Raw genomic sequence first — 57,463 nt, forward strand, 5'->3', positions numbered from 1 at the left:
CAATCTCTTGGGCGTTCACTTGCGTTCCCCCGAGCGCTGAATGACAGAGGAAGTGTAGCCAAGACCGCAGAAAAGTTATTTCGAGAACAGCACACTAGTGCGTAGTTGGGGGGGGCTCGTCAGAGTGTGCTTGAGTAAGCATCTATCTGTTAAGGCACTGTTAACATTGCGATTTGGTTTGGTGAAGTATCTAAAGAATTTTCATTCATGAATTACGGAACCTTCTGAATTGATTAAAAAAGTTGAATGTGTAAGGTTGGAGGGGCTGGCATGTAGTGGTTGGAGTATTGGATTACTGTGGTGCTGGTTCTTCTTAAAGATCTACAGCGCAGGGCCTATGTAAGTTTAATAAAAATATTTGGCTGAGGGTTGTAAGTTTTTGGAAGTATATGAAATGTTCCAGATTTAGGATAAATAATTTATGCGTAAAACTCAAAAAGCAATAATTGTCGTAGATGCCTACGGCCCTGCTCGAGTTTTTCGCGAATACATTAAGTCTGCGGGTCTAGTGTGTTTTTATATACAAGGCACTTCTAGATCTTTACCTAGATTAAAATTAATGGGCCTAGAAAAATATGATTATTGCATAACGCATGAAGGAGGCCTTAAAGAAACGATAGGAGAAATACTAGGCGCTTGTGAGAGCCTGAGAGTAAAGTTATTAGAGATCATTGCAGGCATAGAGCCTGGGGTGTTATTAGCTGATCAACTAAGTAGCCACTTTGAGTTTCGATACAAACGGTATTGGTAAAAGTGCTGCAAGACGCGACAAATATATTATGGTACTCGTACTTGAAAGCGCAAATATAACTGTACCAAAATACATAAAGTCCAATAAGTCTAGATGACTTGTTGGGATTTTTAGAAGCGGAGCATGGACTCCCTGTCGTATTGAAACCTCTTGACAGTGCCGGCACTAATGGCGTGCATTTTTGCCACACAGTACAAGACGTTGAAAATGCATACGGAGCTATTATCGGTGTCGAAAATAATATAGGAAGTATAAATAGAGAGCTATTAGCACAAAGCTATTTAAACGGCACGGAGTACTTTGTGAATACGGTGAGCCGTGAAGGAAAACATTATGTGGCAGATATATGGCGTGCAGAAAAAGTACCGCTGCCTGGATACGCCAGTGTATACGATAAAAACTTTCTTATTGGCAGCCAATCGATCGAATACAGCGATTTATCCAATTATGTATTTCTAATTCTAGATGCATTAGAAATAAAATATGATGCAGAGCATACTGAAGTTATCATCACCAAAAAAGGCTCTGTCGTTGTAGAGTCAGCTTCTAGAATATCGGGTGCTTTAGAGCCGACATTTAACCATGCTTGTTTGGGCTATGATCAAGCACAAATAACACTTGAAAGCTATATATTGCCTAAAGCTTTTATGGTGAAAATTGGTACCCCGTATCCTTACAAGAAAGCGGCACTGCAGATGTATTTGTCAGCAGGAAAAGGTGGAATAGTAAAAGAATCGAACGTAGAGAATACCTTGAAGCAATGTTCGAACATTATAAATTACAGCTTAAAATTTGATCGGGGCGATGTTATATATAAAACAATTGACTTGAGCAGTTCAATAGGTGTGGCTACATATTGTAGGAAAGACTAAACAGGAACTTATGAATGCCTATGAAGTTATAAAGTCTGGTATCAATAATATGGTCTTGATTTGAGCTGGCCGCTAATAGCTTGCAATTTCGCTCGAGTGTAAGAAGGCATGAGGCCAGTAAAAGCACAAATATAAGATGTAGCATAGGCTATAGAATTAAGTTGTCGGCAAAGTAATTGTAAGGGAGTACGCGGGGTTGTAAGTAAGTGTGGTTAATCACTCTTGAGGGAAAGTACATGTTTGAATTAGAAGAGCTGAAATTTCTACCTCCTAAAGACATACCTAAATTAGCAGGTAGATTTGGAACGCCACTTTTTGTATATGATCAAGAAACTATAAGTAGAAATTACGATTATTTTAAAAGCATACCAAGTGCATATGGTCTGACTGTACGCTACTCAGTGAAAGCCAACCCTAACGCTGCAATATTAAGAGTGTTTGACACACTAGGCGCATCATTTGACGTGAGTTCTGTATGGGAAGCACAACGATGTGTTAATGCTGGCATTCAACCCTCCAAAATTCTCATTACTGCGCAAGAAATTTCCGGCCCATGGGAAAGTCTTTGTAATTCAGGTATGGAATATGATGCAGGATCACTCCAACAACTTATTAAGTACGGTCAATGCTTTCCAAATTCGGAGGTTTCTTTACGGATTAATCCCGGGTTTGGATCTGGATTGGTTCAAAAGTTAACGAGTGGCGGCCCTCATTCAAGCTTTGGATTATGGTTTGAACAACTCGATGAAGCTATAGCAATAGCATCTGAATACGGTCTTATAATTAAGAGAATTCACATTCATATTGGATCAGGGCACGATTCTGAGATATTGGAGAAAACTGTCATACGGGCATTGGGTTTCTGTCAAAAAATCTAATCAGTAACAGTACTGAATCTTGGTGGCGGTTATAAAATAACGGCACTTAATGCAGATAGTAATTACGATCATCATGCCGTTGGGGATCGGATTAAAGGATACTTAGAAAGTTTCTTTCAGGACACCTCAAGAAAAATCAAGCTAGAGGTTGAACCAGGTACAGCGCTAGTCGCGCTTGCTGGGTCGGTGATCGCACGTGTAATCGATATTACTAATACAGGTGAAAAAGGCTATACATTCATTAAGATTGATGCCGGCCTTACTGAAGTTATGCGCCCATCTTATTATGGTGCAACTCACCCGCTCGTTGTAGTTAATGAAGACGGCACAACTCAAAATGATGTGGCTTATGAGCAGATGGTATGTGGGCACTGCTGTATAGCAGGCGATAGCTTGACACCTGAATCTGGTAATACTGAAATGTTTAAATCCATACTGCTCGCCTCGGCTAAAGTTGATGACTTTCTGGTCATTGAACGAACAGGCGGTTACGCTGCGAGTATGAGTGTGAAAAACTTTAACTCTTATCCTGAAGCTGCGGAGGTTTTTCGTAACAGTAACGGTAACTACCATGTGATACGTTCACGTCAGACATTAGATCAAATCGTGCAAAATGAACTGCCGTTGCCAGATAAAACTTAATTTAGTCAATGTGAATTTATTAGAAGTGCACTATTAAACTAAAATAATAAGAGGCTACGTATGCAAAGTCCAGAATTCAAGCTTTCTGACTCTTTATCTGGGGATTTAGAAGGTAGCGCAGATGTACAATTAGCTCCAGTGAAGGGTAATGATATACGCAGAACGTTACCAAGAGAGTACTTTGAGAGAAAACCTGTTTTGTTTTTAAGTAAAAACCTGTTGGCTTTAACTTTGATAGGGTGCGGATGGCTAAGTATAGATTTCGCTCTAAGTGTAAAGCTCACATGGTATTCATTATTGATGGGGGGTGTTGGCTTTATATTGTGCGGACTTATGTATGCTCATCTTATTGAACTGCAGCACGAATGTTTGCATCACCATGCTTTTAAGTCTCCTTTTCTAAATCGTTTACTCGGCGTAACTGCCGGGGCATTTATGTTGAGTTCCCATTCTCATTATCGGTATGACCACCTACGGCATCATGCTTATCTTGGTACAGATCGCAATATGGAGCACTTCAATTACAGATTTAATAATCTAAATTCGATACCTGGTTTCTTGGCAGCATTTTTTGATTTAAACAGGTATAAAAAAGTAGGGTTAATTTTAGTCTGTGCTTTGAATGGCTCAAAAATTGAAGGTATATCCAAAAATTTAGCACAGAGACATATAAAACAAGAATATCTAATCTATGCCGCATTGGTAATATTAAGCATGGCTCTGTCTTTGTGCTTCAACACTTGGTTAATAGCTCTAGCATGGTGGCTGCCCACCTTAATTATTGCTGAGGGTGCTCATTTTATGATTGAAATGCCAGAGCACTATGGACTTAATACCCAAACAGTTCCTGATGTTTTGGAAAATACTAGGACTATAAAAACAAACTGGTTGGCTGCTTGGTTTGTTAATGGAAATCATATTCATGCAGCTCATCACTTTCACCACGGCGTTCCAATGTGTAATTTAAAGTTTGTTCATGAATTGATCAAGCCACAATTACAAATTGTAGAGACCTCATATACTCAATTCTTCCGGGACGTCATTTCAGGACGAATCACCCATAGAGCAGATGCTACGTGTATGCCAAGGTAGAAAATGTAGCCACAGCATGATTAAAGCCCCTTAATCATGCTGTTTGATCTCCATCATTAAGGTCTTTATTACATTAAATATAAAGAGGTATTACATGAAAAAAGTAGGGTTCGTTGGCTGGCGGGGGATGGTAGGCTCAGTGCTTATGGAAAGAATGTTTGAAGAGGACGATTTTCAATACATGGAGCCATATTTTTTTAGTACTTCTAGCATTGGTGGTACAGGACCGAAAATATCAGGAAAAGCACACGAACTTAAAGATGCTTATAATCATCTTGAGTTGGGTGAGATGGATATCATAGTAACGTGTCAAGGAGGTGAGTACACTAAGGCCGTATACCATTCATTGAGAGAAAAAGGGTGGAATGGGTATTGGATTGATGCGGCCTCTGCTTTAAGGATGAATGAAGAGGCCTGTATAATTCTCGACCCAGTAAACCACAGAGAGATTAATTCTTCCATAAAAGAAGGCTGCAAACTTTTTGTTGGCGGTAACTGTTCCATAACTTTAAGTTTGATAGGCTTGGCAGGACTGTTTCAAGCAAATTTGGTTGAGTGGATGAGTCTTATGACATACCAATCAGCATCTGGCGCTGGAGCTGCTAGTGTGCGAGAGCTGATCGAAGAAACACGTTATCTTAGTAATAATTTACCTGAAAATTTAATAAACAATTCTTCAGTTCTTCCTTTAGTTCAAGAAACCACAAAGCTTATCCGTAGTAGTGGAAATCCCACACCTGAATTCGGCGCTCCCTTACTAGGCAGCGTTATTCCATGGATCGATACTGATCTTGGTGATGGCAATAGTAGGGAGGAATGGAAGGGTGAAGTTGAAGCAAACAAGATTTTAGGCCTGCCTGAAGGAACAATAAAAGTTAATGGTATTTGTGTGAGAGTAGGAGTCGTACGGTGCCACAGCGCGGCTATCACAATAAAGTTGAAGCGTGATTTGAGCGATAAAGAATTTTCAGAAATAATTTCTAATTCAAACGAATGGGTTGAGTATGTGGCCAACAGCAAAACCGAAACTGTGCATAAACTGACCCCGGCTGCTATTGCTGGAACGCTAAAGATTGGAGTAGGCCGATTTAAAAAACTCGGATTTAATGATGAATCTATATATTCAGTATTCACTGTAGGGGATCAGCTACTTTGGGGTGCAGCCGAACCCTTGCGCAGAATTCTGAGAATATTGATTGTATAAACATGAGGCTGCAATGAACCGGTCGTCCGGCTTGATGCGTTATAACGATGAATAATTAAATAATAGCGCTCAATAAATATGCGTAAATACATAGGCTGCGTCAATCTACGGGTGGTGCGCAGTAGTTGCGTATTCAATGCTTTTAATCGGAAACATTACTCAAAAAACCAAGTCCTTTTCTTGTGTGTTTGTTAATATTTACATCAGTTACAGTAATTTTATTCATTTGTGACGCAAAAAACTTCCCAGAGCTTTTTGCTTCTGGGAAGTTGAAGCAAGCAAGCAAGCAAGCAAGCAAGCAAGCAAGAAATGATCTGGCGGGTATAAATCTCAGCAACTTTATAAGCTGGGGCTTAATGATTTACCCATTAGCTTATATTGAGCTGGCGATAGTGGTGACTATCATATTGGGCGTAAACCCAATAGCAATAGCAATAGCAATAGCGATAATCATAAGAGTGTTTTTTAAGCAAATCCTCGATAGCTATCTGGTTTATATAAGTTGTGCTGTCCCAGAGCTATTGGCCCTACGCGCCAGTGAAGCCATCGTCTCGCGGACGCGCTGGATCTTATTCAATATGTCTTCCCCTTTCGCACTCCATACATACCGTGTCGGCTGTGCATTTCGCCAAAGGCAAGCCAGGCTGGGTGCGTTCAAGCACCTTAACCTGGCTCTTCTCATCGCAGCAGAGCGACAGCGCTTTATCGGGCGGTTAAGGACAGCCCGATGACGTCCCAAAACTTATCTTCGAAGTTCGGATCATTGGACCGTTTGGAAGTACGTGTCAGGTGCGGTTTTATATCGTTAGCAGCCCATTATCCTCTGGACACTGGCTGGTGAAATGCCTGCGACCGCGCCATGCTTCGGTGACTCCAGCGAGGTTGTCCAATGGGCGGTTTAACCACTTGCTCGATCACGCGGGCCAAAGCATCTGCTGGTAACGAGGAGGGTTGTTATGCAGTCCCTCCAAACCCAGCTCTGAAAAACGCCGACTGAGCACAATGAAAACCCCACCAGCTTGCTATTTCGACGCGCGAACAACCTTGCGCGGCTAATAAAATCACACGCGCTCGACGACCATCACGTTGGTGGATGGTGGCAGATCTGACGCGACGGCTGAGTTCGGCAAATTCTTCTGGGGCGAGGGTAATGTCCTGCGAGTTCACGGGCAATCTTCTAGTGCTGGCTGACTGCACATGTATAGCCAGTCAGGCGGAGATCTTATTGCTGAGACTGCACACTAGCGCCTATCAAGTGAGTTACACTGCGCCGCTTGCACTGATCAAAGATTTTTGAAGGTAAAACATGACGTTCAAGGCGCCGGATAGCCTCGCCGAGCAAATTGCTCATCACCTCGCCGAACGTATTATTCGCGGCGAGCTAAAGCCTGGGGAACGCATTCAAGAGCAGAAAGTGACGCTGGCGCTCAATGTCAGCCGTGGCTCTGTGCGCGAAGCTTTGCTGATTCTGGAACGTCGACATCTGATCGCTATCCTCCCGCGACGTGGCGCTCATGTCACAGAGCTGACGGCACACAAGGTGCAGAGCCTGTGTACGCTGATGAGCGAGATGTACATTTTGCTGGGCAACGCCGTTGCCCAACGCTGGGCAGTGGCGGCCGATTTGGGGCCGTTTTTGCAAATCCAGCAGCGCCTGAGCGCCAGCTATGAGCGTCAGGACATCAGCGCTTTTGTTGAAGACAGCTTCAATGTGATGCGCGCTGCGTACCCGTTTGCGAATAACCCGTACCTGCAAGAAACCGTCGAAAACCTGCACCCGGCCATGAGCCGTGCCTACTACTTGGCACTGGAACAGCGCAAAGCCGAGATGAGCGAGTTTTTGGGGTTGTTTGCGCAACTGCTTGAAGCGGTAATGGCGCGCGACCTGCCACAAGTTCGTGTGGTGCTCAGCCGCTATGCGCAACGCAGTTGTGACCTGGTGTTGTCTGCCTTGACGGTTGCCTAAGCGTGCGGCTCAAGTGCATCAAGCTGGCGGGTTTCAAGTCTTTCGTTGATCCCACAACGGTTAACTTTCCGAGCAACATGGCGGCGGTTGTAGGCCCTAACGGCTGCGGCAAATCGAACATTATCGACGCTGTGCGCTGGGTGATGGGTGAAAGCTCGGCTAAAAACCTGCGCGGCGAGTCGATGACCGATGTCATCTTCAATGGCTCCACTACCCGCAAACCGGTGAGTCAGGCCAGTATTGAACTGGTATTTGATAATTCTGACGGCACTTTGCTGGGCGAGTACGCGGCCTACGCCGAGATTTCGATCCGACGTAAAGTCACCCGCGACAGCCAGACCACGTATTACCTGAACGGCACTAAATGCCGTCGGCGTGACATCACCGATATTTTTCTTGGTACGGGGTTGGGGCCGCGCAGTTACTCGATCATCGAACAAGGCATGATCTCCAAGTTGATCGAGTCCAAGCCTGAAGACCTGCGCAACTTCATTGAAGAAGCGGCGGGCATCTCCAAGTACAAGGAGCGTCGTCGCGAGACCGAAAGTCGAATTCGTCGAACGCACGAAAACCTTGCACGTTTGACCGACCTGCGTGAAGAGCTGGGTCGCCAGCTTGAGCGCTTGCATCGACAGGCTCAGGCGGCCGAAAAGTATCAGGAATACAAAGCTGAAGAGCGTCAACTCAAAGCCCAGTTGTCGGCCTTGCGTTGGCAAGCGCTAAACGAACAAGTGGGCCAGCGCGAAGCGATCATTGGCAATCAGGAAGTCAGCTTTGAGGCATTGGTTGCCGAGCAGCGTAACGCCGATGCCAGCATCGAACGCTTGCGTGATGGGCACCATGATCTGTCAGAGCGCTTCAATTTGGTGCAAGGGCGCTTCTATTCGGTGGGCGGTGACATTGCCCGCGTTGAGCAAAGCATTCAGCACGGCCAACAGCGTTTGCGTCAGTTGCAAGATGACTTGCGCGAAGCCGAGCGCTCGCGCCTTGAAACCGAATCGCATTTGGGCCACGACCGTACAATGCTCGCCACGCTCGGCGAAGAGTTGGCGATGCTTGAGCCTGAGCAAGAGATCACCAGTGCGGCCGCCGAAGAAGCGGCCGCTGCGCTGGAAGAGTCTGAAGTCACCATGCACGCATGGCAGGAGCAGTGGGACAACTTCAACCTGCGCTCAGCAGAGCCGCAGCGCCAGTCCGAGGTTTTGCAGGCGCGCATCCAGCAACTTGAAACCAGCATGGAGCGCGTGGCTGAGCGTCAGCGCCGCTTGGCTGAAGAGCGCGCTTTACTGGCGGCTGACCCCGAAGATGCCGCCATTCTTGAGCTGAGCGAACAACTAGCCACCAGTGAACTGGCCCAAGAAGAGTTGCATGCCAGCGAAGAGCAATTGGTTGAACGGCTAGAGCAGCTTCGCCATGATTTGCAGCAGGCGACTCAGGGCCAGCAACAGGCTCAGGGTGAACTGCAAAGGCTCAACGGGCGTTTAGCTTCACTCGAAGCGTTGCAGCAAGCAGCGCTTGATCCGGGCGCCGGTGCTGCGCAATGGTTGCGCGAGCAGCAGTTGGCCGAGCGTCCGCGATTGGCCGAGGGCTTGCGGGTTGAGGCTGGCTGGGAACTGGCCGTTGAAACGGTGCTGGGTGCTGACTTGCAGGCGGTACTGGTTGATGATTTTGCTCAACTGAGTTTGTCGGACTTTGCACAGGGCGATTTGCGCCTGTTCAGTGCTGGCTCGCAAGGCAATCGCAGCGCAGGCAGTTTGCTGGACAAGGTTGACGCCGATTTTGACCTTTCGCCTTGGTTGGGGCAGGTCAAGCCAGTAGAAAGTCTTGAGCAAGCGCTGGCTTTACGCGGGCAGTTGGCCGATGGTCAAAGCTTGATCAGTCGTGATGGTTACTGGGTAGGGCGCAACTTTTTGCGGGTGCGCCGCGCCAGTGAAGCTGAAAGCGGTGTCTTGGCCCGTGCTCAGGAAATTCAACGATTGGGGCTTGAACGCGATGAGCGTGAGGCCACGCTGGCAACGCTTGAGGAGCAGTTGCAACACTTGCGCGAGCAGCAATTGGTTCAGGAAGACGCGCGCGAGCAGGTGCGTCGTCGCTTGCAAGATGAAGCCCGCCAGCAAGGTGACATCAACGCCAAGTTGTCTGCCAGCAAAGCCAAGGTTGAGCAGTTAACGTTGCGCCGTCGCCGTTTGGACGAAGAGTTGGCTGAGCTGGGCGAGCAGCGTGCGGTTGAGCATGAGCAGGTAGGTGAGGCGCGCCTGCAATTGCAGGATGCGCTGGATGCAATGGCCACCGATACCGAGCAGCGCGAACTGTTGTTGGCGCAGCGTGACAGCCTGCGCGAGCGTCTTGATCGGGTGCGTCAGGAGGCGCGACAGCACAAGGATCATGCTCATCAGTTGGCTGTACGCCTGGGCTCGCTAAAAGCGCAGTACGATTCGACGCGCCAAGCGCTTGAGCGCCTGGAGTTACAGTCCGAACGGCTGGCTGAAAAGCGCGAGCAACTCACGCTTAACCTAGAAGAGGGTGAGGCACCCCTTGAAGAGCTACGTCTCAAACTTGAAGAGTTGCTCGACAAGCGTTTGAGCGTGGACGAAGAGCTTAAAGTTGCGCAGTTAGCGCTTGAAGATGCTGACCGTGAACTGCGTGATGCAGAAAAGCGCCGTAATCAGGCTGAGCAACAATCGCAACTAATCCGCGGCCAGTTAGAGCAGCAGCGTATGGAATGGCAAGCGCTGACCGTTCGGCGCACGGCGCTACATGATCAATTACTGGCAGACGGCTATGACTTGCACGGGGTGCTCGCCACCTTGAGCAATGAAGTCAATGAGCAGCAAGCGCAAGAGGAATTAGAACGCATTGCTGCGCGAATTCAGCGATTGGGCGCGATTAACTTGGCGGCCATTGATGAATATCAGCAGCAATCGGAGCGTAAGCGTTATCTGGATGCTCAAGATGCCGATTTGGTTGAAGCACTTGATACCCTCGAAAACGTTATTCGCAAAATTGATAAAGAAACCCGTAGTCGCTTCAAAGACACCTTTGATCAGATAAATGGTGGATTACAGGCGCTTTTTCCAAAAGTTTTCGGTGGTGGCAGCGCTTATTTGGAACTGACGGGCGAAGATCTACTCGATACAGGGGTAACGATCATGGCGCGGCCGCCGGGCAAGAAGAACAGCACGATTCATTTGCTGTCTGGCGGGGAAAAAGCGTTGACGGCATTGGCATTGGTTTTTGCCATTTTTAAACTCAACCCTGCACCGTTTTGTATGCTCGATGAAGTGGATGCGCCACTTGATGATGCCAACGTGGGGCGTTATGCCCGGTTGGTAAAAGAGATGTCGCAGACGGTGCAATTTATCTACATCACGCACAACAAGATCGCCATGGAAATGGCTGATCAATTGATGGGCGTAACCATGCACGAGCCGGGCTGCTCCCGTTTGGTGGCAGTTGATGTTGAGGAGGCAATGGCAATGGTCGACGCTTGAGCTATAAGCAAGTAAGGCCAGAATTTTCTTGTTTAAGGAAATTTCCAAGGATTAAAACTGATTTGGCGTACAGGCAAATGGCTATATCGATCTAGCTCAATGCGACAGACGGTGTAAAGTTATCTTTGGTCGTGCTAATTTAACGTCTAATTTTTTTGTACGTGGGCAAAACGCCATTCAGAACATAGAGTTGGCGCCACGTTTTAAAGGGCTTTAGGCTCTTCTTTTATAGAATCATTTTTTAGGGGCACGGGATTACATGGAAATCGGTCTGCGCGAGTGGCTGATCGTCATCGGCATAGTGGTCATCGCCGGTATTCTTTTTGATGGCTGGCGCCGCATGCGTGGCGGCAAGGGCAAGCTCAAGTTTCGGCTTGATCGCAGCTTTTCCAATGTCCCGGATGAGGACACCAGCGCTGAGCTGTTGGGCCCGCCACGGGTTCTGGATACGCCCACGCATAAAGAGCCTCAGTTGGACGAACATGACTTGCCTTCCGTGAGCATGACTGCCCGCGACAAAGGCTCCAAGCGCAGCAAGCGTGGTAGCGAGCCGAGCCAAGGCGACCTGAACCTCAATCTTGATCTGGATGATGACGGCCCGAGCATCAGCGCGCGCGATGATGATTTCCCTGCTGAAACCAAGTCACGCACCCGCTCCAGCCCAAGCGTGTCGACGGCTGTAGAAGCAAAAGAGCCTGTTCAGGCTGCAGAGGAAGTGCTGGTGATCAGTGTCATCAGTCGTGATCCTGCTGGTTTCAAAGGCCCGGCCTTGCTACAGAACATTCTGGAAAGCGGTTTGCGTTTTGGTGAGATGGACATTTTCCATCGCCACGAAAGCATGGCTGGCAATGGCGAGGTTCTGTTCTCTATGGCTAACGCCGTCAAGCCGGGCGTATTTGATCTGGACGATATTGATTTGTTCAGCACGCCAGCGGTGAGTTTCTTCTTGGGTTTGCCTGGCCCACGTCACCCCAAGCAAGCGTTTGATGTAATGGTGGCGGCTGCCCGCAAACTGTCCCAAGAACTCAATGGTGAGCTCAAGGACGATCAGCGCAGTGTTTTGACGGCTCAGACTATTGAGCACTATCGTCAGCGTATCGTTGAATTTGAGCGCCGCGCCCTGACTCAGAAACGCTGAAATATGTAGGAGTCGGCTTGCCGGCTTCTGCCTTGATAGCAGATGATTTAACGCACTGAGCAGCCACGGCTGCTCTTTTGCTTTGTGAGAGAACGCCCCCGATGACCGCCGCTAATACCCGAATTCTAGAGCTGCGTGCTGAACTGGATCAGCATAACTACCGTTACCACGTGCTTGACGAGCCGAGCATTCCTGACGCCGAGTACGATCGTCTGTTTCGTGAACTCAAGGCGCTCGAAGCTGAGCACCCGGAGCTGGTGACGGCTGACTCACCGACTCAGCGTGTCGGCAGTGCTGCATTGGCGGCGTTTACGCAAGTGCGTCACGAAGTGCCCATGCTGAGCCTGGGCAACGCCTTTGATGAAACAGACATGCGTGAGTTTGATCGCCGTGTCAGCGAAGGTCTCGATTTACCGGCGGGCGATCTGTTTGGTGGCGGTGCCGAAGTGGAATACAGCTGCGAGCCCAAGCTCGATGGGCTCGCCGTTAGTTTGCTGTATCAGAATGGTGTATTGGTGCGCGGTGCCACTCGGGGTGATGGCACTACGGGCGAAGACATTAGTGTCAACGTACGGACGGTGCGTAACATTCCGCTCAAGTTGCATGGCAGTGGCTGGCCGCAGGTGTTAGAGGTGCGCGGCGAAGTGTTCATGTCCAAGGCCGGCTTTGAACGTCTCAACGAGACGCAGCTGGCCGCCGGTGCCAAGCCGTTTGCTAATCCGCGCAACGCCGCTGCAGGCAGTTTGCGTCAGCTGGATTCGAAAATCACAGCGAGTCGCCCGCTGGAATTTTGCTGCTACGGGTTAGGGCAGGTCTCTGAAGAGTTTTCACACACGCACATCGGCAACCTCAAGCAGTTGCAGGAATGGGGTATGCCCATTAGCCATGAGTTGAAGCTGGCAAAGGGCATTGCTGAATGTCTGGAGTACTACCGTGATATCGGCGAGCGCCGAGCCTCATTGCCTTATGAAATCGATGGTGTTGTGTTCAAGGTCAACAGCTTGGCTTCGCAGCGCGAGTTGGGCTTTAGGGCGCGCGAGCCGCGTTGGGCAATTGCACATAAATTCCCGGCCATGGAAGAGCTGACCGAGCTGCTGGATGTGGAGTTCCAGGTCGGTCGCACGGGGGCGGTTACGCCAGTGGCACGGCTCAAGCCGGTCAAGGTGGCTGGGGTTACGGTCTCGAATGCAACCTTGCACAACATGGACGAAGTGGCGCGCTTGGGGCTGATGATTGGCGACACGGTGATTATCCGCCGTGCGGGTGATGTAATTCCGCAAGTGGTGCAAGTGGTGCTGGAGCGTCGTCCTGAGCATGCTCGCGCCGTGCATATTCCTGAGAGTTGCCCGGTATGCGGTTCGCACGTTGAACGTACGCAGTTGATCAAGCGCAGCAAAGGCCGCGAAACAGTCAGCGAAGGCGCTGTCTATCGGTGTGTCGGGCGCTTGGCCTGTGGTGCTCAGCTTAAGCAGGCCATCATTCACTTTGTGTCGCGCCGGGCGATGGATATTGAAGGGTTGGGTGAAAAATCGGTCGAGCAGTTGGTGGATGAGGGCCTGGTTCGCTCGCCTGCTGATCTGTACACCCTCACCTTTGAACAGATTGTGGATCTGGAAGGGTTTGCTGAGCTGTCGAGCAAAAATCTGTTGGCTGCTATTGCTGACAGCAAACGCCCCGGGCTTGCGCGGTTCATTTATGCTTTGGGCATTCCAGATGTAGGCGAAGAGACGGCCAAGGTGCTGGCGCGCTCGTTGGCCTCGTTGGAGCGCGTGCAGCGCGCATTGCCGCAAGTGTTGACCTATTTGCCGGATGTAGGGCTTGAAGTCGCTCACGAGATCCATAGCTTTTTCAACGATGCACATAATCAGCAAGTGATCTCCCAATTGCTGGCGCGTGGCCTTGAGTTGCAGGATCAAGGTGAGTTAAGTGCTGAGTTTGCGGCCAGCGCAACCTTGGGTGGCTTGATCGATAAACTGCATATTCCGTTCGTTGGACCAGGCGGTGCGCAAAAGTTGGCCGAAAAATTTGGCTCCCTGCAGGCAGTGATCGAGGCGGATTGGCTTGATATGCGCCAAGCGCTGCCTGAAAAGCAAGCCAAGGCTGTGCGTGAGTTTTTCGACAATCCTGACAATGCTCAGACGGCATTGGCAATCGAAGCGCAGTTGCGAGACTTCGGCATGCACTGGCAAAGCGAGAAAAAGGTCGTCGAAGGTTTGCCGCTGGCAGGGCAGACGTGGGTGTTGACGGGCTCGTTGGAATTGATGAGCCGCGATATCGCCAAAGACAAGCTCGAAGGCCTTGGCGCTAAAGTCTCGGGCTCGGTTTCGGGCAAGACCCATTGTGTCGTCGCCGGGCCGGGAGCGGGATCAAAGTTGGTCAAGGCCAATGAGTTGGGGCTTAAGGTGTTGGATGAAGAGGCGTTTGTGGCGTTCTTGAACGAGCAGGGCGTTGCCGCAGGCTGAGGCCGTGCCCGCTGTCTCATCTGATCGGGCACGTTTTGCGAAGGCTGCGCCATCATGCGCAGCCTTCGGCTATTGCGGTACGCGTCGAGCTGTTTTTCGGGCTGCATGACCCATGATTGGGTTTAGATCCAAGTGCTTGAGCCTATTCATTTTTTTATTCTTGCAGCAGCGGTTGTAACTTTTCGTCAGACAGGTACAATGGCGCCGTTCGCTGCTAGGCGGATGTTGTTATGGTGACCCTATCGGTCCCTCCGCAACGATTACCCGTGAACCTGGTCAGATCCGGAAGGAAGCAGCCACAGCGGGAACATTGTGTGCCGGGGTGTGGCTGGTGGGGTTGCCTCCATTTCAAAGCCCTCAAATGAGCAGGGTTTTGGGTCAAAACAAAAATTCTTAAATTTTGAATCGAAGCGCAGTCAGCGCGTTCGTGGCGTCTATTTATCTCCGCTTTCTCAATAGCGCTCTAGGCTCTGTTGCGATTTATTGTGCGCGCCATAAAAAATCAACTATTAATTGAATTGATTAAAGTAAGGCGGTGCGGAATTACCCAGGCCTTTTTTATGCACGCTAATTGGCCGTTATGGAATGCTCCATACCGGCGGTTTAGTATGTGGGTGCCACTTATAGGTGTCGTATTAAGGGCTGATGTAAGTGCTTAGTTATTTTTTATGGGTGTGTTGACTTAGTGAATACCAGTTAAAAGTTAATAGAGTTATTACTTTAAAAGGTTAAGTATGGAATGTATTTAAGACGATTCTTAAAAACACAGTTTTTTCTGTCTGCATGACGCTATGTGTCGCGGGCTCTCTAGCCCGGGGCTTTTGCGGGTTTGGTTAATGAGAAGTGTTTCTGCAAGGTGCTGAACATCGTTTAAGTGAGGTAGGCAGTCATGCGTGAATGTTCTGGCGAGAGTTGACATCTGACTGTGGGTGCGTGGTTTCTTGCAAAATAGAATTTAGCTCGTAAAATAACGTCACTCTTTAAGTGTCTTCTAACCGTTGCTGGTTGCCGGCCAATGGATAACATCGCCTGTCCGATTATTAAAATCTCATATTTAATCATTGTGTGAGCAGTTTTATGGGTGATTTGTTTTTTATCTCAGTGCGCAAAGGTGGGCTGATCTCAGATGGAATTTAACCGTGCGTATTAATCTTCCGGTGACCGGTGTTGAACAAACTTTTCCGGAGCATCAGCGGCTGATATCGGCCACCGATACTCATAGTCACATCACGTACTGCAATGCTGATTTCGCTGCCATGAGCGGTTTTACTCAGAGTGAGCTGATTGGCAGCACGCACAACCTTGTGCGCCACCCGGATATGCCCGCGGCTGTGTTCGAGCTTATGTGGCGCTATCTCAAAGCCGGGCACAGCTGGATGGGGGTTGTGAAGAACCGCTGTAAGAACGGTAATTTCTATTGGGTCAGTGCTTACGTAACCCCGATTCTTGAAGCCAATCGCGTGGTGGGCTACGAGTCGGTACGCGTCAAACCGACTCGCGAGCAGGTTGCACGCGCTGAGGCGCTTTATGCGCGTCTGCGTGATGGCAAGTCTGGCGCGTCGACGTTAACTCAGGCGACGCAGTTTCTGAGTGTGTTGGCGCTGCCGGTGGCGGCAGCAGCCGTGTCAATCGCCAGTGCTTACTGGTTACCTGGCTGGATGGCACAGAGTGTTACGGCGGCTTTGTTTGTGGGGGTGGGCGTTTGGGGGCATAGCCGTGTGGGGCGGCAGATCAAGCGCGTGGTTAAAGGTGTTCCAGACTCATTCTCTGATTCAGTGAGTGCGATGGTTTACAGCGACACTCAGGGGCCGGTCGCACAATTGCAGATGATTTTAATCAGCGAGGAGGCGCGCCTTAAAACCGCGCTCACCCGCCTGCTGGATCTGGCCAATCAGATGGCCGAGGCGGCGGCTGATTCCAGTCAGTTGTCCAGCGACACCGAAAAGGCGTTGCTCCAACAACGGGCAGAAACCGACATGACTGCCGCTGCCATGACCGAAATGGCAGCGTCTATCACAGAGGTGGCGGCGCATGTGCAGCAAACGGCTGTCGAGGCCAATACGGCCAATCAACTGGCTGAGCAGGGCAGTCAGGTGGCAGGCACCACCCGTGATGCAATCCAGTTGTTGGCCAATACAGTCAGTCAGATTAATAACGCTGTGGGTAATCTGGCGGGTCAAACCCAAGCCATCATGGCGGCTGCTGAGATGATTCGTGCCATTGCGGATCAAACTAACTTGCTGGCGTTAAATGCTGCCATCGAAGCAGCTCGCGCCGGTGAGCAAGGTCGTGGATTTGCAGTGGTGGCAGACGAAGTGCGCGCGCTGGCTGGCAAGACCCGCGAATCAACAGGGCAAATTCAGGGCATCATCGAAAGCCTGCAAGCGGGCGCTAACGATGCTGTTCAAATTGCCAGTTTGGGCATTGAAGAAGCTGAGCAGGGCGTTCGTCAGGTGCTGGAGGCGCAGAACGCTTTGCAAGGCATTCGCGAGGCCGTGGAGCGCATCACCGACATGAGCCAACAAATGGCTGCGGCTTCCCAAGAGCAGACCTACGTAGCGGAAGATGTGTCACGACAAATCAACAATGTGGCGCAAACCGTGCAAAACACTGCACAAAATGCCAATGCAGCGGTCATTCGAGGCGCTGAGCTGGAGCGAATATCGACTGGGCTACGGGCGTTGGTGGCGCGTTTTAATCGGTAGGTTGCGCTGCGAAATCGGCGGGTGAGGTGTGCCGCAAAATAATCTGTTCGATTTCGCCACTGTTTTTCATCTGGGCCAGAGCCCCAAGGATTTTTTGAATCGGTAGCTTGGGGTCGTTTCTAATCAGGCAGCCCAAGGTCTGTTCTTGCAGCACCGCCACAGCCTGCAGCTGTTGCTCGGGCTTGAGGTGCTGATTGAACCAGTCAAGCGTCCACTGATTACTCACGGCGTAGTCAAAGCGCCCAGCCCTGAGCATTTGCAGCACTTGCTCTTGGCTTCGCGCATCGTCTCGCTGCAATTGGCCTGCATCGAATAGCGGCTGCAACGATGGGTAAATGTAGTTGAGCACGGTGCCAATGGGCTGATGGGTCAAAGTGTGTGGATTGACCGGACGCATCATTTTGCGCTGGCTAACCAGAACATCGCGTTGCTCAATAAACGGCAAGCTCCAAATGTAATCCCCAGCCGTGTCTGCTACCCAGGACTGGGCAACAAAGCACCTGACGTCCACTTCGCCATGCAGCAGTGCATTTTGTAAGCGCGCCCGGGCAAGTACATGGAACTCGGCAGGCTGCCCAACATGTCGGGCAAGGCTCAGCATCATGTCGAACATGATCCCCTGAGTCGGTTGGTCGTTCTCGATCTGCACCATAGGCATGGCCCAACTGTCAGCAATCGAGAAGCGCAAAGGTTCGGGCCGTGCCTGGCAGTGCAGCGCCACTAGCATCAAAGCGCACGCAATTAAGCGCATAAAGTCTCCAGCAAGGTGCCTGAGAGAGTTAAATAGCTTGCCAGAGAGCAGCATAGTCAGATTAGGCGAGTACATCGGATGCAATTTTTGCCTTGCTCCGATAGCATTAGCGCCTTCCGCTTTTTAGACGCGACGGTTATCAATGAGTTATCAGGTTCTTGCACGTAAATGGCGTCCGCGCTCGTTCCGCGAAATGGTCGGCCAGACCCATGTGCTCAAGGCTCTGATCAATGCTCTGGACAGTCAGCGCCTGCACCACGCCTACCTGTTCACCGGTACTCGGGGTGTCGGCAAGACCACCATTGCGCGGATCATCGCCAAATGCCTGAACTGTGAAACAGGTATCACCTCGACCCCCTGCGGGACGTGTTCGGTGTGTCGTGAAATTGACGAGGGGCGCTTTGTCGACCTCATCGAAATCGACGCCGCCAGCCGCACAAAGGTTGAAGACACGCGTGAGCTGCTCGATAACGTGCAGTACGCGCCGAGCCGCGGGCGCTTCAAGGTCTACCTGATCGACGAAGTGCACATGCTCTCCAGTCACTCCTTTAATGCGTTGCTCAAAACCCTTGAAGAGCCGCCGCCTTACGTCAAATTCATTTTGGCGACGACAGACCCGCAAAAATTGCCTGCCACGATTCTGTCTCGTTGCTTGCAGTTCTCGCTGAAAAACATGACCCCTGAGCGGGTAGTCGAGCACTTGACCCACGTGTTGAGTGTTGAAAACGTGCCGTTTGAAGACGATGCACTGTGGCTGCTGGGACGTGCGGCAGATGGCTCAATGCGCGACGCGATGAGCCTGACAGACCAAGCCATTGCGTTCGGAGAAGGCAAAGTGTTGGCCGCCGATGTGCGGGCGATGCTCGGTACGCTTGATCACGGGCAAGTATTTGACCTGCTACAGGCTTTGATTCAGGGCGATGCGCGGGCGCTGCTTGAGGCTGTGCGCCATCTGGCCGAACAAGGCCCTGACTGGAATGGCGTGCTCTCCGAGATTCTGAACGTGTTGCATCGCGTTGCGATTGCTCAGGCGTTGCCTGAGGGTGTCGATAACGGACACGGCGATCGTGATCGGGTGTTGGCGTTGGCGCAGGCGTTGCCTGCCGAAGATGTGCAGTTTTATTACCAGATGGGCCTGATTGGGCGACGTGACCTGCCGCTGGCGCCCGACCCGCGAGGGGGCTTTGAAATGGTGCTGCTGCGGATGCTGGCCTTCCGCCCGGCAGACAGCGCTGACGCGCCGAATCAGCCGCTAAAGCCAGTGGGGATCAGCCAAGCCACAGTTGATTGCGCCCAAACTTTGGCGGTAACAACCTCGGTCGCACCCGCACCCGCACCCGCACCCGCACCCGCACCGGTGACTGTGGCGACTCCTGCGCCGACACCTGAGCCAGTGATTGAGGTCGCCCCGCAACCTGCGCCGGTTGAGGCTCCCGCGCCTGTTGCTGCGCCAGTGGTCGATTTGCCCTGGAACGAACCTTCAGTCCCGGTGATGGAGGACGAAGCGGTGCCAGAAGTGGTACTGGACACGGTTGGCGAGCAACCTGAGTTGCCACCGATGCCATTGCCGACCCCTGACAGTGTCGTGCCTGATGCGCCAGAGTGGGTGGCTGCGCCAGTGCCCGAGCCTACGTCGGAGCAGGTGGACGCTGCGCTGTCAGGCATGGATCGCGATGACGAGCCACCGCTGGACGAAGACTACATCGAGCCCGATATGGATTCGGCGGCTTATAGCTACCTTGATGAGTTGGCCAGCGAGCATGCGGCTGATCCGGCGCCAGAACCCGAGCCGTTGCCTGCGGCCATGCCGGCTACCGGACTGGCCCTTGAATGGCTGAACATGTTCCCCCAATTACCCGTTTCGGGCATGACCGCGAGCATTGGCGCTAACTGCACCCTGATTGCGGTTGAGGGTGATAATTGGTTGCTGCACCTTGATCCGGCTCACAGCGCACTGTTCAACGCGACGCAGCAGCGCCGATTGAACGACGCACTGAACCAGTATCATCAGCGCACGCTCAAAGTGACCATTGAGCTGATCAAGCCTGAGCAGGAAACTCCGGCCCAAGCCGCTTCGCGTTTGCGTGCAGAGCGCCAGCGCCGGGCAGAGGAGTCGATACACGCGGATCCGCTCATTCAGCAAATGGTTCAGCAGTTCGGCGCGGCAGTGCGTGACGATACGATTGAGCCTGTTGATGCTATCGAGGCGCAGGCTTCATAGCGTCAGCACAATAAATTACAGCCCAAGGCTTTTATGTGCCTTGGGTCTTTTGTCCAAATAACGTTTGAGGTGATTCCCATGATGAAAGGTGGCATGGCCGGCCTGATGAAGCAGGCGCAGCAGATGCAAGAAAAAATGGCCAAAATGCAGGAAGAACTGGCCAATGCTGAAGTCACGGGCAAGGCCGGTGGCGATATGGTTAGTGTTGTGATGACCGGTCGTCACGACGTTAAGCGCGTCAGCATCGACCCAAGCCTGCTTGAAGGCGTCAGCGAAGACGACCGCGAGGTGCTTGAAGATCTGTTCGCCGCTGCTGTTAACGATGCAGTGCGCAAGATCGAAGCCAACAGCCAGGACAAAATGTCTGGCGTGACGGCGGGCATGCAATTGCCGCCGGGCATGAAGCTGCCGTTCTAAGGCGCACCCAAATGCCAGGCCAAGCGCCTGGCATTTTTTTGTGTGTGGAGCGGGCGCTGCCTATTTAACACATCAATTTGACGCTGCCCCATGTCGCGGGTATAAACCGGCTCTCGTTGTCTTGTCGGACCTTTCCTTATGAGCTTTAGCCCCCTTATTCGCCAATTGATTGATGCCTTGCGTACTTTGCCGGGTGTGGGTCAAAAGACAGCACAGCGCATGGCTTTGCAATTGCTGGAGCGTGATCGCAGTGGCGGCTCGCGTTTGGCCTTGGCCTTGAGTCAGGCGATGGAGGGTGTGGGGCATTGTCGTTTGTGCAGAACCTTGACCGAGGACGACTTGTGCCCGCAGTGCGCAGATGTGCGCCGCGATGACACGCTGCTCTGTGTGGTTGAAGGGCCGATGGATGTGTATGCCGTTGAGCAAACGGGCTATCGCGGGCGGTACTTTGTGCTCAAAGGGCATCTATCGCCGCTTGATGGCTTGGGCCCGGAGGCGATAGGCATCCCGCAACTGATGTCTCGCATTGATGAGCAGTCCACGTTCAGTGAAGTGATTTTAGCCACCAACCCAACAGTCGAAGGTGAGGCCACGGCGCATTACATTGCGCAGTTGCTGAGCAGCAAAGGCTTGATTGCCTCGCGTATTGCCCACGGCGTGCCGCTGGGCGGTGAGTTGGAGCTGGTGGACGGCGGCACGTTGGCTCACTCGTTTGCAGGCCGTAAACCCATCGCGTTGTAATGGCTCAGCCCGGCCGTAGATCAAAAGATCGCAGCCTGCGGCGGCTTTCACGGGGTCGACTGGCGAAGTACGCAGCTTCCCAGAGCGTGTTTTTCGTTGGAGCTGCCGAAGGCTGCGATCTTTCAATGGCCAACCAGAGCCCAAAAATCGCAGCCTCCAGCTCGTGCGCGGTTTTGATTATTCAGTCAGCGAAAACTCAGTTAGGCAGAACGTCGGTATGCCAAGGGCGTTCAGGCGTTTTGAACCGCTCAGCTCAGGCAGGTCAATAATGGCCGCCGCTTCAAAGACTTGTGCGCCCATGCGTCGTACCAAATTGGCGGCAGCGATCAATGTACCGCCCGTGGCGATCAAGTCATCGACAATCAGCAGTGAATCCCCTTCACACAAGCTGTCTGCGTGAACCTCCAAAAATGCTTCGCCATATTCGGTTTGATAGCCTTCAGCTAGCACGTCTGCAGGCAGTTTGCCTTGCTTGCGGAACAGGATTAGCGGCTTGTTGAGTTGATGGGCCAAAACTGAACCGATCAAAAAACCGCGAGCATCCATCGCGCCGATATGACTGAAATCAGCTTCAACGTAACGTTCGATAAAGCGATCAGCGATCACTCGCATGGCGCGGGGGGATTGGTAGAGCGGGGTGATATCACGAAAGATAACGCCGGGCTTGGGGAAATCAAGCACCGGGCGAATCAAGGATTTGAGGCAGAAGTCGTCGAAGACCATTATCAGGGTGTCCTGGCGTGCGTTAAGCCCGCCAGTATAGTCCGCAAACAGCCTTGTTATGCCTCCGCCGAGCCACCTGCCAGTGCGCACAGCTTGATGGGGTCAAGAATATGCACTTCTTTGCCTTCGGCAGTGATCAGTTGATTTTCTTGCAGGCGGGTAAAGACGCGAGACACGGTTTCGACCGCCAGGCCCAGATAGTTACCGATTTCATTGCGTGACATGCTCAGGCGGAACTGATTGGCTGAGAAGCCACGAGCCCGGAAGCGTGCAGACAAGTTGACCAGAAAGGTCGCGATGCGTTCGTCGGCTGTCTTTTTCGACAGCAGCAACATCATTTGCTGATCGTCGCGGATTTCTCGACTCATGATGCGCATCAACTGGCGACGCAACTGCGGCAGTTGAACCGAGAGTTCGTCCAATCGCTCGAAGGGAATTTCGCATACTGGCGTGGTTTCGAGTGCTTGAGCAGACACCGGGTAGGTTTCGGTGTCCATCCCGGACAAGCCGACCAGTTCGCTTGGCAGGTGAAAACCTGTGATTTGCTCTTCACCGCTGTCACTCAGACTGAAGGTTTTGAGTGCGCCGGAGCGTACGGCATAAACCGAGCCGAAGGTGTCGCCCTGACGAAACAGGAACTCGCCTTTTTTCAGTGGACGACCGCGCTTAACGATTTCCTCTAACGCATCCATGTCTTCCAGATTCAACGAAAGTGGCAAACAGAGAGGGGCCAAGCTGCAATCCTTGCAGTGAGCCTGGTTATGAGCGCGCAGTTTTACTGGCTCGGACATTTCTTTAATCCTTGTGGGAAAACACACATAAGGTGCAAGGGTAACCCAGTGAAGGAATCGAGACCAGCGCGCCTTCTCGCTGCGTATATCTCAAGATTTGTACGATTTGGCCGATAAATTTGTCATCGCTTAACAACGGGAGCAGGGAAGATGTCGTCGATGGGTGGAATTACCCTCAGTCAAAGTGGCATGTTGCCACTCTATGATCGTGTCAAGGTGGATCAGGATACCTCCGCTACCGATAAAGCACCCAAGCTTGAGGTGGACGCTGCTGCGCCTGCCGAGGGCGTCAAAGTGACTATTTCGGGGGCGGCCCTGAAAACGGCTAATGCCCAGAAGAGCCAGAACAACGATATAGAAGACAGCGGCCTGTCAGATCAGGTCCAGAAAATTCTCAAGATGATCCGTGAGATCAAAAAACAAATTCAGGAAAAGCAAGAGCAGTTGCAGCAGGTAATGGCCAATCGCAACTTGAGCCCAGAACAATCCAAGGCTCAGGTCGCGGCGCTGCAATCGGCCATTGCCGGGTTGAATGCCGCCTTGATGGCGGCAACAGCGAGCTTGAACGAAGCGATGAAAGACTCAAGCTCCGAAGACGCCATCAAGGCTTCGTCCTTGGCGGCTAAATAACCCGCGAAAACCGCTGGCGGTTTTGCTGGTCAAGGTAGGCATCGAACACCATGCACACCGAGCGCACCAGTAATCGCCCAGCGGGCAGAACAGTCAGTTGGTCATTGTTCAGTGCTATCAGGCCGTCGGCTGCCATCTTCTCCAGTGCTGGCCACTGGGGCGCAAAATACCCTCTGAAGTCGATATTGAACGCTTGCTCAATCTGGGCAAATGGCAGGTGCAGGTTGCAGATGATCTGCTGAATCACTTCGCGCCGAATACGATCGTCCTGATTGCACAGCAGGCCACGGCTGGTGGCGAGCTGAGCGCTGGCCAAGGTGTTTTGGTATTGCGCCAGATCGCTATTGTTTTGGCAGTACAGGTCGCCAATCTGGCTGATCGCAGATACGCCGAGCCCAACCAAATCGCAGTGGCCGTGGGTGGTGTAACCCTGAAAGTTGCGTTGTAAGGTCGATTCTTCTTGCGCGATTGCCAGCTCATCGTCCGGCAGTGCGAAGTGATCCATGCCGATGTAACGGTAGCCGGCAGCAGTGAGCTGTTCGATGGTGCGCTCAAGCATTTGCAGTTTGTCGGCAGGCGAAGGCAGTTCGCTGACGTTGATGCGCCGTTGGGGCATGAAACGCTCAGGCAAGTGCGCGTAATTGAAGACCGACAAGCGATCCGGTTGCAGGCTGATGACTTCCTCAATGGTGCGAGCAAAGGCCTCGGGCGTTTGTTTAGGCAGGCCGTAGATCAAGTCAATATTGATTGATCGAAACTGCAGCGTGCGCGCGGCATCAATCACGGCGCGTGTTTCTTCCAGGCTTTGCAGGCGGTTCACCGCTCGCTGCACCTCGGGATCGAGGTCTTGCAGGCCAATGCTGACGCGATTGAAGCCCAGCTCACGTAAAAGGCCCATGGTCGACCAGTCGGCCTCGCGGGGGTCGATTTCTATGCCGTAGTCGCCAGAGTCGTCGTCCAACAAGTTGAAGTGCTGGCGTAAATGACCCATGAGTTGGCGTAACTCATCGTGGCTGAGAAAGGTTGGTGTGCCGCCACCAAAGTGCAATTGCTCGACCTTTTGTTTGGGGTCGAGGTGGCAGGCGATCAGTTGGATTTCTTGCTCAAGTCGCTGCAAGTAGGGTTGCGCGCGACCTCGGTCCTTGGTGACGACCTTGTTGCAGGCGCAGTAGTAACAAATGTTGGCGCAGAACGGCACGTGCACATACAGCGAAAGAGGGCGTAGCGCCTTGCGGCTTTCGCGTAGCGCGTGCAATAGGTCGAATGGGCTGACTTGGCTATTGAACTGCATCGCTGTGGGATACGAGGTATAGCGCGGTCCGGCCAAGTCGTAACGGCGAATTAAATCTGAGTCCCAACGAATGGCGTCGAGCATGCGGGCATTCCCCTGGGATGGCTGGCAATGCGCCGAAGTCTAGAGGCTGCGGTTTTGTTACACCTTGATTTGCATCAACGGCTGTGCTTGGAAGAATTTGCTGCGGCTACGCAATGGAGGGCAGCTTAATGACCCATCAACCAATGTTGATGCGGGCCGGGCAGGGTCCAGATGCCAAATAGCATCACCAGCACCCCGCCGGTCATGCGCACGCTACGTTTGCGCAACACTGTCGTCACGCGTTCGGCAGCAAGGCCTGTTGCTAGCAGCACGGGCCAAGTGCCAAGGCCAAACGCGAGCATCAGCAACGCACTGTCGGTTGCGCTGCCTTGACTGGCCGACCAGATCAGCGTGCTGTACACCAAGCCGCACGGCAGCCAGCCCCAAAGCGCGCCCAGCAGCAATGCACGCGGCAAGCTCGACACGGGCAGCAAGCGGGTGGCCACAGGCTGGATATGACGCCACAGGCCGCGGCCCAAACGTTCAATGCGCGTCAGGCCGCTCCACCAGCCGGCCAGATACAAGCCCATGCAAATCAGTAACAGCCCCGCGAGGATTCGCATGTACATCGCGACAGGGCTATTAGCGACGGCCCAACCCGCCAGCCCCAGCAACAAACCGGCTGTGGCGTAGCTCAGGATTCGTCCCAGGTTGTAGGCCAATAACAGTCGAAAGCGTCGGCTGCGTTGCTCTTTGGGGATCGCCAGCGTGAGTGCGCCCATTAAGCCGCCGCACATGCCCAGGCAATGCCCGCCGCCCAACAGGCCCAGGATGACGGCAGATACCAGCAGTGGCGCCAATTCAAGCATGGGGCGGGGCTTTGGATTCGGGGTCTTTGTCGGACTCGCCGTGCTGAGCTTTTGCTTGCTCAACGGCAGCAGTGTGCTGCGGGTCTTGATCGTCGAAAAGAATGCTGTGGGCAGGACTGTCCAGATCATCGTACTGGCCGCTGTCGACGGCCCAGAAGAAGATGTAGATGGCAATCGCGACAATCAGCAAGGCCGCGGGAATCATGACGTAAAGCGCTGGCATAAAAGCTCCAGGCGTCCGGCTCAGGCCGGAAGCGGGCGAGTGTCTGACGTGGCTGCGGCGTTCGTCTGACTCGGCATGCGAGTCAGGCGCAACGCGTTAAGCACAACGGTCAATGAGCTGATGGACATGCCAATGGCGGCCCAGATTGGGGTGATCCAGCCCAGTGCCGCAAACGGCAGCATAAGGCCATTGTAGAGGCCCGACCACAGCAGATTTTCGATGATGACCCGGCGTGTCCGCCGAGCCAGGCTAAAGGCTTGCACCAGTGCATCCAGACGATTGGAGAGCAGCACTGCGTCGGCACTGGTTTTGGCCAGATCCGTGGCTGAGCCCATTGCAACGCTGATGTCGGCTGCGGCCAGTACGGGCACATCGTTGACGCCGTCCCCCAGCATCAGCACTTTGCGGCCTTGTGCGTGAAGTTGTTGCAGCACCTTCAATTTGTCATCAGGTCGCAACCCGCCCTGAGCCTCATCAATGCCCAGTTCTGCAGCGACACTGGCAACCATCGGTGATGTGTCCCCAGACAGCAGCAATGTGCGCCAGCCACGAGCCTTGCAGGCTGCCAGTAACGCGGGAGCGTCAGCCCGCAAGCGATCATCAAGGGCGAACCAGGCCAATACACCTTCGGTATCGCCCAGCAGCAGCCATTGGCCGGCCTCTTCAGGCATGTTTGGCGGCGTGCAGCCACTCAGTGCGCACACAAAGCCGGGTTGACCAATGCGCAAGCGTTGTTCGCCGACCAGGCCTTCAAGGCCAAGCCCCGGCGTGCTGTGGACTTCCTCGGCAGCCAGCGGTGCGCGCCCAAAAGCACGAGCAATGGGGTGCTCAGAGCGATTCTCCAGTGCAGCGGCCAAACTCAAGCATTGATCGCTGTCCAGACCGCCCAGTGGGCGAATGGCTCGCAACACTAAGCGGCCCTCAGTCAGGGTGCCCGTTTTGTCGAAAATGACCGTGTCGATTTGGTTAAGGCCTTCGATCACGTGTCCACGGGTCAGCAATAACCCCAGTTTGTGCAAGGTGCCGGTTGCTGCCGTGAGTGCGGTAGGTGTCGCCAACGACAGTGCGCAAGGGCAGGTGGCTACCAGCATCGCCAGCACGATCCAAAATGCCCGTGATGGGTCAAGTTGCCACCACAGCAAGCCAATCCCGGCTGCCGCGATCAACGAAAACAGCAGAAACCACTGCGCAGCTTTGTCGGCAATCTCGGCCAGTCGTGGTTTTTCGCTTTGCGCACGTTCTAACAAGCGCACGATGGCGGACAGTCGAGTGTCTTGCCCTAATGCCATGACTTGGACGGTCAGTGCGCCTTCGACATTCAACGTGCCGGCGGTGACGGCGTCGCCAACGCTGCGTGCCTGCGGCAGGTATTCACCGGTCAACAGTGATTCATCAATGCTGGATTGGCCGTCAAGGATCTTGCCGTCAGCCGGGAGGATTGCACCGGGTTGAACCAGTACACGGTCACCGACTTTGAGTTCTGTCAGCAAAATCCGCTCGCTTTGTCCGTCGTCGGCTAGGCGTAGGCAGGACGCAGGTAGCAGATTGACCAATTGCGCGGTCGCGGCGGCGGTGCGCTCGCGGGCGCGACGCTCAAGGTAGCGCCCGGCGAGCAGGAACAGCGCGAACATGCCCACCGCATCAAAGTAGAGCTCGCCGATGCCGGTGATCGCCGTCCAGATACCCGCGATATAGGCCCCGCCAATAGCCAGTGAAACCGACACGTCCATCGTCAGGTGGCGGGTGCGCAGGTCACGCATGGCGCCCTTGAAAAACGGCGCGCAGCTGTAAAACACAATGGGTGTCGTCAGAAACATCGCGACCCAGCGCAAGATGGTGTGCATCTCAGGGCTAAGGTCGATATTGAATTCGGGCCAAGTGGCCATGGTTGCCATCATGGCTTGGAACCACAACAGGCCGGCCACCCCCAGTTGGCGCAATGCCAAGCGGTTTTCGCTGGCCAACTGCTCGGTGGCGCGATCGGACTGATACGGGTGGGCCGCATAACCGATATGACGCAGCTCGCTGAGGACTTCGCTCAGCGGCAACTGGCTGTCTGCCCAGCGCACATGCAAGCGATGATTGGACAGGTTGAGTCGAGCTTCAGTGACGGCAGGCAAACTGCGCAGGTGCTTTTCGATTAGCCAGCCGCAGGCGGCGCAACTGATGCCTTCGATCAGTAAGGTGGTTTCGGATTGCTCGCCGTCGTGTCGGACAAAAGGTTTTTGCACGTCAGGGCGGTCATACAATGCCAACTCTTCAACCAACTGCACAGGCAAGGCTTCAGGGTTGGCGGACGCTTCACTGCGGTGCTGATAGTAGCTTTCAAGCCCGCCCGCCACGATGGCTTCGGCCACCGCTTGGCAGCCCGGGCAGCAAAACTCGCGGGGTTGGCCCAATACAACGGCCGTGAACCGGCTGCCGGATGGGACGGGCAGGGCGCAGTGATAACAGGGAGTCGGAGTGGTCATGGCGGTCTGTCGCGATGTTATGCCGCTGGAAAGCACATCATCGCCAACACGCTCATACCCACAGGGTTCGCGTATCCCTGCGGGTATGAGCGTGCTGGCGATGGGGTTACTTGTTGCGCTTGTCTTCTGCGCCTTGCAGAGGTTCGTCGCCTAGCAGCAAGTCCTTGTCATGGCCGACCAGTTCTTCTTCAAACAAGCGCCAGGTTTTACCGTCTTCAACACCCAGCAGCTCAACGAAGCGTCGCCCTTCAACCTTGTCGTCCAGTTGGCCGATGTAACGGCCCGGCTCAGATTCGCTCTGACTGAGGCTGATCTTGCGATCTTTTTCAGGTTGAGTCGGGGAGATCAGATTCAGCTCAAGGGTTTTTGGCTGACTGTTGCCTTCAAGCAGCAGCACGACTTCGCCGGTCATTTCATCCAGACGCAGCTTGGCTTTGAGTTGCAACGTCTGGCCCAGCAGCTCTCGATCCAATGAGCGATTGATGCCTTTACCGGCTTCGTAATAATTGTCGTTAACCAGGTTGTCCGGGTTATTGACGGCAATCGTCACCATCGAGAGGGTCAGGGTCACCGAGCACGCCAGAATGGCGATGATGATCCAGGGCCAAAGATGCTTGTACCAAGGGTTTGCTGGATTAGGACCGGGCATGGCAAATGTCTCTTATCTGATTTGTGGGCCGATGAAACGGCTCTTGGCTTTAACATTGATGTCACTGTTGTCGGCATCCTTGAGGATGAAAAACACCTCGTTGGTGCTCGACGGTAGTTGCTCAGGGGCAATCGACAACTCGACGGGCATGCTGACGATATCGCCGGCAGCTACCTTGATTTCGCGTTTGCCTTGCAGCTTCAAGTCCGGCAAGCCGGTGGCCTCCAGCACATAGGTATGGTCGTGCTGATCCTTGTTCATGATTTTCAGGCTGTAGACGTTTTCGATCCGGCCTTCGGCGTTCTCACGATAAAGCACACGGTCTTTGCTGACGTCAAAACCGACCAGCGTGCGGGTGTAAAACGCCCCTGCCAGCAAGCCGATCATGGTCAGTAACACCAGCGCATAGCCAATCAAGCGAGGGCGCAGTTTATGGGTTTTCTGGCCGGACAGGTTGTGCTCGGTGGTATAGCTGATCAAACCGCGAGGGTAATTCATCTTGTCCATGATGCTGTCGCAGGCGTCGATACACGCCGCGCAGCCAATGCACTCGATTTGTAATCCGTCACGGATGTCGATACCGGTAGGGCAGACCTGCACGCACATGGTGCAGTCGATGCAGTCGCCCAAGCCCTGAGCCTTGTAGTCAGCATCTTTTTTACGCGGGCCACGAACCTCTCCGCGGCGTGGGTCGTACGACACGATCAGGGTGTCTTTATCGAACATCACGCTCTGGAAACGCGCATACGGGCACATGTAGATGCACACTTGCTCGCGCAGCCAACCCGCATTGCCATAAGTGGCCAGGGTGAAGAACCCGACCCAGAAGTAGGCCCAGCCATCAGCCTGGCCCGTAAAGAAGTCGATAACCAGTTCTCGAATCGGCGAGAAATAGCCCACGAAGGTCATGCCGGTAACAAAGCCAATCAGCAGCCACAGACTGTGCTTGCTGAACTTGCGCAGGAATTTATTGGCGCTCATCGGCGCCTTGTCGAGTTTGATGCGCTGGTTACGGTCACCTTCAGTGACCTTCTCGCACCACATGAACACCCAAGTCCAGACGCTTTGCGGGCAGGTGTAACCGCACCACACGCGCCCGGCGTACACAGTAATAAAGAACAAGCCAAAGGCTGCGACGATCAACAACCCAGACAGCAGGATGAAATCCTGTGGCCAGAAGGTAGCGCCAAAAATAAAAAATTTACGCTCTGGGAGGTTCCACCAGACGGCTTGATGGCCACCCCAGTTGAGCCATACCGTGCCGAAATACAACAAGAACAGCGCCGCGCCGCCAACCATGCGCAGGTTTCGGAACAGGCCAGTAAAGGCGCGTGTGTAGATCTTTTCCCGAGGGGCGTACAGGTTGACGCTTTCGGTGGTTTTTTTGGCAGGTGGGGTGATGTCGTTTACAGGAATCTGATTGCTCATTTGTGCGTCCCACGGCAGTGGAAAAATGCCTCGGTCAGTACGTGCCAACCGCGGTCAGAAGGTGTTGCAGTGGCGCAATGATACGCCTGTCACTCTAGCTCAAGGGTGCGACCTTTGGTCGCGTTCCGAAAAAACTAAAGTTGGTATAGCAGTTGTAACAACTCGTGACATGGATCAATTGACTTCAAGCCCTCGGTGGGTTGCGCAAAGGCTCTGGAGCAAGGGGCGCAGGCGCAGGGTGCTGAACTGCGTGTTCCTCGTAGCAACCCCTGGCGTGGCGACTGAAAAGATTGCTGGTAATTGGGCTGGGTTGAGCGTTTGAGTTTTAGGTGAGGTGGGCTTATCTGATTAAACAGGCTGTAAAAGCAGCTTTAATTAAATACCCTCTCTAAGGATGGAGAACAATGCGTTTAATGTTAGTTAGTAAAGTCATAGTTTTTTTAATGATGGCAAGCAGTGTATTTGCCGTTCAAACCGCCAGTGCTGACACTCCGGTTAATTGGGTATTTACTTCAGACCCTCAATACCCGTGGACTGACAAGAGTGATAGTGGTGAAGATGAGAGTCAGGGCATTAAAGAAGAGCGCTCTGCTAAGTTTATCAGTCAGCAGTATCGGAGCATTGCCGAGTTCAGAAAAGAACAGGGTGGTGCTGAAGCTGTACCCGTCATGATCAACGGAGATATGACGGCGTTTGGTCATTCTGGTGAGCGTGCTTACGTCAAAAAAGTACTCCAAAAAGAGCTGGGTGGTCTCTATGACTATGGGTTAGGCAATCATGATTATGAAAACAACGTCGACGATTGCTTCTTGAATGGTTGTGCTGCTGGCAGTCTTAGCGAGTACATAGCCCGCTACTGGGTAAGAGGCGCCAATATTGACTTGTTTAGCCGTGCCGGTAACGAATTTACGCGTATTTTTTATGGCAGCCTGGCCTATGCAAAGGACTGGGGACGAGTGCATGTCATTCAGTTAAATAATGAGCCCACCTATACCGTGAACATCCAGTCTGGTGTGTTCGTGGATCGTGTTGATTATGAAATAACACGTTCGTTGGATTGGTTGGAGAAAGACCTGAAATTGGCGCGGCAGGCCGGGAAAATAATCATAATCAATCTGCACAAACCTCAAGGGTGGGAGGGCAATAAGGATGATTTTGAGCGCTTTAAAGGCATGATCGAAAAGTATGAAGTGACTGCTATTTTTGCAGGCCACTACCATGCTCATATTGGTCAGTTTCGTTCAGGGCGAGAAAAGTTTGGGAGTGTTCCGGTGTTCTTAAGCGGTTCTGCATCACAGCAAACCTACTTGATCGCGAACTTGTCAGCGGATCATAAACAGATGGAAGTTTATGCGGTTCACGGTAATGACTGGCGTAACAAAAAGCTTGAAGCTGTGATTGATATCAAATAACTGACGTTTACCCCTGACACAAAACGGCCCCGCCAACTATCGCTGGCGGGGCCGTTTTGTGTTTCAGGTGACTGCGTTATTCAGCTGCTTTGGCATCATCGCCATGAGACAGGCTGTAAACGTAGGCAGCCAGCAGGTGAACCTTGTCGTTCCCTTGCAGGTCAGCCTGTGCAGGCATTTGGCCCTGACGGCCGTAGCGGATGGTCTGCTGCAGTTGAGCAAAGCTCGAACCGTAGATGAACGCCGCCGGGTGAGTCAGGTTAGGGGCGCCCATCAGAGGGTTACCCTTGCCTTCTGGGCCGTGGCAAACAGCGCAGTTGGTAGCGAAAATTTCTTTACCCTTAACAGGGTCAGCTTTCGCGCCTTCTGGCAGTTTGCGGCCGTCAAGGTTGGTCAACACGTAGGCTGCTACGTCGCTGACGCCTTGCTCGCCGATCACTTCAGACCAGCCCGGCATGACGGCATGACGGCCCGCCATGATGGTGGTTTTGATGTCTGCTGCGGTACCGCCCCAGCGCCAGTCGGCGTCAGTCAGGTTCGGGAAACCATAAGCGCCCTTGGCGTCAGAACCGTGGCACACCGAACAGTTGGAGGCGAACAGACGGCCACCCATTTTCAGTGCTTGGGGGTCTTTAGCGACTTCTTCAATTGGCATGGCAGCGAATTTGGCGAAGATCGGGCCAAACTTGGCATCCGATTTGGCCATTTCCTTTTCCCACTCGTGAACACCGGTCCAACCTGTCTGGCCATTGGCAAACTCGGTTTTCTCTTTGGTGTCCAGGTAGTCATAACCTGGCAGCAGGCCTTTCCAGTTACCCAGACCCGGGTACAGCACCAAGTAGCCGAGTGCGAAGATGATGGTGCCCACGAACAGCATGAACCACCATTTGGGCATTGGGTTGTCGTACTCTTCAATCCCGTCGTACGAGTGTCCAACTGTCTCGTCGGTCTGCTCGCTGCGTTGGCCCTTGCGGGTGGCCAGCAACAACCAGGTCAAGGCGAAGATGGTACCCAGACTGAGGACTGTGACGTACAGACTCCAGAACGTAGTCATTCTTTGTTACTCCTAGAAGCTTGCTCTTGCTCGACGTGCTTGATGGCTTCGGGATCATCCTTGAACGGCAGTAAAGTTGCGTCTTCGAACTCAGACTTGCGCCGTGGGCTGAACACCCACAACGCTAAACCGATAAAAGCCACCATCACAACGACAGTGCCCAGGCCACGAATCATCCCGATATCCATCTAGATCACCGTTTGCTTTTGATGATGGTGCCCAGGCCCTGAAGATAGGCCACCAGCGCGTCCATTTCGGTTTTGCCTTTCACAGCATCCTTGGCGCCGGCGATATCTTCGTCGGTGTAAGGAACGCCGAGCACGCGCAAGACTTCCATTTTTTTCGCCGTGTCTTTGCCGTCCAGTTTTCGCTCTACGAGGAACGGATAAGCCGGCATGACCGATTCAGGTACAACGTTGCGCGGGTTGTACAAATGCGCACGTTGCCAGTCATCGGAGTAACGACCGCCTACACGGGCCAGGTCAGGGCCGGTGCGCTTGGAACCCCACAGGAACGGGTGATCCCATACGCTTTCACCGGCAACTGAGTAGTGGCCATAGCGTTCAGTTTCGGCGCGGAACGGGCGGATCATTTGCGAGTGGCATTGAACGCAACCGTTGGCGATGTAGATGTCGCGGCCTTCCAGTTCCAGCGCAGTGCGAGGCTTCATGCCCTCAACCGGCGTGTTGGTAACGTCCTGGAAGAACAGGGGAACGATTTGGGTCAGGCCGCCAATACTGACGGCGATGACCATGAAGAAGGCCATCAGGCCAATATTCTTCTCGACTGTTTCGTGCTTCATCAGTGGGCTCCAACTACAGCAATCTTGGATGCTGCTTCAGCTTCTACCGGGTTCGAGGCGCGTACGGTACGCAATACGTTGTAGGCCATGAACAGCATGCCGCTGGCGAAGAAAGCACCGCCGATGGCGCGAACGATAAAGCCTGGGTGGCTAGCTTGCAGCGCTTCTACGAACGAGTAGGTCAAGGTGCCGTCGTCGTTGATTGCACGCCACATCAGGCCTTGAGTGATGCCGTTGACCCACATCGACGCGATGTAAAGCACGGTGCCGATGGTGGCGAGCCAGAAGTGCGTATTGATCAGGCTGATGCTGAACATCTGCTTCTGACCATAGATTTTCGGGATCATGTGGTACAGCGCGCCAATCGAGATCATGGCTACCCAGCCCAGTGCGCCGGCGTGTACGTGGCCGATGGTCCAGTCGGTGTAGTGCGACAACGAGTTGACGGTTTTGATCGCCATCATCGGGCCTTCGAAGGTCGACATGCCGTAGAAGGCCAAGGACACAACGAGGAAGCGCAAGATCGGGTCGGTGCGCAGTTTATGCCAGGCACCCGAGAGGGTCATCATGCCGTTGATCATGCCGCCCCAGCTGGGTGCCAGAAGGATGATCGACATTGCCATGCCCAACGACTGAGCCCAGTCTGGCAGAGCGGTGTAGTGCAAGTGGTGGGGACCTGCCCAGATGTACAGGGTGATCAGTGCCCAGAAGTGCACGATAGACAGGCGATACGAGTAAATCGGACGCTCGGCTTGCTTGGGAACGAAGTAGTACATCATGCCCAGGAAGCCGGTGGTCAGGAAGAAACCTACGGCGTTGTGGCCATACCACCACTGAATCATGGCGTCAGTCGCACCCGCGTAAGCGGAATAGGACTTGAAGAAGCTCACTGGCAGCGACGCGTGGTTAACGATGTGCAGCATCGCGGTTACGACAATAAATGCGCCGTAGAACCAGTTGCCCACGTAAATGTGCTTGGTTTTACGCTTGGTAATAGTGCCGAAGAACACAATACCGTAGACCACCCAGACGATGGCCAGCAGGATAGCCAAAGGCCATTCCAGCTCTGCGTATTCCTTGGTCGTGGTGTAACCCAGCGGCAACGTGATGATTGCGCCGACGATCACTGCCTGCCAACCCCAAAAGGTAAACGAGGCCAGAGTGTCAGAGATCAATCGCGTTTGGCAGGTGCGTTGCACGACGTAATAAGAGGTGGCGAACAATGCACAACCACCAAAGGCAAAAATCACCAGGTTGGTATGCAAAGGACGTAGACGGCCAAAGGTCGTCCACTCAAGGCCAAGGTTCAGTTCAGGCCACACAAGTTGTGAGGCGATGAAAACCCCGAGCCCCATGCCAAGGATCCCCCAGACCACCGTCATGATGGCGAACTGGCGGACTACCTTATAGTTATAAGCAGTCGGACTGATTGCTGTGCTCATTCTAAGGTTCCACGGTTTAGGTGTTTTATTGGAGTAAAAAATCGGTCGCAAGTATGTATAAAGCGTAGGGCTATTGCAACGCAGCATGACCTCGGTCAATGCTTTCCAACGCTGATTCTGCGGCCTTTCCATGCGAGGAGTAGGGGCAAGTGCTAACTGAAAAAAATGCCGCATGGAGGGCAGAAATGAAGGGGGCGAGGTCGTGCTGACAGAGTGGGGGGAGGGTGCGTCGATTTCAGGGTGAAGACCGTAATCGACGATAACCGGTGCAAACCCACCAGTGTGGCCCGTAAGAGCGCCCTTCAACTTACCGATTAATTTCACTTGACGTGAGGTCGGGAAATTCCAGATCTCAGAATGTAAAAGCGTAGTCGCGAATCGCAGGAGAGCAAAGACGGACTAAAAGAGGGTGCGACACTTGGTCGCGCTTTGAGGAGGGAACTGCCGCACCAAAATGATGCGGCAGGAAATGTCTGGTAATTATTCGGCTGATTTCTCCTCTTGCTTACCGTTTGACAAGCTGAACACGTAGGCAGCCAGCAATTGAACCTTGTCATTGCCCAGCAGCTCATTTTGCGCAGGCATGTGGCCTTGGCGACCATGACGAATGGTTTGCTGCAATTGCGCCAGGCTGGTGCCGTAGATAAAGCCCGCCGGTGCAGTCAGGTCTGGCGCGCCCATCAGGGCCATACCTTTGCCATTAGCGCCGTGGCATGCAACGCAAGTGGTGTCGAACGCTTGCTTGCCTGCGGCCAGATCCACCGTTGCGTCTTGTGGCAATGGCAGGCCTGCCAGGTCGTGACGGACATAAGCGGCTACGTTTTTGACCCCGTCTTCACCCAACACTGCACCCCAAGCCGGCATGGCAGCCATGCGTCCGCCCATGATGGTGGTTTTGATGGTGTCGGCATCGCCGCCCCAACGCCAGGTGCTGTCGGCGAGGTTAGGGAAGCCGAAAGCGCCCTTGGCATCCGAGCCGTGGCACACCGAACAGTTGGAGGCAAACAGGCGCCCACCCATTTTGAGGGCTTTGGGGTCTTGAGCCACTTGCTCTACAGGCATGGCGGCGTATTTAGCGAAAATCGGGCCGAACTTGGCGTCTGCCTTGTCCATTTCCTTTTGCCACTCGTTAACTCCGGTCCAGCCATCTTCGTAGCCCGGCAACACACCTTTCCAATTGCCAAGGCCGGGGTAGAGGATCAAGTAGCCCACGCCAAATACCAGCGTGCCCACGAACAACATAAACCACCATTGTGGCAGCGGGTTGTCGTACTCCTCGATGCCATCAAAGCTGTGGCCCATCGTCTCGACGGTGTCGCTCTTGGTTTCACCCTTGCGCGTACCGACCAGCAGCCAGGTCAGGCCGATCAGCGTGCCAATGGTCAGCACACTGATATAGATACTCCAGAAGGTGGTCATGCTTTGTTACTCCTAGACGCTTGCTCTTGCTCGACGTGTTTAATGGCCTCTGGATCGTCCTTGAATGGCAGTAAGGTCGCGTCTTCGAACTCTGACTTGCGCCGTGGGCTGAACACCCATAATGCGAGCCCGATAAAGGCCACTGCCACCACGACAGTGCCCAAGCCGCGAATCATTCCACTACTCATTTCAAACACCATGGCTCACCTCTTGCTCTTGATGGCAGTGCCCAAGCCCTGCAAATAAGCCACAAGCGCGTCCATTTCGGTTTTGCCTTGTACTGATTGCTTGGCGTTGGCAATGTCTTCGTCGGTGTAAGGCACGCCCAAGGTGCGCATCACTTTGAGTTTGGTCTCGGTGTGCGAGTCATCTACCGGTGCTTCTACCAGCCAAGGGTAGGCGGGCATCTTGGACTCTGGCACTACGTTGCGCGGGTTGTACAAGTGCGCGCGGTGCCAGTCATCAGAGTAACGACCGCCAACACGGGCCAAGTCAGGGCCGGTACGCTTGGAACCCCACAGGAACGGGTGATCCCACACACTTTCACCGGCTACCGAGTAGTGGCCATAACGCTCAGTTTCGGCACGGAACGGACGAATCATCTGCGAGTGGCACTGCACGCAGCCTTCGCGGATGTAAACGTCACGACCTTCCAGTTGCAGCGCGGTGTACGGCTTCATGCCTTCCACTGGCGTGTTGGTTACGTCTTCAAAGAACAGCGGCACGATCTGAGTCAGACCGCCCACGCTCACACACAGAATCATCAGCAACAGCATCAGGCCGATGTTCTTCTCTACGACTTCATGTTTCATGGCGAACTCCTCAGGCCATCTGCGCGGCGGCTACGACTTCAGCGGGCTCGGCGTTACGCACGGTGCGCCAAGTGTTGTAAGCCATCAGCAACATGCCGGTCAGGAAGATCGCGCCACCAATCAGTCGCACGACAAAGCCTGGGTGGCTGGCCACCAGGGTTTCGACGAACGAGTAAGTCAGCGTGCCGTCTTCGTTGACTGCGCGCCACATCAGGCCTTGCGCGATGCCGTTGACCCACATCGAAGCGATGTAAAGCACGGTGCCAATGGTTGCCAACCAGAAATGCGCGTTGATCAAGCCCAGGCTGTACATCTGCTCGCGGCCAAAGATTTTCGGGATCATGTGGTACAGCGCGCCAATGGAGATCATCGCAACCCAGCCCAGCGCACCTGCGTGAACGTGGCCGATGGTCCAGTCGGTGTAGTGGGACAGGGCGTTGACGGTCTTGATTGCCATCATCGGGCCTTCGAAGGTCGACATCCCGTAGAACGCCAGCGACACAACGAGGAAGCGCAGAATTGGATCGCTGCGCAGCTTATGCCAGGCACCCGAGAGGGTCATCATGCCGTTGATCATGCCGCCCCAGCTTGGCGCCAGCAGAATCAGAGACATCACCATGCCCAGCGACTGTGCCCAGTCAGGCAGCGCGGTGTAGTGCAGGTGGTGCGGGCCAGCCCAGATGTAGAGGGTGATCAGCGCCCAAAAGTGCACGATAGACAGGCGATAGGAGTAGATCGGACGTTCGGCCTGTTTAGGCACGAAGTAGTACATCATCCCCAAAAAGCCAGCAGTCAGGAAAAAGCCCACAGCGTTATGGCCGTACCACCACTGCACCATGGCGTCAGTGGCGCCACCGTAGAGCGAGTAAGACTTGGTGAAGCTGACCGGGATTTCCAGATTGTTGACGATGTGCAAAATGGCCACGGTCACGATAAACGCGCCGAAGAACCAGTTACCCACGTAAATGTGTTTGGTCTTGCGCTTCATGATCGTGCCGAAGAACACGATTGCGTAGGCCACCCAAACAATGGTGATCAAAATGTCGATCGGCCATTCAAGTTCCGCGTATTCCTTGGAGCTGGTGTAGCCCAGCGGCAAGCTGATGGCTGCCAGCAAGATCACCAGCTGCCAACCCCAGAAGGTAAACATGGCAATTTTGGGTGCGAACAGCGTCGTCTGACAGGTGCGCTGCACCGAGTAAAACGAGGATGCGAACAGCGCGCAGCCACCAAAGGCGAAAATCACAGCATTGGTGTGCAGTGGGCGCAGGCGCCCGAAGCTGGTCCAAGGCAAATTGAAGTTAAGTTCTGGCCAAACCAATTGCGCGGCGAGAAAAACGCCGAGCCCCATACCGACGATGCCCCAAACCACCGTCATAATGGCAAATTGGCGGACCACCTTGTAGTTGTAGGCGGTACTTGTAGAAGTGTTCATGGTTCCCCATCCACGGATCAGGCGAATTCAAACGCACGCCTGGAGTTATAGGCAGACTAAAAGCGAGGCAAGCATGGGTGTTGCAAGCAATCTCAGTATTGACGGGGATCAATGGGCGCAGTGTGTGCAGGCTCAGGGCTGGGTGTGGAACGCTGCACAAAACGATGTAAATCAGCAGGTTTCGGTGACGTTGATCCTGGCCCACGGCGCAGGCGCACCGATGGACAGTGGTTTTATGACCGATATGGCTGTACGCCTTGCAAAACGGGGGGTGAACGTATTGCGGTTTGAGTTTCCTTACATGGCGCAACGCCGTGTAGATGGTGGCAAAAGGCCTCCCAATCCGCAGGCTAAATTGCTCGAATGCTGGCGCGATGTGTTTTGCGAAGTGCGACGTCATGTCGCTGGGCCGATAGCTGTCGGGGGTAAGTCGATGGGTGGGCGCATGGCCAGCATGCTGGCGGATGAGCTGGGCGCTACAGGTTTGGTGTGTCTGGGTTATCCCTTCTACGCCGCAGGTAAACCGGAAAAGCCCCGTGTTGCGCACTTGGAGGCGCTACAAACGCCAACATTGATTGTCCAGGGCGATCGCGATGCGTTGGGCAACCGTCAAACGGTAGAAGCTTACGCGCTGTCGCCGAGTATCGAGGTGGTGTGGATGGTGGCGGGGGATCACGACTTGAAGCCGCTGAAGGCGTCGGGGTTTACCCACGAGCAGCATCTCGATGCCGCCGCGCACAAAATTGCGCAGTGGCTAAAGGGCAAATATTGAAATCAATAGATGGCAGCGTGCGACCTCGTGCGGGCGCAAGGTGCTGCTGGCTCGTTGGAGCTGCCGCAGGCTGCTATCTTTAGACGTCCAAAGATCGCAGCCTACGAGGCGCGGTTAGCGGTTGAAGCGGGCTACCAACGAATACTGGGTATTCACGGTTTGCGTCAGTTCTTCGCTGAGCAAGGCTGAGTGCTGGGCCTGTTCAGAGGTTTGGTCGGCCAAGTCGGCAATGGTGCTGATGTTGCGGCTGATTTCTTCAGCCACAGCACTTTGCTCTTCGGTCGCTGCTGCGATCTGGGTGGTCATGTCGGTGATATTGGCCACGGCTTCGCTGATACCTACCAAGGCCTGATCGGCCTCCAGCACGCGGGCTACGCCTTCTTCAGCCTGACGATGCCCAGCATCCATCGTCTGCACGGCGGTAGCCGCTGTTTGCTGCAACTTGGCAATCAGGCTGTGGATCTGCCCGGTGGAAACACTAGTGCGTTGCGCCAATTGACGCACTTCATCAGCCACCACGGCAAAACCGCGGCCCATCTCGCCAGCACGTGCAGCCTCAATGGCGGCGTTCAAGGCCAGCAGGTTGGTTTGGTCAGCAATGCCTTTGATCACGTCGACAACGCCGCCGATTTCGTCGCTGTCCTTGGCCAACTGGGTCACAGTCGCGCCGGTCTCACCCACCACAACAGACAAGCGTTCAATCGCATCGCGTGTTTCCCCGGCAATATCGCGGCCACGACTGGTCAGGCGATTGGCCTCTTGGGTTGCGTCAGCTGTGCGCTGTACATGGCTGGCGACTTCTTGCGTGGTGGCAGCCATCTGGTTAACGGCGGTGGCCACTTGCTCGGTTTCAACGCGTTGACGCTCCAGCCCCGAAGAACTGTTGTGGGCTAACACGTCTGACTGACGCGCTTGCTCGCTCAAATGCTCGGCGGTGTCTTGCAGGCGCGTGAGGCACGTTTTGAGGCGTGCTTCCTGGCTCAGAATCGACATTTCCAGGCGCGCTTGTGGGCCGCGGCTGTCGGTGTACATCTGGGCGATCAATGGGTCAGACGTGGTTTGTTCAGCCAGGCGTAACAAACGCTTGATGCCACGCTGTTGCCAGCTTAGGCCTAGCAGCCCCAACGGAATCGACAAGACTGCCGCCAAGGCAAAGCCCCAGCTTGAGGTGAGCAGGGCACCGATCATGAAGCTCAACTGGCTGACCAGAATAAACGGCAGCCAATCCTGCAACACCGGCAGCCATTTATCGCGGCGCGGAATAGCCGGTTTGCCGCGATTGATGCGGTTGTACAAGGCCTCGGCGCGACGCACTTGCTCGGCGGTCGGTTTAACCCGTACTGATTCGTAACCCACCACGCGCTCGCCTTCAAAAACCGGCGTTACGTAGGCGTTAACCCAGTAATGATCGCCCGTTTTGCAGCGGTTCTTCACAATGCCCATCCACGGCAGGCCCTTTTTCAGGGTGGACCACATATGGTCAAAGACCGCCGCTGGCACGTCGGGATGGCGCACAAGGTTGTGCGGCGCGCGCATCAACTCTTCACGCGAGAACCCGCTTATCTCGACAAAGGCGTCGTTGCAATAGGTGATGACGCCTTTGGCATCGGTTGTGGAAATCAACCGTTGTTGAGCGGGGAATGTGCGTTCGCGTTGAGTGATGGGCTGGTTATTACGCATGTCGTTTCAATCCGCAAGGCTTTGAAAGGGTGTCGGCGCTGAGTGGAATTTGTTTAATTTATATTTCACTCGCAGGGCGTCAGATAAACGCCCCGGCAGTCGTCCGTGATGAGGCTATAAGGCAAGCATCGGGTAGGTAAAAAACACAAAGTGCAGCACGTTCAAGCCAAGGTGCGTGGCTATTGCCGCACGTAACCCGCCAAAACGGTAGGCCAGACCATAGCCGACCCCTGCTAATCCCGCCAACAGCACCCATTGCCAGCCTGCGGCAATGTGTACCAAGCCAAACAGTGCCGAAGCAATAAGCAGAGCCAGCGTTTGCCCATAACGCAGGTGGTTGAAGCAGCGGCTCAAGCCGCCTTGTATATAGCCGCGAAACAAGGCTTCTTCGACCAATGTCACCAGTAGCAGATTATTCAATAGCCACAGCCAGCCTTGGGCAGGCCATTTTGGCGCCCAGGCAATCATGCCCAGTAGTAATGCGCCACCTAACGCCGCCAGTGTTGCGAGCATCAGCCCCATTAAGGCTGCGCCAATAGAGGCTCGCCACACGACGCGCGGCGCAATCCAAGGGCACACCAGCAATAGCCAAAAGGCTATCAGCGGCTTGTCCAAGTTCAGGTACATCGAAAAAGGTACGGCGTCCGGGCTCAGTCGCTCGGGGTTGATTGCGCGCCCGTTATAAAAGCCGGGCATCCAGTGCAGGGCAAGGGCAAGGGCCAACACGATAAACAACCCATGCCCGGCATAACGCAGGTAGCGGTTGTGTGTGTATCGCGCGGCCATACCCGCAAGAATCAACAGTGTTAATGCAATCAGGGCTTGAAAGCCCAATTGGCCGAAACTCAAAGCGAGGCCGTAGCCTAGGGTCAAAAGAGCCAGATAAGGCCAGGGCAGAGCAATCATGTAAATCCTTTATACCTGCGCAAAAAACGCCCCGGCTATGGGGCGTAGTGCTCTTCCCTGAAGGGCAACTGTAGAAGCGAGCAAGCTCGCCCTTACAGCAGCGATCATTCAGTTAAACGACTGCGCCCGCGTGTCGGGGGCCCGCAAGTATAACGTTCTGGCACTCATGGATTTAAGAGGCAATTAACTGACGAAGCACGTAATGCAAGATTCCGCCCGCTTTGAAGTATTCCACCTCATTGAGCGTATCAATCCGACACAGCACTTCAACTTTGTCTTGTTGGCCATTCTCGCGAGTGATCACCAGTGTCAGATTCATGCGCGGTTGCAGTTCAGCGTGGGTCAGGCCAAGGATGTCCAGCGTCTCCTTGCCGGTCAGGTTCAGGCTTTTGCGGTTTTGATCAAGCTTGAACTGCAAGGGCAGCACGCCCATGCCCACCAGGTTCGAGCGGTGAATACGCTCGAAGCTTTCGGCAATCACCGCTTTGACCCCCAGCAAGTTGGTGCCTTTGGCGGCCCAGTCGCGGCTTGATCCGGTGCCGTATTCTTGGCCTGCGATCACCACCAGCGGTGTGCCCGAGGCTTGATAGCGCATGGCGGCATCGTAAATCGGCAGTTTTTCGCCGCTTGGGATGTAGATCGTGTTACCGCCTTCTTCGCCGCCGAGCATCTCGTTGCGAATTCGGATATTGGCAAAAGTGCCACGCATCATCACTTCGTGGTTGCCGCGCCGTGAGCCGTAGGAGTTGAAGTCCCGAGGCTCTACACCTTTTTCGCGCAAGTAGCGGCCAGCAGGGCTGTCGGCTTTGATATTGCCCGCCGGGGAAATATGGTCGGTGGTCACCGAGTCGCCTAGCAATGCTAATACGCGAGCCCCTTTAACATCGGCGATCACCGGCAATGGCCCATCAATGTCGTCAAAGAATGGCGGGTGCTGAATGTACGTTGAGTCCTGTTGCCACACGTAAGTCGCCGCTTGTGGCACCTCGATGGCTTGCCATTGCGCGTCTCCGGCAAATACTTCGGCATATTCCTTGTGAAACATGCTGGTGCTGACTTGCGCCACTGCGTCGGCGATTTCTTTTTGGCTAGGCCAGATGTCGCGCAGGTAAACCGGTTTTCCGTCTTTGCCTTCACCCAGGGGTTCGCGGCTGATGTCGATGCGCACGCTGCCTGCTAACGCGTAGGCCACCACCAAAGGAGGGGAGGCCAGCCAGTTGGTTTTCACCAGCGGGTGTACGCGGCCTTCAAAGTTACGGTTGCCTGACAACACTGACGCAACCGTTAGATCGGATTGGGTAATAGCTTTTTCAATCGGCTCGGGCAGCGGGCCGGAGTTACCAATACAGGTGGTGCAGCCATAACCCACCAGCGCGAAGCCCAATTGGTCGAGGTATTGGGTCAGCCCTGCCGCCTTGTAGTAGTCGGTGACCACTTTGGAGCCCGGCGCCAACGATGTTTTGACCCACGGTTTGCTTTTGAGGCCTTTTTCGACTGCTTTTTTCGCTACCAGCCCGGCGGCCATCATCACGCTGGGGTTGGATGTATTGGTACACGAGGTAATAGCAGCGATCACCACCGCGCCGTTTTTCAGGCGATAGGTTTGGCCTTCAAAATCGTAATCTGCTTCGCCGATCAGGTCGGCATTGCCCACGGCGACACCGCCGCCGCCTTCGCTTTCAAGGCGACCTTCATCTTTGCTGGCGGGTTTGAATTGCAGGTTCAAAAAGTCTGTAAACGCCTGACCTACATCGGGAAGCGAGACTCTGTCCTGAGGGCGTTTAGGCCCAGCCAGGCTGGCTTGCACACTGCCCATGTCGAGGGCAAGGGTGTCTGTGAAAATGGGTTCTTGCCCCGGTTCGCGCCACAGGCCCTGGGCCTTGCAATAGGCTTCAACCAATTTGACCGTGTCATCAGGTCGACCCGACAAGCGCAAGTAATCCAAGGTGATGTCATCGACGGGGAAGAAGCCGCACGTCGCGCCATACTCGGGGGCCATGTTGGCCAGCGTCGCACGGTCAGCCAGTGGCAAGTCAGCCAGGCCATCGCCGTAAAACTCAACGAACTTGCCGACCACGCCCTTGCTGCGCAGCATTTGCGTTACGGTCAGCACCAGGTCGGTTGCTGTGATGCCTTCTTTGAGCTTGCCGCTGAGTTTAAAACCCACCACTTCAGGGATCAGCATCGACACGGGTTGGCCCAGCATCGCCGCTTCGGCTTCAATGCCGCCGACGCCCCAACCCAAAACACCGAGGCCGTTAATCATCGTGGTGTGGGAGTCAGTGCCCACCAAGGTGTCCGGGAACGCATACGTACGGCCGTCTTCGTCCTTGGTCCAAACGGTGCGGCCCAGGTATTCAAGGTTCACCTGATGGCAAATGCCCGTGCCCGGCGGCACCACACTGAAGTTGTCAAACGCGCTTTGGCCCCACCGCAAAAACGCATAGCGCTCGCCGTTGCGTTCCATTTCGATATCAACGTTTTGTTCAAACGCGCTGCTGCTGGCGAACTTGTCCACCATCACGGAGTGGTCAATCACCAGGTCCACCGGCGACAGCGGGTTGATGCGCTGTGGGTCGCCCCCGGCCTTGGCCATTGCGGCACGCATGGCGGCCAAATCGACCACGGCCGGTACGCCGGTAAAATCCTGCATTAATACGCGGGCTGGACGGTACTGGATTTCCCGGTCGGAGCGCCGCTCCTTGAGCCAACTGGCGATGGCTTTGAGGTCTGGCTCGGTGACGGTTTTACCGTCCTCCCAGCGCAGCAGATTTTCCAGCAGGACCTTGAGCGACATGGGCAATTTGCTCAAATCACCCAGGGCTTTCGCGGCCAGAGGAAGGCTGAAATAGTGATAAGTCTTATCGTCGACTTTTAATGTGGAAAGGGTGTTCAGGCTATCGAGGGAGGGCATGAAGTGACTCCTTTGGACCCGCACGGCGCAGGTCGTGTGGAACAAACAGAGCTTCTTGGCTCTGTACGAAATGTATCTGCGCTCGGTTATGCAGCGTTGAAAAACGGTTCGAAATGCTCATTTACAACCCGTAAAATCTGCGTCTTCGCCTGTTTTCGCCTTGCCTAACCTTCGCTCGAAAGCATTTCTTACAGACCCTAACCTAGCCCTGATTCATCTATCTGGCTAATAACTGGACTGTCTATACGCGATCAAGGTTCCGAACTCAGTTATCATGCCGGCCTTTTCGTGACAAACCTTGCTCCAGAGCAAGGTTGCGCAGCGGGCCAATTCCTGTCAGCTGCCCAGGAGTAATTCAATGAACACCGTTTTTATGCACTGCCGACCTGGTTTTGAAGGCGAAGTTTGCTCGGAAATCGCTGAGCATGCCGCCCGCCTCAACGTGTCCGGCTATGCCAAAGCCAAGCCCGCCAGTGCTTGCGCCGAATTTGTATGCACCGAAGAAGGTGGCGCCGAGCGCTTGATGCGCGGCTTGCGTTTTGCCGAGCTGATTTTCCCGCGCCAGTGGGCCCGTGGCAGTTTTGTCGAATTGCCAGAAACTGACCGCATCAGTGTGATTCTTGAGCACATGTCGGACTTGCCGGTGTGTGGCAGCTTGTGGCTGGAGATTGTTGACACCAACGACGGCAAAGAGCTGTCCAACTTTTGCAAAAAGTTTGAAAGTCATCTGCGCAAAGCGCTGCTCAAGGCAGGCAAGCTGGTTGAAGACGCCGACCACAAGCCGCGCTTGCTGCTGACGTTCAAAAGTGGCCGCGAAGTATTTTTGGGTTTGGCAGAGTCCGATAACTCGGCCATGTGGCCAATGGGCATTCCCCGCTTGAAGTTCCCGCGTGAAGCGCCTAGCCGCTCGACCCTCAAGCTGGAAGAGGCTTGGCATCACTTTATCCCGCGTGATCAGTGGGACGAGCGTTTGCACAGTGACATGACCGGTGTTGACCTTGGCGCCGCGCCAGGCGGCTGGACGTGGCAGTTGGTTAACCGCGGCATGCTGGTGACTGCAATCGACAACGGCCCAATGGCCGAAAGCCTGATGGACACGGGGTTGGTTGAGCACTTGATGGCGGACGGCTTCACTTTCAAGCCCAAGCAACCCGTGGACTGGATGGTCTGCGACATCGTTGAAAAGCCAGCCCGTAATGCCGCCATGCTCGAAGAGTGGATCGGCGAGGGCCATTGTCGCGAAGCCGTGGTCAATCTCAAATTGCCGATGAAACAGCGTTACGCCGAAGTACGCCGCTTGCTTGATCGCATCGCTGACGGCTTCAAGGAGCGGGGCATTCAGGTTGAAATTGGCTGCAAGCAGCTTTACCACGACCGCGAAGAAGTAACCTGCCATTTGCGTCGACTGGACGTAAAAAAGCCCAAGTCTCGTTGATTGAGGAGTGACTGATGAGTTTTGCTGACCTGCCGGTTGACGGCACCCTCGATGCTACCGGCTTGAACTGCCCTGAACCGGTGATGATGTTGCATCAACATATCCGCGATCTGACGCCGGGTGGTTTATTGAAAGTCATCGCCACTGACCCGTCGACCCGTCGCGACATCCCCAAGTTTTGTGCGTTTTTGGACCATGAGCTGGTAGGGCAACTGGAAGAGGCGGGCACTTATTTGTACTGGATTCGTAAAAAACAGGATTGATTCACTGTTTGTCAGAGCCTGCAAACCTTATCGCAACCTGCGACAGCGACTACACCATAGGCGATTGCTCAGCATCTGGAGTCGTTGTCGTCAGGCTGCGATGGGCTGCACAGCAGCCCCGTATTTTGACAGAGAGCAAGTTACTGACTGCGGCGGATCTGCTTTTTAGCACTGCGCATTAAACGCACTGTCAGCATCAGTGCCGCGCAGGTCAGGCCCACGATTAACCCTTGCCATAGCCCGCTCGGGCCGTTGGCCTCACCTAACCAGTCGGTCAAGCCCAGCGTGTAACCTACCGGCAAACCAATCCCCCAGTAAGCAAACAACGTCAGGATCATGGTCACGCGTGTGTCCTGATAACCACGCAGAGCGCCTGCGGCCGTCACTTGGATCACATCCGAGAACTGATACAGCGCAGCAAACATCAGCAACATGGTTGCCACTTCGATCACCATTGGATCGGCAGTGTAGACGGTGGCAATTGGCCCGCGCAGTAACAGAATCAAGCTGGCCGAAATACACGCCCAGACCAACGCCGTGCCCATGCCTACGCCCGCAACAAAACGCGCTTCTCGCGGTTGCTGGCGGCCCAAGGCTTGACCCACACGCACTGTAATGGCCATGCCCAGCGAATACGGGATCATGAACACCAGCGAGCTGAAGTTGAGGGCAATTTGATGGCCCGCCACGACCGTGGCACCCAGGCTGCCGATCAATAGTGCAATCACGGCGAAGATGCTGGCTTCGGCGAACACCGCCACGCCAATCGGCACGCCTACACTGAGCAGGCGCTTGATGATTGCCCATTTAGGCCATTCAAAATGGCTGTATACCTTGCTCGACTGGTAGATCGTCCCGCGGTAGGTCCACACGACCATGCCCAAAGCCATGAACCACATTACGATGGCCGTCGCCCAGCCACAGCCCACGCCGCCCATAGCCGGCACGCCCAAGTGGCCGTAGATAAACACGTAGTTGATCGGGATGTTCAACGCTAACGCACAAAGGCCCAACACCATGCTCGGCCGAGTCTTGCCCAGGCCATCGCTGAAACAGCGCAGCACACAGTAAACCCCTACGGCCGGCATGCCACTGGCGATCCCGTGCAGGTAACCCATGCAAGGTGCAATCAGCTCGGGATCGACCTTCATTAAATGCAGCAGTGGCTCGGCTCCGATCAATATAAAGGCTGCACAGAGCCCGGTAATCAATGCCAACCACAGTGCTTGACGAACGATAGGGCCGATTTCGATGTGAGCGTTAGCGCCAAAGCGTTGTGCGACTTTTGGTGTGGTGGCGAGCAAGATGCCAGACATCAGCAAAAACACCGGCACCCAGATCGAATTACCCAGCGCCACAGCAGCCAGGTCGCGAGGGCCGACACGGCCAGCCATCACGGCATCAACAAAGCCCATAGCCGTGGTGGCGACTTGAGAAATGATGATGGGAAGCGCCAGCGCCAACAACGAGCGCACTTCCTGTTGCACACGTGCCGGGCGGCTGACGGGGATTGAAGGGGTGTTATGAGTCACAGAGTTCACAAGCGTGCATCCACAGGTTGTAACGCGCAAAGCCGCCGATTGTACGCTTGACTAACAGCCCGGCAAGCCCCTAGTTGTAATGGCTTTGTAAGCGCGATTGTGTACGCAAGCGATGCGTTGCTGGCCCATTGTGCTTAACAACGCCTACACTGCCAGTCCGCCAAAGGAGCCTGCCATGTTGATTGTTGCTGACGAAAATATTCCGCTGATCGAAGAGTTCTTTGCCCCATTCGGCCAGATCCGTCGCTTACCGGGTCGCCAGATCACTCGCGCGGATGTACACGACGCCGATGTGTTGCTGGTGCGCTCGGTGACTAAAGTCGATCGGGATTTGCTCGAAGGCAGCGCAGTGCGTTTTGTCGGTACATGCACCATCGGCACAGATCATTTGGCCCTCGATTACTTTCAAGAGGTGGGCATTCAGTGGTCCAGCGCACCGGGCTGTAACGCACGCGGCGTTGTCGATTATGTGCTGGGCAGTTTGTTGACCCTGGCTGAAATCGAAGGGGCGGATTTATCACAACGCACCTATGGCGTGATCGGAGCCGGCGAAGTGGGCTCACGTTTGGTCAAGGTGCTGCGCGAACTGGGCTGGAATGTGCTGGTGTGCGACCCGCCGCGCCAAGCGGTTGAAGGGGGCGATTACGTCAGTCTGGAGCAGATTATCGAGCAGTGTGATGTGCTCAGCCTGCATACACCATTGAGCAAGCTGGGGGATTTCCCGACCTGGCATTTGTTGGATCAAGCGCGGTTGAACCAGCTTAAAGAAGGCACTTGGCTGATCAACGCCAGTCGTGGCCCCGTGGTGGATAACGCCGCGTTGCGTGAAGTATTGAACAAACGCGAAGACCTGCAAGCGGTGCTTGATGTGTGGGAAGGCGAGCCGACTGTAGACGTGGAACTGGCGGATTTGTGTGTGCTGGCGACGCCGCACATTGCTGGCTACAGCCTCGATGGCAAGCAGCGTGGCACGGCGCAGGTGTATCAGGCGTTTTGCGAGTTCGTCGGTCAGCCAGAGACTGTCGCGTTGGCCGACTTGCTGCCAGCCCCCTGGCTGGCAAAGGTGGAGTTAAACGCCAGCAGTGATCCTGCGTGGTCTTTGGCGATGATTTGCCGTGGTGTCTACGATCCGCGCCGTGACGATGCTGACTTTCGTCGCAGCCTGGCAGGCACCGTCGCTGAGCAGCGACTGGCGTTCGATGCCTTACGCAAGCATTACCCCGTGCGCCGCGAAATTGAAGGCTTGGCTGTGCATATTCAGGGCGAATCGCCAGCTTTGGCCCAGTTGGTCAAGGCGTTGGGCGGGGTGTTGGTTTAAGGGTTGCACGCATAAAAAACCGGCCTCACGGGGCCGGTTCATGCAAGGCGGTCGGTATCAGTCTTTACGGGCAGGCTTGACCAAACGTTGATCCAGTTCGCGGCAGGCATCTTGAATCATGTCTTCAGTGATCGTGATTTCATTGCCGTGCTGGTCGATGAGCGCGCACCCCAGCGACTGGTGTGGCTGCGTGCGGATCACCGCTACTGTCTGAACGCTTTGTTGACTATCCATGGCCTGTCTCCTCATCAGGGTGTTTCGCTAATAATAGATCCGTTTAATGACCAAGCCGTGACACAGCTTGGCGGCGCTGCCAGTCCAACAGAAATGCCCTGAAACTTCCAGTCTCACTTTAGATCATTAGCGCCTAGGGTTTGATACACCTGGTCATATTCAAAACGAGTGAGAAAGGTTTACCCGTGTAAAGTGAGGCCCGTTGTAGGTGCGTTTGATCCCTTGCCTGACTTTTTGGATGCTCCCCTATGTTTTCTTCGCGTCAACGCCGTGCCATTCGCTTGGCCACTCATTTTGTTGCGCCTTATCGCTGGCATGCGTTGGGTGCGTTGTTGGCCTTGATTGTCACGGCAGGCATTACGCTGTCGATGGGGCAAGGCATCCGCCTGTTGGTCGACAAAGGTTTCATGACCCAATCGCCGCATTTACTCAACCAATCCATTGGCTTGTTTTTGTTGTTGGTGCTGGCGTTGTCAGTGGGCACGTTTGTGCGTTTTTATCTGGTGTCATGGATTGGCGAGCGAGTCGTGGCGGATATTCGGCGTCAGGTGTTTAACCATTTGATCGATCTGCATCCCGGTTTCTACGAGAACAACCGCAGTTCGGAAATCCAGTCACGTCTCACGGCTGATACCACCTTGTTGCAGTCCGTGATCGGCTCTTCGCTGTCGTTGTTCTTGCGCAACACTCTGATGGTGATTGGCGGCATCGTGCTGCTGTTTATCACCAACCCCAAACTCACCAGCATCGTGGTGGTGGCGCTGCCTTTGGTATTGGCTCCCATTTTGATTTTCGGTCGTCGCGTTCGCAGCTTGTCACGTGAAAGCCAAGACCGCATCGCTGACGTTGGCAGCTATGTGTCTGAAGCGCTGGGGCAGATCAAGACCGTTCAGGCGTACAACCATCAGCAACAGGATCAACAGCGTTTTGCCAGTACGGTCGAAGACGCTTTTGCCACAGCGCGCAAACGAATTGTGCAGCGCTCTTGGTTAATTACCCTGGTGATTTTGTTAGTGCTCGGCGCTGTCGGCGTGATGCTGTGGGTGGGCGGCATGGATGTGATTGCGGGGCGCATCACGGGCGGGGAGTTAGCAGCGTTTGTGTTTTATAGCCTGATCGTGGGCAGTGCGTTTGGCACCTTGAGTGAGGTGATTGGCGAGTTGCAACGCGCCGCAGGTGCGGCTGAACGGATCAGCGAGCTGCTGCAATCGACCAGCGACATCTTGCCGCCCAAAAGTGGCTTGCGTGTGTTGCCTGAACGGGTGGAGGGCAATCTGCAACTGGATGGGCTGAGTTTTTCTTACCCGTCGCGGCCTGAAAGCTACGCCGTTGAAGGTTTGAACCTGACGATCAATGCCGGTGAAACCTTGGCCTTGGTTGGGCCGTCGGGGGCAGGCAAGTCAACGTTGTTCGACTTGCTGCTGCGTTTTTACGACCCGCAACACGGGCAGATTCTGCTAGAAGGCGTGCCGATCACACAGCTTGATCCCCACGACTTGCGCCGCTGTTTCGCGCTGGTATCACAATCGCCAGCGCTTTTTTTCGGCTCCGTTGAAGACAACATTCGCTACGGCAACCCACAGGCCACCGACGCGCAAGTGGAGGCGGCAGCCAGGATTGCCCATGCGCACGATTTCATTCAGCTCATGCCTGACGGGTATAAAACCCATTTGGGGGATGGCGGTTTGGGGCTGTCAGGCGGGCAGCGCCAGCGTCTGGCAATTGCGCGAGCGTTGTTGGTGGATGCGCCGATTCTGCTGCTGGATGAAGCTACCAGTGCGTTGGATGCCCAAAGTGAGCACTTGATTCAGCAGGCCTTGCCTGGCCTTATGCAGGGCCGCACGACATTGGTCATTGCTCATCGTTTGGCCACTGTGCAAAACGCTGACCGAATTGCCGTGATGGACCAAGGCAAGCTGGTTGCGATTGGCACTCACGCACAGTTAATCGCCAGCAATGCGCTGTATGCGCGATTGGCGGCGTTGCAATTTAATGCGGTAAGGGACAGCGAAGAATCGTAAGGGTAGAGGCCATGCAGTCGCTGCCAAAGCTGCGAGGTATTGCAGTAATGGCAGCGACTATAAAAGGGGCTAGCCCTTAGCGGTATTCACACAGATAGGCTGTATCAACAGCCACTTTGAGCTGAAACTTGCTGTTGGCGGGTACATCAAACTGGCTGCCAGTGGCGAAGGTTTGCCACTGGTCGCTACCCGGCAGCTTGACGCTCAAGGCGCCAGATACCACGTGCATGATTTCACGCTGAGCGGTTCCGAATTCATATTCACCCGCAGCCATGACGCCAATGGTGGCAGAGCCTTCGGCTTGTGCGAAAGCAATCGACTTGACGGTGCCGTCGAAGTACTCGTTGACTTTAAACATGGCGATTCCTCGGAATGGGCTAAAAAGGCTGGCCAGTATGCAGAAGGCGTTTTATCCCGTCACGCGCTTTCAGGCGTCTAGTCCGAGAGAATCAGGGGTAATAATCGCGCGGTATTTCGTGCGTCTTCCAAGGCTCTGTGCTGTTGCCCGTTGAACTGCAGGCCGGCCAGTTGCAGAGCGCTGTTCAAGCCCAATGGGCGTTTTAGCTGGCGAGCCTGCGCAAACTGCTGCTTAAGGTTCGTGTGCGGCAAATGGGCCAGAGCGCTGTTGAGCTGTTTGTACTGCCACTCCTGCTCAAGTTGTTTGCGATCGTAATCGCCCCAACTGGCCCAACCTTCCAATTTGGGCAAATGCTGGCCCAGCCAGCGCTCAAACTGCTCCCATACCAACGGCATGGAGGCGGCCGTGTCGATATTGGCTTGGGTGATGCGAGTCAGTTGTCGACAAAACGGGGTCAGCAAAGGGCGCCGTTGCGGGCGAATAAAGCGCTGAAAATGGTCAACTTCTCGCCCGGAACGAGTGACCACGCTCGCCCCGATCTCGATGACTTCCATTTCCTCTAGAGGCCATCCGCCATCGTCGGTGGTGGCTTCCAAGTCAATTACCAGCCAGTGGGGCATGTGCGGCTTCCTTTAAACAGCATCGGCGTTGTGGGTGGGAGCGTAGCTAAAGCACTGGCATCCGCCTAGGCTCTTATTGTGCCGAGATATCGACTAGCGCTTGCTTGAGGGGTAATACCCGCTTAAATTGCGTGCGCACCGGAGCTCAGGTCGCATCGCGATCAATAAGTTCCGGACAGGGGCGGCGTGGTACAGGGCGCAGGCCTTCGAGTTCATGCTTGAATGCGATCTAACTGCCACTACGCTGATAGTGACACGCGTATTCAATCCTCATCAAAGGTTGACGGTTTTGAAGTTTTTGCCAATGCGGATGGCTTTTGTGGCCCTCGGCATGACCTTGCTGATGCCAGCATGGGCTGCCCAGAATGTCAGAGTCGGTGCCGCACATTTTCCGCCCTATACCGTCCAACCCGAGCGCGGGGCCGACTCTGGCCTGCTACCGCAACTGCTTGAGGCGCTCAATCAACTGCAAAATGACTATCACTTTGAAGTGGTGCCTAGCTCCATTGCGCGGCGTTTTCGTGATTTTGAGCAGGGACGCGTGGATGTGGTGCTCTTTGAAAACCCGGCCTGGGGGTGGCAGGAAATTGCTCATAGCGCTGTAGACATGGGCCTTGAAGACGCTGAAATCTTTGTGGCACAAAAGCAGCCGGGTCGCGAACAAGCCTATTTCGACGACTTGACGGGCAAACGGCTGGCGCTGTTCAGTGGCTATCACTACGCGTTTGCCGGTTTTAACCCCGAGCCAAAATTCCTGACGGATACCTTCAATGCCACCCTCACGTACTCTCACGAAAGTAACCTGCTGATGGTGTTGCGTGGGCGCGTGGATATTGCGCCAATTACCCGCTCCAACCTGACTGACTTGCTGAGCCGTAACCCGCAAGTCAGAAACAAGGTGCTGGTGTCTACGCGCATTGATCAGATTTACCACCACTACGCGTTGGTGCGCCCACAGGCTCCCATCCAAAGCCAACAATTTGCGCAAATGTTGCAAACCCTGCGGGACAACGGCCAACTTAAGGCTATCTTTGAGCCCTATAAAATTGCGGTGGTGGCCGTGAACCCTGCTGTATCGCCCTAAATTTTGCGCGGCGATTCACGTCACACAGCACATCTGTTGACGATAATCGTGAGCCCAAACCATGACTTCTACTTCTGTGTTCCCTCGCTGGCGTGATTTGAACGCTGATCAAACCGACACCCGTCTAACCCTGAGCCTCGCGGGCCAGCCGTTGGTTGACCTTGAGTGTGTTCGTGACAACGGCCTTCATCTGTCCCTGTCAAACCCACAACTGACCCCGTCAACGCAGGCGCTTTGGGCGGCCAGCTACTGGCTTTTTGCAACGGATGAGCACTGCCAACAGCTCACCTGGAACCTCAAACATCCGCCGCGCGAAGCGTTACTTGACGGGTTGTTGCTGGCTACCGAAACGCAAGGGCAGTTCAGTTGCCTGCGTTCATTGTTCTGGCAACGGGCGACGCCTTGGCTGGGTGACGCATTGAGCCCGGTTTACCCACAACAAATGACCCTCAGCGCAGGTAAGCGTCATCCGCTGCGAGCGCCCAAACCCGTGGGCGAAGTTTATCGGCGTTTTGATACGCGACTGGGTGCTTGGATCTCTTTGCGGGCATTGGACATAGACGCTGACCTTGAGCGCTTCAGTCGTTGGCAAAACGCGCCACGGGTCATGGAGTTCTGGGACGAGGGCGGGAGTTTGGAGCGTCATCGCCAGTTTCTAAAAACGCTTGAAGCCGACCCTCACACCCTGACCTTGATCGGTTGCTTCAATGATGAACCCTTCGCGTATTTCGAGGCGTACTGGGCCAAGGAAGACCGCATCGCCCCGTTTTATGACGTGGATGATTACGATCGTGGGATTCATATGTTAGTGGGTGAACAGGCGCATCGTGGACCGCACAAGGTTGCCAGCTGGTTGTCTGCACTGACGCACTACTTGTTTTTGGCAGACCCACGCACTCAGCGCATTGTTGTAGAGCCCCGTGCCGACAACGCAAAAATGATCGGCTACCTGCAATCGCAGGGTTATCACTGTGAGAAGGAGTTCGACTTCCCGCACAAGCGTGCCGCGTTGATGGTGCAAAGCCGAGAACGGTTTTTCGAGCGCTGTACGTTGGTGTAGTGACCAGCAGGAGCGAGCGTGCTCGCTTCTGCACAACCGGTGTTAGTGCGCACTATTGAGTTGTTAGCGCCGAGCAAAGGTGTCGCGTTGGGTACCTGAGACCTTGCGGCAATGAATCAACGCATCGCGAATCATAAAGTTCACCAGCGTGGGTGATACGCCCAGCTCCTTGGCGATGTCTTTTTGCTGCACGCCATGCAATCGGTACATCTCAAACGCATAACGTGTGCGCGTTGGCAGCTCGGTCAGGGCGTCGGCGATATTTTCCAGCGTCGAAAAATTGATGTGTGAGGTTTCTGGCGACGCACCCTGAATAACCACATTCAAGCCTTCCTCTTCAGTCCCGGAGTACTTTTGTTCCAGCGCCTGCTTGCGGTAATGGTCAATTGCCAGGTTGCGCACGATCTGAAACAGGTAGCTGAGCTGAGCTTTGAACGAGGAGGTGATTTGGGGGGCTGATTGCAAACGGAAAAAAGCATCCTGCACCACGTCTTCAGCCCTTGATCGACAGCCGGTGATGCGCGCTGCGATTTTGACCAGTATCAGTCGGTTGTCGACAAAGGCCTGAAGTAAGGGTGAGTCACACTTGCTTGTGGCTACTTGTTCCGTCATGGAAATCACCTGCTGCAATTGAATTCGTGAAGGCCTCTGTCTGAATGGGCCTACACAGCTGGCAACAAATTAGGACTAATGATAATGATTGTCAAATGAGATAGAGAATTAATTAGATGCCTTCAAAGATTTGAGAAACGTCTCACATCGCTTGTCATTAGCTTTAAAAAAGCTCCCCGAAGTGTGGCATTAGGCGCGAGCTTGCTCACGAAGCGCTTACCCAGAAAGCAGCGGTATTGTTGATGTTTTTGCTCAAAACCCCGCTCCTACGGCCGACTTCATTCGCTTACGTGATCAGTACATAGCCCTTGAACCGCACTAATTATTTGTCAGGGTCAACCGTTCTCAATGGACGAAGGTCAGGGATGAATGCTGGCCACAGATTGACTGGACAGGAGGGCGAGAGGGTGTGTGATCGCAAACAAGCGCTGCGTGGATGCTTAGCAACGGATGGTCGCCTGGTATGAGTGACGTCATCACGTTGCGGCTGTTTTGCCTGCCTTATTCGGGTGCCAGTGCGATGGCTTATAGCCGCTGGCGGCGTTCATTGCCTGAGTGGTTGCAGGTGCGCCCGCTCGAACTACCCGGACGCGGCATGCGCATGGACGAACCTTTGCAGAGCGATATTCGGCGATTGGCCAGCCAGTTGGCTGATGAAATCAGCGCCGAACTTGATCGCCCCTATGCGTTGTTCGGCCATAGCCTGGGCGGGTTGCTGGCGTTTGAGCTGGCCCATGCCTTGCGTGAACGTGGCCTGCCCGAGCCCCTCGCGCTGTTCGCTTCGGCCACGGCGGGCCCGGCGCGGCGCGATGTCAGCGAGTACGCGGTGGCCAAAACGGATGCGCAATTGATCGCCCGCCTGCGTGAACTCAACGGCACCCAGGAAGAGGTGCTGGCCAATGCAGAACTGATGCAGTTGATGTTGCCGATTTTGCGTGCGGACTTCCTGTTGTGCGGCAGTTTCAGTCATGACCAGCGCTCGCCCTTGCCTGTGCCCATTCATGTGTTTGGTGGCAAGCAAGACAGCGTGCGCGCCGGGCAACTGCTCGATTGGCAGATAGACACCAGCAGCGTGTTCTCTCTCGACCTGTTTGAGGGCCACCACTTCTTTTTGGTTGAGCAAGAAATCCCCCTGCTGCGCTGCGTGCGTCGCTACGCCGAAGAGCATCTGGCCCGTTGGCGTAATCAGCAGGTTCGACAATTAAGCCGGGCAGACGTGTAAAGCGTCGGCCCGGTTTCTCGTATTTCAAGCACACCGATTTTCTTTCAAGCCGACCCCAGGCAGGAAACCCCATGATGGACGCGTTCGAACTCCCCGGCACATTGGCCCAAGCCCTTCAGCAACGTGCAGCTCAGACCCCGAACCGCTTGGCTTTGCGCTTTCTCACCGAGGGCCAGGATGCCAGCCATGTGCTGACCTACCGTGACCTTGATCTGCGTGCTCGCGCCATTGCCGCCGCTTTGCAAGCCAATGCTGACGTGGGCGATCGTGCGGTTTTACTGTTCCCCAGTGGCCCGGATTACGTCGCTGCGTTCTTTGGGTGTTTGTACGCCGGGGTCATCGCAGTGCCTGCTTATCCGCCGGAGTCGGCGCGTCGTCATCATCAGGAGCGATTGCTCTCGATTTTGGCTGACGCAGAGCCACGTCTGCTTCTGACCAGCAGCCATTTGCGTGAGTCCTTGCTGGGCATGAGCGAGTTGACTGGCCCGGCGGCCCCGCCATTGCTCTGTGTCGACGAACTTGAGCCAAGCCTCGCTCAACAGTGGCAGAGCGTTGCAATGCAAGCTGACGATGTGGCGTTTTTGCAATACACCTCGGGGTCGACCGCTTTGCCCAAA

General features: G+C 54.3%; 50 protein-coding genes, 1 other RNA gene and 1 pseudogene (1 of these 52 cut by a window edge). 26 read left to right on the top strand and 26 right to left on the bottom strand.

Translation table 11 applies throughout. From position 1 onward, the window contains the following. Positions 1–421: 421 nt before the first annotated feature. The 6 genes from ACZRJQ_RS19025 (at position 422) to asd (ending at position 5,439) form a co-directional block, all read left to right on the top strand. Positions 422–751: a hypothetical protein gene (locus tag ACZRJQ_RS19025; protein ID WP_463979875.1), complete on the top strand. Its 330-nt coding sequence runs from the start codon at positions 422–424 to the stop codon at positions 749–751. Positions 752–852: 101 nt separating this feature from the next. Then, positions 853–1,623 (top strand): ATP-grasp domain-containing protein, encoded by a 771-nt coding sequence (locus tag ACZRJQ_RS19030; protein WP_463979876.1) that lies wholly within the window; start codon positions 853–855, stop codon positions 1,621–1,623. Positions 1,624–1,859: 236 nt separating this feature from the next. Next, positions 1,860–2,501, top strand: a complete 642-nt coding sequence (locus tag ACZRJQ_RS19035; RefSeq protein WP_463979877.1) for a type III PLP-dependent enzyme domain-containing protein — start codon at positions 1,860–1,862, stop codon at positions 2,499–2,501. A gap of 186 nt (positions 2,502–2,687) precedes the next feature. After that, a complete protein-coding gene (locus ACZRJQ_RS19040) occupies positions 2,688–3,143 on the top strand; it encodes a hypothetical protein (protein WP_463979878.1) in 456 nt (151 codons plus the stop codon). A gap of 60 nt (positions 3,144–3,203) precedes the next feature. Then, entirely contained in the window at positions 3,204–4,235 is a 1,032-nt protein-coding gene (locus tag ACZRJQ_RS19045) for a fatty acid desaturase family protein (RefSeq protein ID WP_463979879.1), read from the top strand. Between the two features lie 94 nt (positions 4,236–4,329). Further along, positions 4,330–5,439, top strand: coding sequence for an aspartate-semialdehyde dehydrogenase (asd, locus tag ACZRJQ_RS19050; RefSeq protein WP_463979880.1), 1,110 nt, complete (start codon positions 4,330–4,332; stop codon positions 5,437–5,439). A 629-nt stretch (positions 5,440–6,068) separates the two neighbouring features. Here asd and ACZRJQ_RS19055 read toward each other — a convergent pair. Next, a pseudogene (locus tag ACZRJQ_RS19055) lies at positions 6,069–6,606 on the bottom strand (transposase); the annotation flags it as partial. Positions 6,607–6,745: 139 nt separating this feature from the next. On the opposite strand from ACZRJQ_RS19055, the gene ACZRJQ_RS19060 reads away from it, so the two are divergent. The 6 genes from ACZRJQ_RS19060 to ACZRJQ_RS19085 all read left to right on the top strand — a co-directional run bounded on the left by ACZRJQ_RS19060 (position 6,746) and on the right by ACZRJQ_RS19085 (position 17,201). After that, positions 6,746–7,405: a GntR family transcriptional regulator gene (locus tag ACZRJQ_RS19060; protein WP_463979881.1), complete on the top strand. Its 660-nt coding sequence runs from the start codon at positions 6,746–6,748 to the stop codon at positions 7,403–7,405. A gap of 2 nt (positions 7,406–7,407) precedes the next feature. Further along, complete coding sequence (gene smc, locus ACZRJQ_RS19065; protein ID WP_463979882.1) at positions 7,408–10,896, top strand: chromosome segregation protein SMC; 3,489 nt, start codon at positions 7,408–7,410, stop codon at positions 10,894–10,896. A 259-nt stretch (positions 10,897–11,155) separates the two neighbouring features. After that, the gene (zipA, locus tag ACZRJQ_RS19070) at positions 11,156–12,034 is read left to right on the top strand and encodes a cell division protein ZipA (RefSeq protein WP_463979883.1); all 879 of its coding nucleotides are present in this window, start codon (positions 11,156–11,158) and stop codon (positions 12,032–12,034) included. A gap of 101 nt (positions 12,035–12,135) precedes the next feature. After that, a complete protein-coding gene (ligA, locus tag ACZRJQ_RS19075; protein ID WP_463979884.1) occupies positions 12,136–14,496 on the top strand; it encodes an NAD-dependent DNA ligase LigA in 2,361 nt (786 codons plus the stop codon). 240 nt (positions 14,497–14,736) lie between these two features. Beyond that, an RNA gene (gene ffs, locus ACZRJQ_RS19080) (signal recognition particle sRNA small type) lies at positions 14,737–14,833 on the top strand. A gap of 802 nt (positions 14,834–15,635) precedes the next feature. Next, positions 15,636–17,201 (top strand): methyl-accepting chemotaxis protein, encoded by a 1,566-nt coding sequence (locus tag ACZRJQ_RS19085; RefSeq protein ID WP_463979885.1) that lies wholly within the window; start codon positions 15,636–15,638, stop codon positions 17,199–17,201. Here ACZRJQ_RS19085 and ACZRJQ_RS19090 read toward each other — a convergent pair. After that, on the bottom strand, positions 17,191–17,952 hold the full coding sequence (locus ACZRJQ_RS19090) for a substrate-binding periplasmic protein (RefSeq protein WP_463979886.1): 762 nt from the start codon (positions 17,950–17,952) through the stop codon (positions 17,191–17,193). The two genes, ACZRJQ_RS19085 and ACZRJQ_RS19090, sit on opposite strands and share 11 nt — an antisense overlap. A 142-nt stretch (positions 17,953–18,094) precedes the next feature. Between ACZRJQ_RS19090 and dnaX the strand changes: the two genes are divergently transcribed. The 3 genes from dnaX to recR all read left to right on the top strand — a co-directional run bounded on the left by dnaX (position 18,095) and on the right by recR (position 21,331). Beyond that, positions 18,095–20,173, top strand: coding sequence for a DNA polymerase III subunit gamma/tau (gene dnaX, locus ACZRJQ_RS19095; RefSeq protein ID WP_463979887.1), 2,079 nt, complete (start codon positions 18,095–18,097; stop codon positions 20,171–20,173). 78 nt (positions 20,174–20,251) lie between these two features. Continuing rightward, a complete protein-coding gene (locus ACZRJQ_RS19100; RefSeq protein WP_463979888.1) occupies positions 20,252–20,590 on the top strand; it encodes a YbaB/EbfC family nucleoid-associated protein in 339 nt (112 codons plus the stop codon). 138 nt (positions 20,591–20,728) lie between these two features. Then, positions 20,729–21,331 carry a recombination mediator RecR gene (gene recR / locus ACZRJQ_RS19105; protein ID WP_463979889.1) on the top strand — a complete coding sequence of 201 codons (603 nt, stop codon included), beginning with the start codon at positions 20,729–20,731 and terminating at the stop codon, positions 21,329–21,331. A 177-nt stretch (positions 21,332–21,508) separates the two neighbouring features. Here the strand turns inward: recR and ACZRJQ_RS19110 are convergent, their stop codons facing one another. Then, positions 21,509–22,054 (bottom strand): adenine phosphoribosyltransferase, encoded by a 546-nt coding sequence (locus ACZRJQ_RS19110; protein ID WP_463979890.1) that lies wholly within the window; start codon positions 22,052–22,054, stop codon positions 21,509–21,511. 56 nt (positions 22,055–22,110) lie between these two features. Then, on the bottom strand, positions 22,111–22,845 hold the full coding sequence (gene fnr / locus ACZRJQ_RS19115; RefSeq protein ID WP_463979891.1) for a fumarate/nitrate reduction transcriptional regulator Fnr: 735 nt from the start codon (positions 22,843–22,845) through the stop codon (positions 22,111–22,113). A gap of 159 nt (positions 22,846–23,004) precedes the next feature. On the opposite strand from fnr, the gene ACZRJQ_RS19120 reads away from it, so the two are divergent. Beyond that, a complete protein-coding gene (locus tag ACZRJQ_RS19120) occupies positions 23,005–23,475 on the top strand; it encodes a hypothetical protein (RefSeq protein WP_463979892.1) in 471 nt (156 codons plus the stop codon). On the opposite strand, the gene hemN is transcribed toward ACZRJQ_RS19120, so the two are convergent. The 6 genes from hemN to ccoG all read right to left on the bottom strand — a co-directional run bounded on the left by hemN (position 23,468) and on the right by ccoG (position 30,430). Then, entirely contained in the window at positions 23,468–24,850 is a 1,383-nt protein-coding gene (hemN, locus tag ACZRJQ_RS19125; protein ID WP_463979893.1) for an oxygen-independent coproporphyrinogen III oxidase, read from the bottom strand. The genes ACZRJQ_RS19120 and hemN overlap by 8 nt on opposite strands. Positions 24,851–24,975: 125 nt before the next feature. Then, positions 24,976–25,659 (bottom strand): sulfite exporter TauE/SafE family protein, encoded by a 684-nt coding sequence (locus ACZRJQ_RS19130; RefSeq protein WP_463979894.1) that lies wholly within the window; start codon positions 25,657–25,659, stop codon positions 24,976–24,978. After that, on the bottom strand, positions 25,652–25,882 hold the full coding sequence (gene ccoS, locus ACZRJQ_RS19135) for a cbb3-type cytochrome oxidase assembly protein CcoS (RefSeq protein WP_463979895.1): 231 nt from the start codon (positions 25,880–25,882) through the stop codon (positions 25,652–25,654). Before ccoS ends, ACZRJQ_RS19130 begins: the two co-directional genes overlap by 8 nt. 20 nt (positions 25,883–25,902) lie before the next feature. After that, a complete protein-coding gene (locus ACZRJQ_RS19140; protein ID WP_463979896.1) occupies positions 25,903–28,353 on the bottom strand; it encodes a heavy metal translocating P-type ATPase in 2,451 nt (816 codons plus the stop codon). A gap of 106 nt (positions 28,354–28,459) precedes the next feature. Next, positions 28,460–29,002, bottom strand: coding sequence for a FixH family protein (locus tag ACZRJQ_RS19145; RefSeq protein ID WP_463979897.1), 543 nt, complete (start codon positions 29,000–29,002; stop codon positions 28,460–28,462). 12 nt (positions 29,003–29,014) lie between these two features. After that, positions 29,015–30,430: a cytochrome c oxidase accessory protein CcoG gene (ccoG, locus tag ACZRJQ_RS19150; protein ID WP_463979898.1), complete on the bottom strand. Its 1,416-nt coding sequence runs from the start codon at positions 30,428–30,430 to the stop codon at positions 29,015–29,017. A 404-nt stretch (positions 30,431–30,834) separates the two neighbouring features. Between ccoG and ACZRJQ_RS19155 the strand changes: the two genes are divergently transcribed. Continuing rightward, positions 30,835–31,842, top strand: coding sequence for a metallophosphoesterase family protein (locus tag ACZRJQ_RS19155; protein ID WP_463979899.1), 1,008 nt, complete (start codon positions 30,835–30,837; stop codon positions 31,840–31,842). A gap of 76 nt (positions 31,843–31,918) precedes the next feature. On the opposite strand, the gene ccoP (ACZRJQ_RS19160) is transcribed toward ACZRJQ_RS19155, so the two are convergent. The 8 genes from ccoP (ACZRJQ_RS19160) to ccoN (ACZRJQ_RS19195) all read right to left on the bottom strand — a co-directional run bounded on the left by ccoP (ACZRJQ_RS19160) (position 31,919) and on the right by ccoN (ACZRJQ_RS19195) (position 38,806). Continuing rightward, on the bottom strand, positions 31,919–32,896 hold the full coding sequence (gene ccoP, locus ACZRJQ_RS19160; RefSeq protein WP_463979900.1) for a cytochrome-c oxidase, cbb3-type subunit III: 978 nt from the start codon (positions 32,894–32,896) through the stop codon (positions 31,919–31,921). Further along, complete coding sequence (locus tag ACZRJQ_RS19165; protein ID WP_080960189.1) at positions 32,893–33,084, bottom strand: cbb3-type cytochrome oxidase subunit 3; 192 nt, start codon at positions 33,082–33,084, stop codon at positions 32,893–32,895. The genes ccoP (ACZRJQ_RS19160) and ACZRJQ_RS19165 overlap by 4 nt, the downstream gene beginning before the upstream one ends. A gap of 5 nt (positions 33,085–33,089) precedes the next feature. After that, complete coding sequence (ccoO, locus tag ACZRJQ_RS19170; protein ID WP_463979901.1) at positions 33,090–33,698, bottom strand: cytochrome-c oxidase, cbb3-type subunit II; 609 nt, start codon at positions 33,696–33,698, stop codon at positions 33,090–33,092. Next, complete coding sequence (ccoN, locus tag ACZRJQ_RS19175) at positions 33,698–35,140, bottom strand: cytochrome-c oxidase, cbb3-type subunit I (protein ID WP_463979902.1); 1,443 nt, start codon at positions 35,138–35,140, stop codon at positions 33,698–33,700. The genes ccoO (ACZRJQ_RS19170) and ccoN (ACZRJQ_RS19175) overlap by 1 nt, the downstream gene beginning before the upstream one ends. Positions 35,141–35,620: 480 nt before the next feature. Next, positions 35,621–36,559, bottom strand: coding sequence for a cytochrome-c oxidase, cbb3-type subunit III (ccoP, locus tag ACZRJQ_RS19180; protein ID WP_463979903.1), 939 nt, complete (start codon positions 36,557–36,559; stop codon positions 35,621–35,623). After that, complete coding sequence (locus ACZRJQ_RS19185; protein WP_094994567.1) at positions 36,556–36,747, bottom strand: cbb3-type cytochrome oxidase subunit 3; 192 nt, start codon at positions 36,745–36,747, stop codon at positions 36,556–36,558. The genes ccoP (ACZRJQ_RS19180) and ACZRJQ_RS19185 overlap by 4 nt, the downstream gene beginning before the upstream one ends. 15 nt (positions 36,748–36,762) lie before the next feature. Next, positions 36,763–37,371 (bottom strand): cytochrome-c oxidase, cbb3-type subunit II, encoded by a 609-nt coding sequence (ccoO, locus tag ACZRJQ_RS19190; RefSeq protein WP_463979904.1) that lies wholly within the window; start codon positions 37,369–37,371, stop codon positions 36,763–36,765. A gap of 10 nt (positions 37,372–37,381) precedes the next feature. After that, positions 37,382–38,806: a cytochrome-c oxidase, cbb3-type subunit I gene (gene ccoN, locus ACZRJQ_RS19195; protein ID WP_463979905.1), complete on the bottom strand. Its 1,425-nt coding sequence runs from the start codon at positions 38,804–38,806 to the stop codon at positions 37,382–37,384. 73 nt (positions 38,807–38,879) lie between these two features. Between ccoN (ACZRJQ_RS19195) and ACZRJQ_RS19200 the strand changes: the two genes are divergently transcribed. Then, entirely contained in the window at positions 38,880–39,578 is a 699-nt protein-coding gene (locus ACZRJQ_RS19200) for an alpha/beta family hydrolase (RefSeq protein ID WP_463979906.1), read from the top strand. Positions 39,579–39,692: 114 nt separating this feature from the next. Here ACZRJQ_RS19200 and ACZRJQ_RS19205 read toward each other — a convergent pair whose 3' ends face one another. The 3 genes from ACZRJQ_RS19205 to acnA all read right to left on the bottom strand — a co-directional run bounded on the left by ACZRJQ_RS19205 (position 39,693) and on the right by acnA (position 45,078). Beyond that, on the bottom strand, positions 39,693–41,258 hold the full coding sequence (locus tag ACZRJQ_RS19205; RefSeq protein ID WP_463979907.1) for a methyl-accepting chemotaxis protein: 1,566 nt from the start codon (positions 41,256–41,258) through the stop codon (positions 39,693–39,695). Between the two features lie 114 nt (positions 41,259–41,372). Next, entirely contained in the window at positions 41,373–42,164 is a 792-nt protein-coding gene (locus tag ACZRJQ_RS19210) for a lysostaphin resistance A-like protein (RefSeq protein ID WP_463979908.1), read from the bottom strand. Positions 42,165–42,336: 172 nt separating this feature from the next. Beyond that, the gene (gene acnA, locus ACZRJQ_RS19215; RefSeq protein WP_463979909.1) at positions 42,337–45,078 is read right to left on the bottom strand and encodes an aconitate hydratase AcnA; all 2,742 of its coding nucleotides are present in this window, start codon (positions 45,076–45,078) and stop codon (positions 42,337–42,339) included. 358 nt (positions 45,079–45,436) lie between these two features. On the opposite strand from acnA, the gene rlmM reads away from it, so the two are divergent. Next, the gene (gene rlmM / locus ACZRJQ_RS19220) at positions 45,437–46,513 is read left to right on the top strand and encodes a 23S rRNA (cytidine(2498)-2'-O)-methyltransferase RlmM (protein ID WP_463979910.1); all 1,077 of its coding nucleotides are present in this window, start codon (positions 45,437–45,439) and stop codon (positions 46,511–46,513) included. Positions 46,514–46,527: 14 nt separating this feature from the next. Beyond that, entirely contained in the window at positions 46,528–46,776 is a 249-nt protein-coding gene (tusA, locus tag ACZRJQ_RS19225) for a sulfurtransferase TusA (protein ID WP_463979911.1), read from the top strand. Between the two features lie 140 nt (positions 46,777–46,916). Here the strand turns inward: tusA and ACZRJQ_RS19230 are convergent, their stop codons facing one another. Next, positions 46,917–48,317 carry an MATE family efflux transporter gene (locus ACZRJQ_RS19230; protein ID WP_463979912.1) on the bottom strand — a complete coding sequence of 467 codons (1,401 nt, stop codon included), beginning with the start codon at positions 48,315–48,317 and terminating at the stop codon, positions 46,917–46,919. Between the two features lie 175 nt (positions 48,318–48,492). On the opposite strand from ACZRJQ_RS19230, the gene pdxB reads away from it, so the two are divergent. Then, complete coding sequence (gene pdxB, locus ACZRJQ_RS19235; RefSeq protein ID WP_463979913.1) at positions 48,493–49,635, top strand: 4-phosphoerythronate dehydrogenase PdxB; 1,143 nt, start codon at positions 48,493–48,495, stop codon at positions 49,633–49,635. A gap of 57 nt (positions 49,636–49,692) precedes the next feature. Here pdxB and ACZRJQ_RS19240 read toward each other — a convergent pair whose 3' ends face one another. Then, positions 49,693–49,869 carry a PA1571 family protein gene (locus ACZRJQ_RS19240; protein ID WP_463979914.1) on the bottom strand — a complete coding sequence of 59 codons (177 nt, stop codon included), beginning with the start codon at positions 49,867–49,869 and terminating at the stop codon, positions 49,693–49,695. 248 nt (positions 49,870–50,117) lie between these two features. Between ACZRJQ_RS19240 and ACZRJQ_RS19245 the strand changes: the two genes are divergently transcribed. Beyond that, positions 50,118–51,890 carry an ABC transporter transmembrane domain-containing protein gene (locus ACZRJQ_RS19245; protein ID WP_463979915.1) on the top strand — a complete coding sequence of 591 codons (1,773 nt, stop codon included), beginning with the start codon at positions 50,118–50,120 and terminating at the stop codon, positions 51,888–51,890. A 76-nt stretch (positions 51,891–51,966) separates the two neighbouring features. Here ACZRJQ_RS19245 and ppnP read toward each other — a convergent pair whose 3' ends face one another. Together ppnP and ACZRJQ_RS19255 are read right to left on the bottom strand one after the other, a co-directional pair. Beyond that, positions 51,967–52,248: a pyrimidine/purine nucleoside phosphorylase gene (gene ppnP / locus ACZRJQ_RS19250; protein WP_463979916.1), complete on the bottom strand. Its 282-nt coding sequence runs from the start codon at positions 52,246–52,248 to the stop codon at positions 51,967–51,969. Positions 52,249–52,325: 77 nt separating this feature from the next. Then, the gene (locus ACZRJQ_RS19255; protein WP_463979917.1) at positions 52,326–52,868 is read right to left on the bottom strand and encodes a 3'-5' exonuclease; all 543 of its coding nucleotides are present in this window, start codon (positions 52,866–52,868) and stop codon (positions 52,326–52,328) included. A gap of 304 nt (positions 52,869–53,172) precedes the next feature. Here ACZRJQ_RS19255 and ACZRJQ_RS19260 point away from each other — a divergent pair, with 304 nt between their 5' ends. Next, positions 53,173–53,952, top strand: coding sequence for a substrate-binding periplasmic protein (locus ACZRJQ_RS19260; RefSeq protein ID WP_463979968.1), 780 nt, complete (start codon positions 53,173–53,175; stop codon positions 53,950–53,952). 61 nt (positions 53,953–54,013) lie between these two features. After that, on the top strand, positions 54,014–55,012 hold the full coding sequence (locus ACZRJQ_RS19265) for a GNAT family N-acetyltransferase (RefSeq protein ID WP_463979918.1): 999 nt from the start codon (positions 54,014–54,016) through the stop codon (positions 55,010–55,012). A 63-nt stretch (positions 55,013–55,075) separates the two neighbouring features. On the opposite strand, the gene ACZRJQ_RS19270 is transcribed toward ACZRJQ_RS19265, so the two are convergent. Beyond that, on the bottom strand, positions 55,076–55,624 hold the full coding sequence (locus ACZRJQ_RS19270) for an RNA polymerase factor sigma-70 (RefSeq protein ID WP_463979919.1): 549 nt from the start codon (positions 55,622–55,624) through the stop codon (positions 55,076–55,078). A 463-nt stretch (positions 55,625–56,087) separates the two neighbouring features. Here ACZRJQ_RS19270 and ACZRJQ_RS19275 point away from each other — a divergent pair, with 463 nt between their 5' ends. After that, positions 56,088–56,846, top strand: coding sequence for a thioesterase II family protein (locus ACZRJQ_RS19275; protein ID WP_463979920.1), 759 nt, complete (start codon positions 56,088–56,090; stop codon positions 56,844–56,846). A 71-nt stretch (positions 56,847–56,917) separates the two neighbouring features. Next, on the top strand, positions 56,918–57,463 hold the start of the coding sequence (locus ACZRJQ_RS19280; RefSeq protein WP_463979921.1) for a non-ribosomal peptide synthetase. It continues 12,468 nt past the right edge of the window; only the first 546 of its 13,014 coding nucleotides appear in the window; its start codon is at positions 56,918–56,920; its stop codon lies off the right edge, out of view.

The sequence above is a fragment of the Pseudomonas sp. E315 genome, assembly GCF_055406205.1.

Excerpts from the sequence above, each read along its gene's own strand:
- tusA (WP_463979911.1), top strand. The coding sequence starts at position 46,528 with ATGAGTTTTGCTGACCTGCCGGTTGACGGCACCCTCGATGCTACCGGC.
- rlmM (WP_463979910.1), top strand. The coding sequence starts at position 45,437 with ATGAACACCGTTTTTATGCACTGCCGACCTGGTTTTGAAGGCGAAGTT.
- ACZRJQ_RS19205 (WP_463979907.1), bottom strand. The coding sequence starts at position 41,258 with ATGCGTAATAACCAGCCCATCACTCAACGCGAACGCACATTCCCCGCT.
- ACZRJQ_RS19060 (WP_463979881.1), top strand. The coding sequence starts at position 6,746 with ATGACGTTCAAGGCGCCGGATAGCCTCGCCGAGCAAATTGCTCATCAC.
- ACZRJQ_RS19275 (WP_463979920.1), top strand. The coding sequence starts at position 56,088 with ATGAGTGACGTCATCACGTTGCGGCTGTTTTGCCTGCCTTATTCGGGT.
- acnA (WP_463979909.1), bottom strand. The coding sequence starts at position 45,078 with ATGCCCTCCCTCGATAGCCTGAACACCCTTTCCACATTAAAAGTCGAC.
- ACZRJQ_RS19210 (WP_463979908.1), bottom strand. The coding sequence starts at position 42,164 with ATGATTGCTCTGCCCTGGCCTTATCTGGCTCTTTTGACCCTAGGCTAC.
- asd (WP_463979880.1), top strand. The coding sequence starts at position 4,330 with ATGAAAAAAGTAGGGTTCGTTGGCTGGCGGGGGATGGTAGGCTCAGTG.
- ACZRJQ_RS19145 (WP_463979897.1), bottom strand. The coding sequence starts at position 29,002 with ATGCCCGGTCCTAATCCAGCAAACCCTTGGTACAAGCATCTTTGGCCC.
- ccoO (WP_463979904.1), bottom strand. The coding sequence starts at position 37,371 with ATGAAACATGAAGTCGTAGAGAAGAACATCGGCCTGATGCTGTTGCTG.
- ccoS (WP_463979895.1), bottom strand. The coding sequence starts at position 25,882 with ATGCCAGCGCTTTACGTCATGATTCCCGCGGCCTTGCTGATTGTCGCG.
- ccoN (WP_463979902.1), bottom strand. The coding sequence starts at position 35,140 with ATGAGCACAGCAATCAGTCCGACTGCTTATAACTATAAGGTAGTCCGC.
- recR (WP_463979889.1), top strand. The coding sequence starts at position 20,729 with ATGAGCTTTAGCCCCCTTATTCGCCAATTGATTGATGCCTTGCGTACT.
- ACZRJQ_RS19140 (WP_463979896.1), bottom strand. The coding sequence starts at position 28,353 with ATGACCACTCCGACTCCCTGTTATCACTGCGCCCTGCCCGTCCCATCC.
- ligA (WP_463979884.1), top strand. The coding sequence starts at position 12,136 with ATGACCGCCGCTAATACCCGAATTCTAGAGCTGCGTGCTGAACTGGAT.
- ACZRJQ_RS19035 (WP_463979877.1), top strand. The coding sequence starts at position 1,860 with ATGTTTGAATTAGAAGAGCTGAAATTTCTACCTCCTAAAGACATACCT.
- ACZRJQ_RS19110 (WP_463979890.1), bottom strand. The coding sequence starts at position 22,054 with ATGGTCTTCGACGACTTCTGCCTCAAATCCTTGATTCGCCCGGTGCTT.
- ACZRJQ_RS19185 (WP_094994567.1), bottom strand. The coding sequence starts at position 36,747 with ATGAGTAGTGGAATGATTCGCGGCTTGGGCACTGTCGTGGTGGCAGTG.
- zipA (WP_463979883.1), top strand. The coding sequence starts at position 11,156 with ATGGAAATCGGTCTGCGCGAGTGGCTGATCGTCATCGGCATAGTGGTC.
- ACZRJQ_RS19130 (WP_463979894.1), bottom strand. The coding sequence starts at position 25,659 with ATGCTTGAATTGGCGCCACTGCTGGTATCTGCCGTCATCCTGGGCCTG.
- ACZRJQ_RS19245 (WP_463979915.1), top strand. The coding sequence starts at position 50,118 with ATGTTTTCTTCGCGTCAACGCCGTGCCATTCGCTTGGCCACTCATTTT.
- fnr (WP_463979891.1), bottom strand. The coding sequence starts at position 22,845 with ATGTCCGAGCCAGTAAAACTGCGCGCTCATAACCAGGCTCACTGCAAG.
- ACZRJQ_RS19165 (WP_080960189.1), bottom strand. The coding sequence starts at position 33,084 with ATGGATATCGGGATGATTCGTGGCCTGGGCACTGTCGTTGTGATGGTG.
- ACZRJQ_RS19100 (WP_463979888.1), top strand. The coding sequence starts at position 20,252 with ATGATGAAAGGTGGCATGGCCGGCCTGATGAAGCAGGCGCAGCAGATG.
- ccoN (WP_463979905.1), bottom strand. The coding sequence starts at position 38,806 with ATGAACACTTCTACAAGTACCGCCTACAACTACAAGGTGGTCCGCCAA.
- dnaX (WP_463979887.1), top strand. The coding sequence starts at position 18,095 with ATGAGTTATCAGGTTCTTGCACGTAAATGGCGTCCGCGCTCGTTCCGC.
- ccoP (WP_463979903.1), bottom strand. The coding sequence starts at position 36,559 with ATGACCACCTTCTGGAGTATCTATATCAGTGTGCTGACCATTGGCACG.
- ccoG (WP_463979898.1), bottom strand. The coding sequence starts at position 30,430 with ATGAGCAATCAGATTCCTGTAAACGACATCACCCCACCTGCCAAAAAA.
- ACZRJQ_RS19265 (WP_463979918.1), top strand. The coding sequence starts at position 54,014 with ATGACTTCTACTTCTGTGTTCCCTCGCTGGCGTGATTTGAACGCTGAT.
- ACZRJQ_RS19045 (WP_463979879.1), top strand. The coding sequence starts at position 3,204 with ATGCAAAGTCCAGAATTCAAGCTTTCTGACTCTTTATCTGGGGATTTA.
- ACZRJQ_RS19255 (WP_463979917.1), bottom strand. The coding sequence starts at position 52,868 with ATGCCCCACTGGCTGGTAATTGACTTGGAAGCCACCACCGACGATGGC.
- ACZRJQ_RS19025 (WP_463979875.1), top strand. The coding sequence starts at position 422 with ATGCGTAAAACTCAAAAAGCAATAATTGTCGTAGATGCCTACGGCCCT.
- ppnP (WP_463979916.1), bottom strand. The coding sequence starts at position 52,248 with ATGTTTAAAGTCAACGAGTACTTCGACGGCACCGTCAAGTCGATTGCT.
- ACZRJQ_RS19090 (WP_463979886.1), bottom strand. The coding sequence starts at position 17,952 with ATGCGCTTAATTGCGTGCGCTTTGATGCTAGTGGCGCTGCACTGCCAG.
- ACZRJQ_RS19200 (WP_463979906.1), top strand. The coding sequence starts at position 38,880 with ATGGGTGTTGCAAGCAATCTCAGTATTGACGGGGATCAATGGGCGCAG.
- ccoO (WP_463979901.1), bottom strand. The coding sequence starts at position 33,698 with ATGAAGCACGAAACAGTCGAGAAGAATATTGGCCTGATGGCCTTCTTC.
- ccoP (WP_463979900.1), bottom strand. The coding sequence starts at position 32,896 with ATGACTACGTTCTGGAGTCTGTACGTCACAGTCCTCAGTCTGGGTACC.
- ACZRJQ_RS19120 (WP_463979892.1), top strand. The coding sequence starts at position 23,005 with ATGGGTGGAATTACCCTCAGTCAAAGTGGCATGTTGCCACTCTATGAT.
- hemN (WP_463979893.1), bottom strand. The coding sequence starts at position 24,850 with ATGCTCGACGCCATTCGTTGGGACTCAGATTTAATTCGCCGTTACGAC.
- ACZRJQ_RS19270 (WP_463979919.1), bottom strand. The coding sequence starts at position 55,624 with ATGACGGAACAAGTAGCCACAAGCAAGTGTGACTCACCCTTACTTCAG.
- ACZRJQ_RS19155 (WP_463979899.1), top strand. The coding sequence starts at position 30,835 with ATGCGTTTAATGTTAGTTAGTAAAGTCATAGTTTTTTTAATGATGGCA.
- ACZRJQ_RS19240 (WP_463979914.1), bottom strand. The coding sequence starts at position 49,869 with ATGGATAGTCAACAAAGCGTTCAGACAGTAGCGGTGATCCGCACGCAG.
- pdxB (WP_463979913.1), top strand. The coding sequence starts at position 48,493 with ATGTTGATTGTTGCTGACGAAAATATTCCGCTGATCGAAGAGTTCTTT.
- ACZRJQ_RS19260 (WP_463979968.1), top strand. The coding sequence starts at position 53,173 with ATGCGGATGGCTTTTGTGGCCCTCGGCATGACCTTGCTGATGCCAGCA.